This window comes from Methanocorpusculum bavaricum DSM 4179, assembly GCF_000430905.1.
Classification (GTDB): domain Archaea; phylum Halobacteriota; class Methanomicrobia; order Methanomicrobiales; family Methanocorpusculaceae; genus Methanocorpusculum; species Methanocorpusculum parvum.
In genome coordinates, this window is the sequence record NZ_AUMX01000016.1 from 1 (window position 1) to 57,671 (window position 57,671).

51 protein-coding genes and 1 tRNA gene (1 of these 52 running past the window's edge) are annotated in these 57,671 nt (G+C 50.0%); 28 read left to right on the top strand and 24 right to left on the bottom strand.

Annotated features, from left to right (window positions below; genetic code table 11):
* Positions 1-542: 542 nt before the first annotated feature.
* The 7 genes from H575_RS05640 to H575_RS05670 all read right to left on the bottom strand — a co-directional run bounded on the left by H575_RS05640 (position 543) and on the right by H575_RS05670 (position 10,273).
* The gene (locus tag H575_RS05640) at positions 543-1,304 is read right to left on the bottom strand and encodes a segregation/condensation protein A (RefSeq protein ID WP_042699251.1); all 762 of its coding nucleotides are present in this window, start codon (positions 1,302-1,304) and stop codon (positions 543-545) included.
* Positions 1,297-4,746, bottom strand: coding sequence for a chromosome segregation protein SMC (smc, locus tag H575_RS05645; protein WP_042699254.1), 3,450 nt, complete (start codon positions 4,744-4,746; stop codon positions 1,297-1,299). The genes H575_RS05640 and smc overlap by 8 nt, the downstream gene beginning before the upstream one ends.
* Before the next feature lie 12 nt (positions 4,747-4,758).
* Positions 4,759-5,415 (bottom strand): DUF7518 family protein, encoded by a 657-nt coding sequence (locus H575_RS08960; protein ID WP_155897857.1) that lies wholly within the window; start codon positions 5,413-5,415, stop codon positions 4,759-4,761.
* Positions 5,416-5,569: 154 nt separating this feature from the next.
* Positions 5,570-7,480, bottom strand: a complete 1,911-nt coding sequence (locus tag H575_RS05655; RefSeq protein ID WP_042699257.1) for a beta-CASP ribonuclease aCPSF1 — start codon at positions 7,478-7,480, stop codon at positions 5,570-5,572.
* Positions 7,481-7,505: 25 nt separating this feature from the next.
* Positions 7,506-8,144, bottom strand: a complete 639-nt coding sequence (psmB, locus tag H575_RS05660; protein ID WP_042699259.1) for an archaeal proteasome endopeptidase complex subunit beta — start codon at positions 8,142-8,144, stop codon at positions 7,506-7,508.
* A 124-nt stretch (positions 8,145-8,268) separates the two neighbouring features.
* Positions 8,269-9,060 carry an MBL fold metallo-hydrolase gene (locus H575_RS05665; protein ID WP_342664213.1) on the bottom strand — a complete coding sequence of 264 codons (792 nt, stop codon included), beginning with the start codon at positions 9,058-9,060 and terminating at the stop codon, positions 8,269-8,271.
* On the bottom strand, positions 8,990-10,273 hold the full coding sequence (locus H575_RS05670) for an ATP-binding protein (protein WP_042699263.1): 1,284 nt from the start codon (positions 10,271-10,273) through the stop codon (positions 8,990-8,992). Before H575_RS05670 ends, H575_RS05665 begins: the two co-directional genes overlap by 71 nt.
* Before the next feature lie 152 nt (positions 10,274-10,425).
* On the opposite strand from H575_RS05670, the gene larB reads away from it, so the two are divergent.
* Positions 10,426-11,202, top strand: coding sequence for a nickel pincer cofactor biosynthesis protein LarB (gene larB, locus H575_RS05675; RefSeq protein WP_042699267.1), 777 nt, complete (start codon positions 10,426-10,428; stop codon positions 11,200-11,202).
* Positions 11,199-11,705, top strand: a complete 507-nt coding sequence (locus tag H575_RS05680) for a nicotinamide-nucleotide adenylyltransferase (protein ID WP_042699269.1) — start codon at positions 11,199-11,201, stop codon at positions 11,703-11,705. Before larB ends, H575_RS05680 begins: the two co-directional genes overlap by 4 nt.
* Before the next feature lie 100 nt (positions 11,706-11,805).
* Here H575_RS05680 and H575_RS05685 read toward each other — a convergent pair whose 3' ends face one another.
* Positions 11,806-12,783 carry a DUF1616 domain-containing protein gene (locus H575_RS05685; protein WP_042699272.1) on the bottom strand — a complete coding sequence of 326 codons (978 nt, stop codon included), beginning with the start codon at positions 12,781-12,783 and terminating at the stop codon, positions 11,806-11,808.
* 129 nt (positions 12,784-12,912) lie between these two features.
* Here H575_RS05685 and H575_RS05690 point away from each other — a divergent pair, with 129 nt between their 5' ends.
* Complete coding sequence (locus H575_RS05690) at positions 12,913-13,917, top strand: tetratricopeptide repeat protein (protein ID WP_042699275.1); 1,005 nt, start codon at positions 12,913-12,915, stop codon at positions 13,915-13,917.
* Between the two features lie 219 nt (positions 13,918-14,136).
* Here H575_RS05690 and H575_RS05695 read toward each other — a convergent pair whose 3' ends face one another.
* On the bottom strand, positions 14,137-15,360 hold the full coding sequence (locus H575_RS05695) for a magnesium transporter (protein WP_081406682.1): 1,224 nt from the start codon (positions 15,358-15,360) through the stop codon (positions 14,137-14,139).
* Positions 15,361-15,534: 174 nt separating this feature from the next.
* Between H575_RS05695 and H575_RS05700 the strand changes: the two genes are divergently transcribed.
* The gene (locus H575_RS05700; protein WP_042699278.1) at positions 15,535-16,344 is read left to right on the top strand and encodes an ABC transporter permease; all 810 of its coding nucleotides are present in this window, start codon (positions 15,535-15,537) and stop codon (positions 16,342-16,344) included.
* Entirely contained in the window at positions 16,331-17,317 is a 987-nt protein-coding gene (locus H575_RS05705) for an ABC transporter ATP-binding protein (RefSeq protein WP_042699281.1), read from the top strand. The genes H575_RS05700 and H575_RS05705 overlap by 14 nt, the downstream gene beginning before the upstream one ends.
* Positions 17,318-17,320: 3 nt before the next feature.
* Here the strand turns inward: H575_RS05705 and wtpA are convergent, their stop codons facing one another.
* From wtpA to H575_RS05745, 8 genes are all read right to left on the bottom strand, one after another.
* Positions 17,321-18,310: a tungstate ABC transporter substrate-binding protein WtpA gene (wtpA, locus tag H575_RS05710; RefSeq protein ID WP_042699284.1), complete on the bottom strand. Its 990-nt coding sequence runs from the start codon at positions 18,308-18,310 to the stop codon at positions 17,321-17,323.
* On the bottom strand, positions 18,303-18,851 hold the full coding sequence (locus tag H575_RS05715; protein ID WP_042699287.1) for a molybdopterin-dependent oxidoreductase: 549 nt from the start codon (positions 18,849-18,851) through the stop codon (positions 18,303-18,305). The genes wtpA and H575_RS05715 overlap by 8 nt, the downstream gene beginning before the upstream one ends.
* The gene (locus H575_RS05720) at positions 18,848-19,690 is read right to left on the bottom strand and encodes a hypothetical protein (protein ID WP_042699290.1); all 843 of its coding nucleotides are present in this window, start codon (positions 19,688-19,690) and stop codon (positions 18,848-18,850) included. The genes H575_RS05715 and H575_RS05720 overlap by 4 nt, the downstream gene beginning before the upstream one ends.
* Positions 19,687-20,871 carry a purple acid phosphatase family protein gene (locus H575_RS05725; protein WP_042699293.1) on the bottom strand — a complete coding sequence of 395 codons (1,185 nt, stop codon included), beginning with the start codon at positions 20,869-20,871 and terminating at the stop codon, positions 19,687-19,689. Before H575_RS05725 ends, H575_RS05720 begins: the two co-directional genes overlap by 4 nt.
* Position 20,872: 1 nt before the next feature.
* Complete coding sequence (locus H575_RS05730) at positions 20,873-21,643, bottom strand: hypothetical protein (protein ID WP_042699296.1); 771 nt, start codon at positions 21,641-21,643, stop codon at positions 20,873-20,875.
* 235 nt (positions 21,644-21,878) lie between these two features.
* Positions 21,879-23,243 carry a PFL family protein gene (locus H575_RS05735; RefSeq protein ID WP_042699299.1) on the bottom strand — a complete coding sequence of 455 codons (1,365 nt, stop codon included), beginning with the start codon at positions 23,241-23,243 and terminating at the stop codon, positions 21,879-21,881.
* Between the two features lie 13 nt (positions 23,244-23,256).
* Positions 23,257-23,529 carry an ACT domain-containing protein gene (locus H575_RS05740; RefSeq protein ID WP_042699302.1) on the bottom strand — a complete coding sequence of 91 codons (273 nt, stop codon included), beginning with the start codon at positions 23,527-23,529 and terminating at the stop codon, positions 23,257-23,259.
* A gap of 83 nt (positions 23,530-23,612) precedes the next feature.
* The gene (locus H575_RS05745) at positions 23,613-24,653 is read right to left on the bottom strand and encodes a radical SAM protein (RefSeq protein ID WP_042699304.1); all 1,041 of its coding nucleotides are present in this window, start codon (positions 24,651-24,653) and stop codon (positions 23,613-23,615) included.
* A gap of 246 nt (positions 24,654-24,899) precedes the next feature.
* On the opposite strand from H575_RS05745, the gene H575_RS05750 reads away from it, so the two are divergent.
* The 3 genes from H575_RS05750 (at position 24,900) to H575_RS05760 (ending at position 28,961) form a co-directional block, all read left to right on the top strand.
* Positions 24,900-26,354 carry an aminotransferase class I/II-fold pyridoxal phosphate-dependent enzyme gene (locus tag H575_RS05750; protein ID WP_081406683.1) on the top strand — a complete coding sequence of 485 codons (1,455 nt, stop codon included), beginning with the start codon at positions 24,900-24,902 and terminating at the stop codon, positions 26,352-26,354.
* 319 nt (positions 26,355-26,673) lie between these two features.
* Entirely contained in the window at positions 26,674-28,014 is a 1,341-nt protein-coding gene (locus H575_RS05755) for an aspartate aminotransferase family protein (RefSeq protein ID WP_081406684.1), read from the top strand.
* Positions 28,015-28,136: 122 nt separating this feature from the next.
* Positions 28,137-28,961: a glycerophosphodiester phosphodiesterase family protein gene (locus H575_RS05760; RefSeq protein ID WP_042699309.1), complete on the top strand. Its 825-nt coding sequence runs from the start codon at positions 28,137-28,139 to the stop codon at positions 28,959-28,961.
* Between the two features lie 314 nt (positions 28,962-29,275).
* Here H575_RS05760 and H575_RS05765 read toward each other — a convergent pair.
* Positions 29,276-29,347, bottom strand: a tRNA-Ala gene (locus H575_RS05765).
* A 144-nt stretch (positions 29,348-29,491) separates the two neighbouring features.
* On the opposite strand from H575_RS05765, the gene H575_RS05770 reads away from it, so the two are divergent.
* From H575_RS05770 to H575_RS05830, 12 genes are all read left to right on the top strand, one after another.
* Positions 29,492-30,160: a cytochrome c biogenesis CcdA family protein gene (locus H575_RS05770; RefSeq protein WP_042699312.1), complete on the top strand. Its 669-nt coding sequence runs from the start codon at positions 29,492-29,494 to the stop codon at positions 30,158-30,160.
* 58 nt (positions 30,161-30,218) lie between these two features.
* Complete coding sequence (locus tag H575_RS05775; RefSeq protein WP_042699315.1) at positions 30,219-30,890, top strand: MTAP family purine nucleoside phosphorylase; 672 nt, start codon at positions 30,219-30,221, stop codon at positions 30,888-30,890.
* Positions 30,887-32,191, top strand: a complete 1,305-nt coding sequence (locus H575_RS05780) for an amidohydrolase (protein WP_042699318.1) — start codon at positions 30,887-30,889, stop codon at positions 32,189-32,191. The genes H575_RS05775 and H575_RS05780 overlap by 4 nt, the downstream gene beginning before the upstream one ends.
* A 26-nt stretch (positions 32,192-32,217) precedes the next feature.
* Positions 32,218-32,820, top strand: coding sequence for a transglutaminase-like domain-containing protein (locus tag H575_RS05785; protein ID WP_042699321.1), 603 nt, complete (start codon positions 32,218-32,220; stop codon positions 32,818-32,820).
* An 85-nt stretch (positions 32,821-32,905) separates the two neighbouring features.
* Positions 32,906-33,634 carry a NifB/NifX family molybdenum-iron cluster-binding protein gene (locus H575_RS09395; protein WP_081406685.1) on the top strand — a complete coding sequence of 243 codons (729 nt, stop codon included), beginning with the start codon at positions 32,906-32,908 and terminating at the stop codon, positions 33,632-33,634.
* Positions 33,635-33,820: 186 nt separating this feature from the next.
* A complete protein-coding gene (locus H575_RS05795) occupies positions 33,821-34,180 on the top strand; it encodes a winged helix-turn-helix transcriptional regulator (RefSeq protein WP_042699324.1) in 360 nt (119 codons plus the stop codon).
* Between the two features lie 193 nt (positions 34,181-34,373).
* Positions 34,374-35,546, top strand: a complete 1,173-nt coding sequence (locus H575_RS05800; RefSeq protein ID WP_042699327.1) for a molybdopterin oxidoreductase family protein — start codon at positions 34,374-34,376, stop codon at positions 35,544-35,546.
* Positions 35,547-35,548: 2 nt separating this feature from the next.
* Entirely contained in the window at positions 35,549-36,787 is a 1,239-nt protein-coding gene (locus H575_RS05805) for a Coenzyme F420 hydrogenase/dehydrogenase, beta subunit C-terminal domain (RefSeq protein ID WP_042699330.1), read from the top strand.
* A gap of 219 nt (positions 36,788-37,006) precedes the next feature.
* Positions 37,007-37,942, top strand: a complete 936-nt coding sequence (locus H575_RS05810) for a DMT family transporter (protein ID WP_245554499.1) — start codon at positions 37,007-37,009, stop codon at positions 37,940-37,942.
* 279 nt (positions 37,943-38,221) lie between these two features.
* The gene (locus H575_RS05820; RefSeq protein WP_081406686.1) at positions 38,222-39,463 is read left to right on the top strand and encodes a quaternary amine ABC transporter ATP-binding protein; all 1,242 of its coding nucleotides are present in this window, start codon (positions 38,222-38,224) and stop codon (positions 39,461-39,463) included.
* The gene (locus H575_RS05825; RefSeq protein WP_042699392.1) at positions 39,463-40,305 is read left to right on the top strand and encodes an ABC transporter permease; all 843 of its coding nucleotides are present in this window, start codon (positions 39,463-39,465) and stop codon (positions 40,303-40,305) included. Before H575_RS05820 ends, H575_RS05825 begins: the two co-directional genes overlap by 1 nt.
* 141 nt (positions 40,306-40,446) lie before the next feature.
* Complete coding sequence (locus H575_RS05830) at positions 40,447-41,319, top strand: glycine betaine ABC transporter substrate-binding protein (protein WP_042699336.1); 873 nt, start codon at positions 40,447-40,449, stop codon at positions 41,317-41,319.
* Between the two features lie 109 nt (positions 41,320-41,428).
* On the opposite strand, the gene H575_RS05835 is transcribed toward H575_RS05830, so the two are convergent.
* Both H575_RS05835 and H575_RS09655 read right to left on the bottom strand, forming a co-directional pair.
* The gene (locus tag H575_RS05835; protein WP_042699394.1) at positions 41,429-43,003 is read right to left on the bottom strand and encodes a sodium:solute symporter family protein; all 1,575 of its coding nucleotides are present in this window, start codon (positions 43,001-43,003) and stop codon (positions 41,429-41,431) included.
* Complete coding sequence (locus H575_RS09655) at positions 42,987-43,115, bottom strand: symporter small accessory protein (protein ID WP_342664214.1); 129 nt, start codon at positions 43,113-43,115, stop codon at positions 42,987-42,989. The genes H575_RS05835 and H575_RS09655 overlap by 17 nt, the downstream gene beginning before the upstream one ends.
* 348 nt (positions 43,116-43,463) lie before the next feature.
* Here H575_RS09655 and H575_RS05840 point away from each other — a divergent pair, with 348 nt between their 5' ends.
* The 5 genes from H575_RS05840 (at position 43,464) to mcrA (ending at position 50,213) form a co-directional block, all read left to right on the top strand.
* Positions 43,464-43,682, top strand: coding sequence for a cation transporter (locus H575_RS05840; protein ID WP_042699339.1), 219 nt, complete (start codon positions 43,464-43,466; stop codon positions 43,680-43,682).
* A 12-nt stretch (positions 43,683-43,694) separates the two neighbouring features.
* Positions 43,695-45,611 (top strand): heavy metal translocating P-type ATPase, encoded by a 1,917-nt coding sequence (locus H575_RS05845; protein WP_042699342.1) that lies wholly within the window; start codon positions 43,695-43,697, stop codon positions 45,609-45,611.
* Between the two features lie 717 nt (positions 45,612-46,328).
* Positions 46,329-47,642, top strand: coding sequence for a coenzyme-B sulfoethylthiotransferase subunit beta (gene mcrB / locus H575_RS05850; protein WP_042699345.1), 1,314 nt, complete (start codon positions 46,329-46,331; stop codon positions 47,640-47,642).
* A 94-nt stretch (positions 47,643-47,736) separates the two neighbouring features.
* On the top strand, positions 47,737-48,501 hold the full coding sequence (gene mcrG / locus H575_RS05855) for a coenzyme-B sulfoethylthiotransferase subunit gamma (RefSeq protein ID WP_042699348.1): 765 nt from the start codon (positions 47,737-47,739) through the stop codon (positions 48,499-48,501).
* Between the two features lie 5 nt (positions 48,502-48,506).
* Positions 48,507-50,213 (top strand): coenzyme-B sulfoethylthiotransferase subunit alpha, encoded by a 1,707-nt coding sequence (gene mcrA, locus H575_RS05860; protein ID WP_042699351.1) that lies wholly within the window; start codon positions 48,507-48,509, stop codon positions 50,211-50,213.
* Positions 50,214-50,342: 129 nt separating this feature from the next.
* Here mcrA and H575_RS05865 read toward each other — a convergent pair whose 3' ends face one another.
* Complete coding sequence (locus H575_RS05865) at positions 50,343-51,623, bottom strand: hypothetical protein (RefSeq protein ID WP_042699354.1); 1,281 nt, start codon at positions 51,621-51,623, stop codon at positions 50,343-50,345.
* Between the two features lie 159 nt (positions 51,624-51,782).
* On the opposite strand from H575_RS05865, the gene H575_RS05870 reads away from it, so the two are divergent.
* Positions 51,783-53,390 carry a dicarboxylate/amino acid:cation symporter gene (locus H575_RS05870; protein ID WP_042699357.1) on the top strand — a complete coding sequence of 536 codons (1,608 nt, stop codon included), beginning with the start codon at positions 51,783-51,785 and terminating at the stop codon, positions 53,388-53,390.
* Positions 53,391-53,940: 550 nt separating this feature from the next.
* Here the strand turns inward: H575_RS05870 and H575_RS05875 are convergent.
* Genes H575_RS05875 through H575_RS05885 form a run of 3 tightly spaced genes read right to left on the bottom strand, consistent with a single transcriptional unit; the run spans position 53,941 to position 56,789 of the window.
* The gene (locus H575_RS05875) at positions 53,941-55,572 is read right to left on the bottom strand and encodes a zinc-ribbon domain-containing protein (protein ID WP_042699360.1); all 1,632 of its coding nucleotides are present in this window, start codon (positions 55,570-55,572) and stop codon (positions 53,941-53,943) included.
* 45 nt (positions 55,573-55,617) lie between these two features.
* Positions 55,618-56,181: a hypothetical protein gene (locus H575_RS05880; protein WP_042699363.1), complete on the bottom strand. Its 564-nt coding sequence runs from the start codon at positions 56,179-56,181 to the stop codon at positions 55,618-55,620.
* 2 nt (positions 56,182-56,183) lie between these two features.
* Positions 56,184-56,789, bottom strand: coding sequence for a hypothetical protein (locus H575_RS05885; RefSeq protein ID WP_042699366.1), 606 nt, complete (start codon positions 56,787-56,789; stop codon positions 56,184-56,186).
* A 93-nt stretch (positions 56,790-56,882) separates the two neighbouring features.
* Between H575_RS05885 and H575_RS05890 the strand changes: the two genes are divergently transcribed.
* Positions 56,883-57,446, top strand: coding sequence for a hypothetical protein (locus tag H575_RS05890; RefSeq protein WP_143745008.1), 564 nt, complete (start codon positions 56,883-56,885; stop codon positions 57,444-57,446).
* A protein-coding gene (locus tag H575_RS05895; RefSeq protein ID WP_042699371.1) for a tetratricopeptide repeat protein crosses the window boundary here: on the top strand, positions 57,446-57,671 show its 5' end (the start). 605 nt of this gene lie beyond the right edge of the window; 226 of the gene's 831 nt are visible here — the first part of the coding sequence; its start codon is at positions 57,446-57,448; the stop codon falls past the right edge of the window. Before H575_RS05890 ends, H575_RS05895 begins: the two co-directional genes overlap by 1 nt.

The following is a 57,671-nucleotide window of genomic DNA, read 5'->3' on the forward strand; positions in this document are numbered from 1 at the left end:
TTTCTTTCTTATAGGCACACAGTTGTTTTTCTACGACATAATCACAAAAACACAACCGTATGAAAGGAATCAGCGGTCATTTCAATGAATGTCCGCATCGCCACAATACCAACGTCAGGACCAACAATCACTCCGGGAAACCCGGATGATTCGCGTTTTGTCCTCCACTTAAACAGCTCTACTATATCAGCATCGAATGCTTATATAGTCTTCGAACCGCATTCCGGAAAACTCAGGCATCAGAAGCCGGAGAACCCAAAAGGCAGTTCGAGAGCCTTGCGAGGTAACATAGTTACCTCCAATCACTTATAAACCCACCGAATCAAAGCAGGCATGCCCCGCCGGAAGAAACCGGCAGGACAAGGCTTGGATCGTGCGTCTTGTGAGGTAATAATGTTAGGCAAACATACATATAAACACACCGAAATCACACCCAAAAACCCAGTGCTGAAAGCACGATCGAACCGAGCATCAGAACAAACCCGATAAGACACAAAATCAGCAGAACATCCAGAACTATGATCCAAAAATTACGCTCTTTTTTAACTCTTCTCTGCAAAACCATCTGAAATCACCACCCACAAATCGCCAAAAAATTCATCCTGCTCCAGATCGACCCGTCCGCTCTGAACGAGAAAAAGGCAGGGAAGATATACAAAATACAACGGCCAGTGAAGGACCCCGGTAAGTTCAAACAACGAAACCCCTGGATCGCGCGCATCAGGATGCGACCTGACGACCTCGTATATCCGCTCCGCCATATGCTCATAATCCTCATCATGCGCGATACCCACAACCTCTTCGGCATTCGGCTCCTCAAACAACTCATCCTCGGAATCGATATACCGCCGCCGCCTCAAACGCCGGCGCTCCGCCTTTTCTGCAAGTTTCAGCTGTTTGATCAGCTCATACAGCGTAACCGGACGCTTGCGCGCATCCTTGCGCTTAAGCCTGCGGTCGATCTCACGCTCGAGAAGCTCGATCGGACCAAGCGCCCGCTCCAAAACGACATCGCCCTCCGAAAACGGATCTGACCCGTCATCAGCACACACATCTTCAAACGCCGCTTCATCCTCCTGCCCATCGAGCAGCTCGGACTTCATCCGAAGCAGAACGGAGGCGTAAAAAATCGTCCGGCCGGAGATCATCAGATCAAGCTCCCGCCGGTGTTCGAGCTCGCTCAAAAATCTTTCCGTAACCTCAACAATATCAATATTCCATGGATCGATCTCCCCCCGCTTCGCCAGCTGATACAAAATCTCCACTGGCTCTTCAAGCTTCCCTGCAGAAATTTCTTCAGCCATTCACCTTCACACCAGTTACAAGCGTACTCTTATCACTCATACGCAGAGTCACGCCCACCATCCGGTCAGCCGCCTCGATCATCGGTTTTCTATGAGAAACTATCACAAACTGACTTTTCGTACAGATATCACGGACCATCTGGGACAAACGCTCCACATTCACCCCATCCAGATTGGAATCCACCTCATCCAGCGCATAGAACGGAGCCGGCATAAACTGCTGGATCGCAAAAATAAACGAAAGGGTCGTCAGCGACTTCTCGCCCCCAGACATAAGATTCAGCCGGGTCACCTCTTTACCCCGCGGCGAAACCTCAAAGGTCATGCCTCCCTGAAACGGATCTTCATGATCATCCAGAACCAGATGACCCGCACCATCATTCAGCCGGGAATAGATGTCCTGAAAATGCAGATTTATCCCGGTGTAAGCCTGCATGAACGCATCGAACTTCATCTGCCGGAAACTGTCGATCTTGTCAAGAAGCGCCTGACGTTCGCGTGAAAGGGTTTCCTTCTTATCGGTCCGCTCGGTAAAACGCTTCTGGACCTCATCATACTGCTCGATCGCGCGCATATTCACATTTCCAAGCTTTCTTACCGCACGTTCCGTCGTCGCGACCCTGTCGAGGATCTCCTCCATAGAAAGATCGCAGACGATCTCCTCCTTGATCGAGCCCTTGATTTCAGACATTTCCAGTGCCAGAGAGGCGGATTTCTCATCGAACGCAGTTATCTGCACATTGCATCTCTCCTCATTACCCTGCAGGGTCACGATCCTCATCTGTGCTTCATCCGCTGCACGCTGAACTCGGTTCCGCTCTTCGGTAAGCTGCTCGATCTCACCGGTGAAAGCCTTCATCTCGGCCTCGAACGCCGCGATCACAGATTTGGCAGCATCGGCCGCGGCATAACACCCCGCGACCTCCGTATCGATCGCCGCATTCTTGGACTCGAGAGCGGACCGTTCTCGCGTAAGCTGCTCCACATTCTGTTTGAAATGCTGACGCTCAAGATTCAGGCCGGCAAGATCGTTCAGCTTGTTCTCATACCGGCGGGACGTATCATTGTAACTCGACTGCGCCTTCTGCAGTTTATCAGTAAGAAGATTGAACTCATCCTCATTCAGAACCGAGCGCAGTTCACCCACCCTCCGATTCAGCACCTCAAGCTCATCAGAAAGAGCATCGACGCGGGTCTCCAGTTCTGCTACCTGATGCGCCGTTTCCTTCTTATCACGCTCCGTCTCCTCCAAAAGACGGGAGGCGCGGAGCTCATCATCAGCGATCTTGTCAAGGATCCGGTTGCAATCACTAATTTTAAGTTCGAGCTTAACGATCGCTGCATCACACTCGTTTCTTTCGGCACGGAGCCCTTCGGCAACCGACCGGTGACGCGACTCCGCGGCGGCAAGATCGGCTTCATCATTGCGCAGATCGGCAAGTTTGGCAGAGATATCAGCAGACTCACGATCGACGGCGACGCCAAACCCGCGAAGATCCTTACGGATCGAGCCGCCCGTCATGGCCCCGCCCCTCTCGAGCAGTTCGCCTTCCAGAGTAACCATCCGGTACCTGCCCATCAGCCGGCGTCCTGCGTCCAACGTCTCAACAACGACAGTCTGGCCAAAAACCAGATTGAACGCATCACGATATGCCGGATCGAAATCGATCAGATTGATCGCATAATCCACGACCCCGTTACCGGCGAGCGGAGAGAGAGGGGGCTGAGGCTTCATCTTATTGAGAGGAAGAAGAGTCAGACGGCCAAGCCGTTCATCCTTGAGATATCTGATTACATCGGCCGCTGTCTGATCCGAGTCGACAACCACATTATTCAGACGGCCGCCAGCGGCGATGTTCAGCGCCAGTGTGTATGCAGAGTCGATGACTTTTCCAAGGCTGGAAACGGTGCCAAACACACCGTCCATACCAAGAACCGCTGAGATGGTCCGGTCCGTAGCACCGGAAACCTGCTGATGAGCCTCGATCTGCATCTGTTTTTTCGTGAGTCTGGCGATCTCTTCCCTAAGAGGTTCGAGAGCCTTGCGTGCGCCAAGCATCGCCCGCTCTGTTTCACCGATCTGTTTGTCAAGGAGCCCTTTATTTTTTCCGGCTTCCAAAAGATCGCGTTCAAGAGCTGCGATCTCGGCCTGTTTCTCGGAACGTTCTTCTGCCAGAGAACCCTGCTCCCTCTGCAGCTTTTCCAGTTCCTGCGCACGGACCCGGCTGCGTTCGATTATGCCGTCCCTTTGAATGACGATCGAACCGCGCTCCTCTTTCTTCCCCTCGACCTGCCGCATAAGATCGACCAGTTCGGCCTGGGCACCTTTTGAGTCGCGGCTGCATTTACTGACGAGCTCGTGGGCTTTTTCAAGCGTCTTTTTCTGTGCCTCAAGCTCCATCGCCAGATTTGCTTTGTCGATCTGGAGCGTCTGGGACTCGCGGATCTTGTCATTGAGAGTGTTCTGGTTCTTCTGAAGTTCGAGATAGAGACGGTTCATCTCGGCAAGATTGCTCTCTTTTTCCTTTTTTCTGCGGAGGATCGTCTCTTCAGCAACGCGGATATTGCCTTTCTCTGCCTCGATCCCGCCGATGATCCGCATATAGGCAGGCCCCTGTTTATGACTGATCTCCTTATCGATCTCGTGAACATCTTCGAGACGTGCATTTTTCTCGTTTTCCTGCAGGGAGATGTCATTGCGGATACCCGCACGTTTTTCCTCCTGCTCGGCCCGTGAATGGGCGATGAGCCCAAGTTCACGTTCGAGATCACGGAGGCGGACGATCTGCTTTGCAGCCCTGAAATACTCAAGTTCCGCCTGAAGTTTCTGATATTTGACCGCATCTTCACGGGCATCGGCAAGCTCCTCCAACTGTTTGGCATAGGAGGCAAGAAGGATCTCTTCGCGGTCGATACTCGCGCGAACCTGTTCAAGCTCTACGAGGGCCTGTTCCTTTTTATCATCAAACTCAGCAACGCCGGCGATCTCATCGATGATCTTTCTGCGTTCCAGATCGCTCATGTCCATAATCCGGGAGATATCCCCCTGCATCACGACATTGTATCCATGGGGTTTTATGCCGCGTTTCGAAAGATACTCAAGGATCTCCGTCTGAGAACAGGTTTTTTCATTGAGATAGTAATAACTGTAATAGCCGTTTGCCGTCCTTTTGATCCGCCGGCGGATCCTTGTATCATCCGAAAAGGTGAGGGTGACCTCAGCGGTGTTTTTGCCGGACATCGTATTGATAAAATCAGTAAGCTTTTCCGCACGAAGATTTCGTGAAGTGGATAACGACAAAACAAAGAGGATAGAGTCGATGATATTGCTTTTTCCCGAACCGTTCGGCCCGGAGATTACAGTAAATCCTTCATAAAAAGGGATTTTGGTCTTTCTGGAAAAAGACTTGAAGTTGTCGATCTCAACCTGGACGATATGCACGAATGAACTCCGTTAACGTTTGATTTCCACAGTATCATCATCATCGGCTTCTATTACTGCTGACGAGTCGGCACGAATCGATAATGAGTGGGAAGAACGGGACGGATTGTATCCGGTACCTGCGATGATAACACTGTGATCAGCCGTTTTCTTCCTTTTCTGGATGGTGCCGTCCTGCTGCATGACATACTCAAACTCACCGGGTTTCAGATTTTCTACCGGGACTTCAGGAGCAGAAGGAGCGGCCGCCCGTGTCGGCTCGGGAGCGGGAGAAGGGGTCGGGCGGCTCATGCGCGGAGCTGGAGCATCCGCGACCGTTCGTCTGACCGGGGATGTGATCCGGGAGGAAGGTTCCGCCGCACGGACCGGAGCAGGGTCTGCCATCGGTTCGGCGACGACCTCACCCCTTTTCACACCAAATCGGGAACTTTCGGGATGACTTTTTACGGGAGTTCCGCCGAGTTTTTCCACCTGGGCGCCAAGTTTGCGTGTAACTGACTTCAGATCCAGCAGCTCTTCGGTAAGTCCTTTGACCATGATCTCAAGTTCACGGATCTTTCGTTCAAGTCCCTCGATATTTTCCGATTTTTCCACCATGACCTGGGCAGACTCCTGTTTGCCGGCGAGCCCGCGTTCCTGCTCGGCAAGTTCATGCTCTAAGAATTTCATTCTGGTATCCATGACTACATCTATCCTGTAAAATAATTAATAGGTTTTTCAGTGCCCATTGTATAATACACTTGTGTATCGACCGGGCAAAAAAACACAGATGAAGAACAGAATCAGAAGATAGCCGAAAAATAGGAGTGATCCGGGAGACGCATCAGACCAGCCGGTATGTCTCAAGGTTCTGTGGAGACACGGTCTGGATATGGAATTTTTTATAGATGGAACTCGCGAAGTCGATCGTCTTGGACTCTTCGCCATGGATCGTAAACACACGCTCGGGTTTCGGCTGAACGTACTGAACATAGTTCATCAGCTGCTTGCGGTCAGCGTGACCGGAAAAACCCTCCACCGTCTGGATCTCCATATTGATAACGATCGTGCCGCGTTTGCCGATCGGCACTTCACGCCAGCCTTTCTGGATACGGCGGCCGTAGGTTCCTTCCGCCTGATAGCCGACAAAGATGATCATATTCTTCGGCGACTCAGCCAGGTTGCTCAGATACTCGATGACCGGACCGCCGTTCATCATACCGCTCGTGGAAATGATCACACAAGGATCTTCCGAGAAGATGACCTGCTGACGTTTATCATAGGAGTCCACCTGCTCGAAACATTCCGCGAGGAACGGATTATAATTGTCCCGGAAGATAAGGTTGCGAAGATCGGTATTAAGGTACTCGGGATATGCCGTGTGCATAGCGGTTGCTTCCTTGATCATACCGTCGAGATACACTTTGCACTTCGGGATGCGGTTGTTTCTCATACCTTCTTCGATGGCGAGCATAAGTTCCTGGGACCGTCCGACGGCGAACGCCGGGATCAGAACTTTCCCGCCGCGGCCGAGCGTCTCGTTGATGACCTCATACAGACGCTCTTCCGCCTCGACCCTTGACGGGGAGAAGTCGTCCGAACCTCCGTAGGTACTTTCGATGATAAGTGATTCCAGACGCGGGAACTGGGACACGGCAGGATTGAACAGCCTGCTTTTTCCATAGAACAGATCGCCGGTGAAAGCAACATTGTACACGCCGTTGCCGACATTGAAGTGAGCGATCGCCGAGCCTAAGATATGCCCGGCATTGTGCAGAGTCAGTTTCATGTCAGGGGCGATATCGGTGACATCCCCATAGCCTAAGGCAATGGTATGTTTCACAAATTCACGGATCTCGTTCGATGAGTAGGGAGGAGCACGATCCTCTTTGTTGTTCACATCCAGATAATCCAGCTGAAGCATCGTCGCAAGATCACGGGTGGCGGGCGTTGTGTAGACCGGGCCGTCATATCCGTATCTAAAGAGGAGCGGGATAAATGCCGAGTGATCGAGATGGGCGTGGGTCAAAACAACGGCATCCAGATTATTGAACGGATAGATCTCCGGAACATTGAGATACGGAGACGAGGCGGCGCCGGTTGCGCCGGGAGATTCCCCGCAGTCGATCAGGACTTTGCTTTCCGGTGTGCTCAGCAGGAATGCCGCACGACCGACCTGACGGCAGCAGCCGAGTGTTGTCATGCGGAGCCACTGGTCGTGGTCTCTGCCGGTATAAATTGAATCGCGATGGATCCGTTTTCCGCAGCGACGAAGGAACTCCTTTCTTTCATCACGCGATTCCCTGAGATACTGACGAACCTGTTTGATGGTCACGGAAGGGATCGGCGGGGTCCGGGCAGCCTTCGGCGTCCATCCTGTTTTCATCGTAATGTCGCGAAGGGTTGAACCGTTTTTGCCGATGACGACACCGGGCTTTTCGGCCTCGATCAGGACCTCGCCGGTATCGGTATCAAAAAAGATATCCGTGATCCCTGCGGTCTCCGGCACAACGGCCTTGATCATGTCATATGCTTCTTCCGTATCTCCCAGGATATTGGGGCGGACAACGATACGTTTGCGTAAATCGCGGGCAAGCGTTTTTATGAGATCATGATCCTCAGCAAACCGTTTCGGGTCATCAGTATAGATGACCATCTCCGGACCTTCAAATTCAACATCCGTTACTGTAACTCCGCGTGGAACTTTTTTATTAATAGTTACTTTGAGTTCTTTGAGTCTGTCTTCAACCTGCATAAAATTCGTTTCCAAAAAAGTAAGATTATTTTGCCGGGGGCAGATACCCGGCTATTTTATCCTCCGGAAGATACTCGAACTTCTCCGGGGTTATTATCACCACATTGTATCCCTCTCCGGAGGCCGAGTCACGAAGCATTGCCGCACGCAGAGCGCGGACAGCGAGTTCAATAGCTTCATTTTCGGTCATACCGGGTTTGAACCGATCTTCTAATACACCATACGCAGTCAGAGATCCCGAGCCGGTAGAGACAAAGTGCTCCTCAAGCGTTGCCCCACCGGCAGCATCGACGGAGTAGACCGAGGGTCCGCCGGTATCGACGCCGCCGACAAGGAGTTGAACATAGTATGGTGAAAAGCGGTTCTGATTCAGATAATTGGAGAGGATCGTGGCTGCTGCTCCGACACTGATCTCCTGACCTCTGCGGATCTCATAGAGGTTGCATTCAACGTTGATGATTCTGACAAGCTGCTGGGCATCCCCAACCCCACCGGCGATTGTCATACCGATCTTATCAGTGATGGCATGTACTTTCTTTGCTTTCTTGCTGGCGATCAGATTACCCATCGTTGCCCGCCTTTCGGTAGCAAGGATGACGCCGCCATCAAATACAATACCCACTGTGGTGGTTCCCGTTTTAACGTCCTGGTGTTCTTGTGACATGAGAAACCTCAAATTAAGGTACGCTGCAAATTCATAAAACGCTGTTTACATTGAAACAGCTAAAAGCGCTAATACTTAAATGTACGCAAACTATGATAAACTTGCCGACTGGGAACAAAAAAAATTACAGAGCCCAGGTCTGCATGTCGCGGGCGGCATGTTCATAGTCCCAGGGGATCTTATGACTCATATGGACGCACCAGAACTCTTTTGGCGCCAGATCACCGGCAAGTCTTTCGGCATCTTCGATGTTCATATGTTTGGTGATGTTCACTCCCGGCGGGAAAATCCCGTCAAGCAGTAAAAGATCGGCGCCTTTCATTTGTTCAAGCGATGCTTCGGAGAGTTCGGCACGGGTGTCACAGGAGTAGACAAATGTTTTGCCGTCTGCAGTGATCCTAAGTCCGTATGTCGGCGTGTCGTGAACGACCGGAAAGAGCGTAACTTCCATACCGCAGATCTCTGTCGGCTCAAACGGGGTGACCGGGTGTTCTTCATGAGGAATGAAGGAGAAGATACCCCCGCAGTACGCCAGAACCTCGGGCGCACCATACACCGAGATCGGCTCCCGCTGGACCCGGTAAAAATCACCGAATCCCATGAAGTGATCGTAATGACCATGGGTCCAGATGACGGCATCGATCCGCGGAGAGCCGGCTGCCAGCAGTTGGGCACGCATATCCGGGCCTGTGTCGATCAGGAGATGAAAACCCTTATGCTCGATGAGGAGCGAGGTCCGAAGCCGCTGTTTTCCGGCTGCCTTTGCCTCGCAGCATATCGGGCAATCGCAACCGATCTTTGGCGTGCCCACAACATCCCCGGTTCCAAGCGCCGTGATCTTCATCTCAGGCACACCCGCTGCGGACCAGATTTCTGCGGTTGACCAGTTCCATTCCCGCATTGACGTCGGCCTCATTGATCTCCTTTCTTCCTGCCAGAAGGGCTGAAACGATCGCTTCGGTGAGCATCATCCTAAGATCTGCACCCGAAAAGCCCTCGGTCCGTGCCGCAAGCGTCGTAAAGTCGATCGTGCAGGGAATATCTGATGCCACATGATTAAGGATCGCTTCCCTCATGCCTGCATCGGGCAGGGTGAAGGTGACGACCTCATCGAACCGGCGCCAGGCGGCCTCGTCGAGCATGCCTGCGTGATTCGTTGCGCCGATCAGCAGTACCTGATCTTTGATCAGATTTATGTGGTCGATACATTTGAGAAGGGTGTTGACCCCGCGTTTCATCGTGCCGTTGTCATCTGAGATACGGGTCTTTGCGATGTAGTCGAACTCATCGATGAAAAGAATGCACGGGGCAATCTTCTTTGCGAGATCGAAGATCCGGTCAATGTTCTTCGAGGTCTCACCAAGATACTGGGAGGTGATCATCGAAAGACGGACTTCAAGGACCGGCATGTGGACCGACCGCGATAACGCGAGGGCAAATGAGGTTTTTCCGGTTCCCGGCGGACCGACCAGAAGGATCCGGCCAAGTTCATAGATGCGGTGGCTTCTGAGAAAATCCTGATTTTCAAGAGATATCTGAACTTTTCTCACGATGCCGAGCTGATCAGGGGTGCAGACCAGATCAGAAAGGGAGAACTCGATCTCTTCCGGGGCATACGGGACCACAAGATCTGCGGCCTCCTTGAACGACTCGGACTTTTCGGTGATCGCGGCAAGTTTTCCGGTGAGGTAGGCAGCTGTATCTTCAAAGAGCGGGATATTGGCACGGGCTTTTTTATAATTGACATCCTGTTCGCCTGCCGTCTCCAGAGCAAGGGTAAGCGCCGGATTCTGCATAAGTTTTGCCGGACCAACATGCCGGTAGTACCATTTCAGTGCCGGCGTAAAGGCAGTGACCGAAAACTGCCCGAGGTCATTGCATAAGAGATAGGAGTTTTTCTCATCCTGAATAATACGGCGGGCAGCAAGGGTCGGGAGATAGGATTTTAACACGCCTTCTTTTATTACAACCGGGCGGGCGATGACTCCCGGAGATTCGGTGCAGAACATCTGCCGGATCGATACGGGGAGATCATTGACTTCTAAGGCAGGATTGGTGTTCACCACTTCTGCGGTAAGAACGATCTCGGTCAACTGCAAAAGTCCGGGGTCTATTGATATTGGATCCATGATATTCCATATATATGCGTGTGAAAAAAGTATAAGCCTTCGTGTGATGGACACATCTGAAAAGAAAACCCATACACCGGATTCAGAATAAACGGTATGTATTCAGGATGAGGGCATACTATTTCACCTCAGGCAACCAAACTCATAGAATAATGAATGAGCATCCGCGTGTTTCTGATATCCTCAATCAGGTAAGGGATGGAATACTTGATCCTCAAACTGCAGAAAGCAGGCTCACCGCCATGGCAGTGACCAGGGTCGGCGATGTGGCAAATCTGGATATGGAACGATGCAGCAGGTGCGGGATGCCGGAAGTTGTTCTGGCAGAAGGAAAGGATACCGACTCGCTCGTTAAGATCATGCATAGTTATGTACTGGCTTCAGGGCGGTGTGTAGCTTCACGCATAACGTCAGACCAGGTGAAAGCAGTGTGTCAAAAACTCCCTGACGGCATCACCGCAGAAATCAGGGAACCGGGGGGTATCCTGATACTGTCGGATGGTACCAAACCCATCCCCTCCGGTGGGACCGTCGGCATCATGACCGCCGGAACATCCGATATCCGGGTCGCTGAAGAAGCACGGTCGATCGCGGAGGAGATGGGTGCACGGGTCATCACCTCGTTCGATGTAGGTGTCGCGGGGATCCACCGGCTGATCCCGGCTCTGGAAAAACTTCGGGAGGCCGATGTGTATGTGGTCTGTGCAGGACGGGAAGGAACACTGCCTTCAGTGGTTGCCGGACTGGTAGACAAACCGGTGATCGGCGTTCCGGTAAGTACCGGATACGGGTATATGGGACAAGGGGCGGCCGCTCTCGCCAGCATGCTTCAGTCCTGTGCAGTAATCACCGTGGTAAATATCGATGCAGGATTCACTGCAGGGGCATTCGCAGCCAGGATCGCGGCACTAATCGGTGAAAAGAAATGAAGAGAGGATTGTATGTCGGACGATTTCAGCCGTTCCATAACGGTCACAAAGCAGTGATCGACGGCCTCGCGCAGGAAGTGGATGAGCTGATCATCGGTATCGGCAGTGCAGATATCAGTCACGATATTCGCCATCCGTTTACTGCAGGAGAACGGGTGCTGATGATCACCCGTGCCCTGAACGGTCTTGAAATCCCTGTGTATGTTATCCCTCTTGAGGATGTGAAGAGAAATGCTCTCTGGGTAGCTCATGTCAAGTCGATGGTCCCGCCGTTTGATACGGTGTACACATCCAATCCGCTGGTGATCCAACTTTTCAAAGAAGCCGGTATCCCGGTGTTGTCCCCGCCGATGTACCTTCGTGAAAGTTTATCTGGAACAGCGGTCAGAAATAAAATGTATCAGGGTGAAGCCTGGGAAGAATACCTGCCCGCGGAAGTTGTCTCGGTGATCAAAGAGATTCATGGAATAGAACGGATGCAGCAGATTACAAAAAGTGATTGAATAATTTTTTACAAGAGTATCGTGCGGTTCGAAGAGTAATACGAATGAGAGCGGTATTAGAGTGGTTGTCACCCCGCAAAGCCCTCATAAAAGATGCGTTTTATTCAGTCACTTTTATCCATAGATGGAGATCACGGTAAGCAGCCGCCATTTTAGCCTCTGCCGACGCTCCAATATCAGGTACCGTCTCATTATACAAAAGGAACTCCAGACGGTTGTACCCGGGATCGTAGATCGTAAAATTATACATCTCCAGATACGTCGAGTTATCGGCGACATCTACCGAAAAGCGATCAAGGACCTTCGACGAATGAATGACCGATGAGTTCGTTGCCGAGTCCCACTCAGCATTCAAAAGCAGGGTTTCAACCGTATAGGTCACATCCCGATACTCATGATTTCCGATACCGACCCAGACAAACTGTTCTGAGCCGGCAAAAAACTTCTCAGGATAGTCGTCAGCCATTTTATCCGCTCCCAGGATATAGAACTCAGTAAACTTCTCACCATCCTTTGGAAATGCGATCACATAGACAGTTGTCACTGCCGCCACAACAATTGCCGCGATCAGGATCCAGGAGAGCGCCTTATCCAGCTTTGAACTTTCCTTTGGGAAAAACTCGGATTTAAGAGCAGGTTTTACCTGCTCAAAAGGCACAGCAAACCGCTCCTCTTCAGGAACCGCGGCGCGCCGGTATATGGTGATGATCATCATAACGAGAATGAAGATCACCAGGGAGGTAACGATCGGATCGAGCCGGATCCCAAAGGGAGTATAATTTAACACAAGACCAATCAGCGGGACTACTGCAATCGAAAGACCGACCGAGAGAGCAAACCGTTCGATACCGTCAATCGACTTTTTCTCAGGAAACAATGCAGCGATCAGAACATAGCCCGGGATGAACAGGATCACCGGCACAGAAAATATTACGCGGAGAAATGTTTCGTTGAGGACTGGAACATAGATCATAGCCACAGTAAGCACGAGCCAAACCAGAATCACCGCCAGATCCTTGGGGAAGTTCTTCGGGTCTGCCATACTGGCAAGTGTCGCAGCTAGATCTTTTTCCGGCATATCTGGATGTATTATTCGTGGTAGAGTATTATGAGGCTTGCGGGACGCCTCAAAGGGCGAGATCCCAAGCAGACGCACGTCTTATCTGGTCGTCAGCTATTTCTCGTAGAAATCATAATATCTACTATAATGTCAGACGCTTCGCTGGTTTTGGCCGCCAAAGAAAAAACGGCCCTTCATGAGTATGATGCAGCCGAAAAACTGTATCGTGCCTGTCTTGAGGAGAATCCAACAGATCCGGATGTATGGATACTCCTCGGCGATGTCCTCATAACCCAACAAAAATATTATGAAGCGATTGAAGCATACGGCTCTGCGGTCGATACCGATATAGATAATCCTCGGTATCTTGCAGCACTCGGTGAAGCCTATGCAGAAATTCATCAGTATGCTGATGCCAAAGATCTTTTTGAGAGAGCAGCAACTCTTTCGAATGATTTCCACTATCAGTACAGAGTCGCTGATATGCTTGGCTACATGGGAAAACATGATGAGGCGCTCGTCATCTACTCCCTTCTCGCATCAAAATATCCCGAAGAAGCCGGCCTCTATAAACGAATGGCAACGGTCCATATCTATCTGAAACATTCAGATGAAGCTGCCGCCAGTACAAAAAAGGAACTTCAGCTCAGAGCTAAAGCTGTTGAAACGTCACCGGGTGCCATTAGCTGGTTCACGTATGCTGACGCTCTTTCACGGAGCGGTCAATGGAATGAGGCAAAAAAAGCATTTGACAAAGCCTTGTCCTATGAAGAGAATGCACAGACCCATTTGAGAATCGGAGACGCTTTGATAAAACTCGGCGAGACTGCCGGAGCTTTGGAGGCGTTTGCAAAAGCAGCAGCATTTGATAAACGTGATTTTGCCTTTCTGATGGAGCTTGCAGATCATCTGACGAAGATCGGACTGTATGAAGAGTCGATCCGATACTATACAAAAGCACTTGAACTTCGAAGCGTGCATGCGGATGCATGGGTCGGAATCGCCTATGATCTGCTTAAACTGGATCAGCACGATGAAGCGAAGGCATTTTTTGAGATGGCAAAGGCAACCGCCGCGATCCGTGAACTTCCCTGGGCAGACAAACTGCACAAAAGTGAAAAGACAAATGCTCTGGACACTGCATTTGCATAATAACAACCCAATAATTTCGAACAGCGTGATCCGGCATCGATCCCTCAGATGAATCGGTGAGATGCAGGAAATGCGATCTGCTCATGATCTTTTTTATTATCAAATGCGGTTGGTTCACGGCTCCTTCGAATCAGAGTATCTGAACACTATTCAATAATGTGACATCGTGAGGAGGTTGCATATTTTAGAATACTGACGAACGAAACCTGAACCGGCGTTTTAGACAAACAGGATCAGCATCATAACGATAAGCGCTGTTGCACCGACCAGATCGATCGAACTTGTCACCACAGGGACACCAAAGTTGTCCGGATCATACCCAAGGCGATAGGCGAGTGCTGCGGTAAAGTATCCCAGAAGATTCATCACTGTTATGACGATCATACCGGCGCTCAGAGACAGAAGGAGCATTGGAACAAGACCTGGCGTGGTGATCCCGCAAAGAACCGCGGCATAATGCGAAACGAGCCCCATCAATGGAAGAATCAGCAGGGCATACAGATAATTTTCAACGAAATGTTTCCAAACAAGACCCTGAGGAAAAACCTTGGCATCCACCAGACCCATATGCATCTCAGTACCTATACGCGATGTCAGGATCCCGCCGATCGAACCGCAGCCGTTCATGAAAGGCGAGATCAGAATCAGCACCGCGGCTGCTGCGATCAGGCTTTCAAGTCCGTTCGTGTACAGAACACCGGCAATTATTCCCAGAAGACACAGCGGGATCAAAAGAGGCAGACCTTCACGAAGAACATCCTTCATCGTCTTAGTAGCTCCGTGCATTGAGAATACTGCCCACATAATCAGAGCCAGAACTATGAGACCAAGAACTACTATTCCGATAACAGGCAGCTGCATGACGATAACGGCAGTTACGACCAGAAACGGGAGAGTGACAATATCGCCGAACGTGGTTACGACCGGAGCGCCCACCATATCAAGGTTCCAACTCTTTCTGTAACAGACAACAGAGATGAGTACACCAATCGCTGTGACGATCAAACCAGCAAGTGTTCCGGAGATTATAGAGATGATGATCATCTCAATGATTCCGATCACTTCTGTTCCGGTCAGAAGACAAATGAGTTTCCCAAAGCCGGCAAGAACTGCTGATATGATCACCGTAAGGATGATCGAGGATCGGAGATTGTCTCCCAGCTCCGTATCCCTGCCGAATTTAGCCTCGAACGCACCAAGGTGCATCGATGAGGAGAGGCGGGATGTCAGGATCCCGGCAATGGCTCCGCGCATATTGATCGACGGAGTGACCAGCACCATAAGGCCGGGGATCAGGATGAGGACCTGACTGACCGAACCAAGATAAATCCCCGCAATGAATGAAAGACCGACGCTAAGCAGCAGAGTCCACAGACCGGTGAAAAACTCGTCGTGCCCATGAAGGAAGTAACCCTTCACCTTCCCGGCTATCACCAACTTCATCCGGGTTCACCTCTTCCAAGCACATAATACTGTATTCATTGGTTTTTGCTACGTATGAAGGCTTTGCACCCTTCTCCTCATGCAAAGAATCTGCAGACCATGGTGTGAGAAGCGGAGCACACGCATGATACACACTCTATGTTTTAACATATCCAACAGCCTACAGATAACATAATGGCAAAAAAGCTGCGGATGAATATGTTTCTTTTCTGCTGTGCCCTTCTTGGAGCACTGCCTGTCGGTCTGATCCTTCTTGCCTTACTGAATATAACTCTTGGACAACTTTCGGATCCTGCATTTTTATGGCTGGTCGCGACAGAATCCGAGGTGATCGGGACGATCCTTCTGACCTTTTTTGCCGGGTTTTGTGCCGTCGTCATCCTAATGATCGTCGGAACACCGCTCGCATATCTTCTTGCACGATCTACTACCCGGACCGCAAAGCTGATCGGCACGATCATCGATCTGCCAGTAATGCTGCCACACACTATCGCTGGTATTCTTGTGTACCTTCTTTTCATGCCTAACGGCTGGATCGGAGCGCCGCTCTCGGCAATCGGCATAGCATTTCAGGATGCATTTCCCGGCATCGTAACTGCGATGCTGTTTGTTGCAACACCGTTTTATGTCAATACCGTCCAGGAGGGATTTGCAAAAGTCCCGGTCCATCTGGAAAATGCCGCACGGACATTGGGGGCCTCACCGTTCACCGTTTTTCGCACAGTAACACTGCCGATGACGCTGAGACACATCTCCAGCGGATCAGTTCTTGCCTGGGGACGCGGAATCAGCGAGTTCTCAGCAGTAATAATGATCGCCTATTATCCAATGGTTATCTCAACACTCATCTACAACAGATTTATGACCGGGGGACTGAAGGAAAGTAGCGCAGTCGCATTCACGATGATCGTCTCATGTCTGCTGATCTTCGGCATTCTCCGTTTCGCGGCCGGCCGTATCGGAGGGAAATATGATAGAGTTTGAGGATGTATCGCTTTCTCTCGGCGAGTTTTCCCTCAAGAATTTATCTCTGACGATCGATGACGGAGAGCTATGCGTGATCATGGGTCCATCGGGCGCCGGTAAAACGATAATTCTGGAGCTGATCGCCGGCCTGCATGATCCGGATACGGGTGTTGTCCGGATCAACGGAGTTGATGTGACAAATACACCTCCTGAGAAAAGGGGTATCGGCATAGTCTATCAGGATTATGCGCTCTTCCCCCACATGAGCGTGGAGGAAAACATCTGTTACGGGATGCAAAGGAAAAAAGTTCCGCCAGGGGAACAGAAAAGCGTGTGTCAGGATCTTGCCAAAACATTCGGCATCAGTCATCTGCTGAAGAGAAGACCGCTGACTCTTTCGGGAGGCGAAGCACAGAGGGTGGCACTCAGCCGGGCGCTTGCGGTGAAACCGTCCATCCTCCTCCTTGATGAACCCTATGCCGCGCTGGATAATGAAACACGCCGCGAATGTGTCGCCGATATGAAGAAACTGCATAGCGAGGGATTGACGATCATACTGGTTACCCACTCGCTTGAAGAGGCAAAGTCTCTCGGGACACGGATCACTGTAGTGAGGGGAGGGGAAGTGGTACAGACAGGAACTGCTGATGAGGTGTTTGCATATCCAAACGACGAGGCCACTGCAAGATTCCTCGGATTCGAAAACATCGCTGACGCGAAATTATTCGGTCTTGAAGGGAGGGTCTGTATACGAAGCGAGGATCTGATTCTTCATCAGAAAGAATCCAAAAACAGTTTGCCAGGAGTTATTCTCTCGACCGAAACCCGGGGGGCGCTTCGAACATGCCTTGTGGACACGGGCAGTGTGATTTTGACCGTAACTTCTGGAAAACGCGAGGGAGAGTATTCGGCTGGTTCACATGTCTTTGTGGAGATCCCGCCAGGGGCAGTTCATCAGATCGGTTTGGAAAACGCAACAAAAAATAGGTAAAATCTAGAGAGGGGCAGGATATCCTGTCCCGCCTTCTGCAAAAGCATCAAGCATAAACGTCAGGAATTTTTCCGCCTCCTCACGCTCCGGTGCATCGTATGGAATTGTAGCGGCATATACGACCGGGAGGCCGGTCCGTTTATTTCCAATTGTGGCAAACCTCTGGAAGCCAAGATAGACGACTGCATCATCATACACTGAAGCATACGCTTCATCACCCAGATTCACCTCAGGTTGAAGTTCCACATATCGCAGACCCTGGCCGATCGCCACACTTTTGTAATCAAACGCATAGTCGATCCCTCCCGACTCAAGAAGACTCATAAGAAACATACTCGCATCCCTGATCAACACCTTGCTGCCGCCCTCAGGCCGCAGAAGGACCGGAAGTTCAAGTGTCATGTCCCCGTCAGTCTTATTGATGATCAGATCCGGATTAAAACTCTCTCCTATCACCGAACCGAATAGACCTGGAACATCCAGCTGCTCTTCGGCAAGCATCATTACAAGAAGCGCCCGGTATCCTGCGGCATCAAGAGTCGGATTAGAGAATCCGACCTTCACATCGTCTCTTGAGAGTATCGAATACCAGTTCTTGGTGGTTATCTCATCAGCATAGGCACTCGCATTGGTGAATGCAAGAACCATTTCATTACGCGCAAAGGGTGTGTACCAGTCAGTATAGTTCACTCCGTTTGGCCCTTCGCGATACATCATATCAGGAATCAATGACTCATCAGCCACGACGATCAGATCGATCGGCCGATGAAGATCAGTTACCTGACGGATCGCCTGAATACTGCCGTGACCTTCGATCTGTATATCTATATCCGGATGAATGGCCTCATATTCCTGCTCGATTTCAGCAAGCGGAAGAAGGAGGCTGCCTGCAGGGACCACCTTCACCACGGTGTGTTCATCTGAAATACAACCGGAACCGGCCGTAAACAGAATGATCAGAAATCCAATTGCCAGATAACCGCGTTTATCCATGGATCTCGATCCGGTCAACCCATTTCACCCAAAGGCTCCCTTCTGTAATTACATCCGGTTCGGCCGTCATAGTCGCCACACGCAGCGGACCGCCGTCATCATACGGATACGGGGCGCCGTCAGCGGCATACATCAAAATCGGCGTCATGGTTGCCGGATTTTTCATCTCCTTCAGGTTTGCATCCAGACAGAGGAGATCCTCACCCAGCAGCTGTTCATAGGAGAACACCCAAAGATAACCGTCAGCTGCGGATACATGCACAGTCTGTCCTTCATGAACGCCTCCGACCTGATTCAGCAGTTCGATCAGCGGCACGCCGGTTATGTTATAGGGTCCGTATTTTATCCCGACTGTGGAAACAGCATATCCGTTTCCGTTTACTGAGGGTAGGGAAGCGATCTCTGAAACCGTCATCACCTTTTCGTTACCGTCCGCACCAACAAGCGTCAGCGGCCAGTCAATTTCTGCATAAGGATCACTGATGCATCCTGCCGCACATATGCATGCAAAGATCACAAGGATCAAAAGAAGGTTTCTCATGAACGCCTCCTGAGAAGGACTCCGCCAAACATTCCGGCTATAACTGAGCCAAAGAAAAGCGGAGAGGATGCAGCCTTAGTTGGAACTGGAGTCTGAGTCGTCATAGACTTCGCCAGAACCCCGGTCTCACCAGTATAGCCTCCTTCGTAGACCCGAATCTCACTGACCCATTTGACTGTCAGACCGCTGGTTGAGGGATAAAGACCTTCATAGAAATATACCGACTTTTCCGGCAAAGTCTCACGCATATCATTGTTGCCGAAGACATGAAGACCCTCAGGATTCACGGAGTCATCAGCAAGGAAGACGAGCCGCATTCCCAGAAAATAACCTTCTTTTCCAGGATAGCCTACACCTTGACGCTCACCGACGCCGGAAACATCCTCACCCACATACCAGCAGACGGTGGCCGGACCCTGGCGTGCCGGAGGTTCATAGATCGTTGAGTAACCATATTCAACATGGTAACCATCAACAGCGACGATCATAACATCATCATTCTCGGTCATACCGCCGATGAGATCACAGAGATCCTTAACAGCAGTACCCTTCACCGCCCCCCGATCCTTGAAGTTCCCGGTTTCATTCACATCCCAGCGTCCCTCCAGCTCGTCAGTAAATACCGGACCCTGATGATAATAATGTGTGGAACCGTCGCCCTGAACAGGGAGATTGGCTTCCATCCACTGGTAATCAATGGTTTTTTCCTCAAGAACGGTACCGTTCTCTGCGATGCGAAGCAGATGCAGCTCAGTTGTCGCACCTGAAGGACCTGCTGCGGCAGCTGACACGAGACAGAAGACGGCAAGCAGGGTTAGTAGAATTATTCTGAGTTTCATGGATTTCTCCTGATAATAAAAATGGATACACATAGAAGTGCAAGAAGGGCACTTAGGCCGATAGGGGAGGAGACTTGAGCTGCAGTGCCAAACCGATCACCGATAGTGCCTTCGGGAAAGATCTTAGTTAAGGCACTGTTGTCTTCTGACGCTTCAGCGACCTTGAAAAAGGTCGAAGTGAACTCCGACCCTGAGACATCGACACGAACAAAGCCAAGCGTGTGGTAGATCGCTGCGATCTGCTCTTCAGCCGGTTGAGTGACCGGCGGATACAAAGGTGCCCCCCCAGCACCATTTGTCACATAAGTGACACCGCCGGAAACGTAGCGTTCATATGCATGCATATGGGCAGAGTATGTCGCAGCAACCTCTCCGGTTTCAAAAATTTTCTGCCAGATCGGGATCTGGGCAAGGGTCAGCCCGGTACGTTTTTGATCTGTTGTGTAAAATGGATGATGGAAAAAGGCAATCTTTGCCCCTGTATCTGCAGTTTCTTCAGAGAGCCAGACAGTCTGATCCTCAAACCTGGTCTGAGTCCATCCGTTCGTGTTTAACACAAGAAATCGCAGAGATCCGGCTGAGAACGCATACCAGTCTGGCATACCGAAGATCTCGTCATAGAGGGAGGAATGATCGTGGTTTCCCTGAACCGGAATGATAATCGTATTTGCATACAGATCGTGTCCAGCAGAAAAAAACTGATCCCACTCCTCAGGATCGTTTGCTTCGCCGGAGAAGTCTCCTAGGTGAACAACAAAAAGCGGGTGTTCTTTTTCGATAGCTAAAGCAACGACACCGTGACGTTCGATCTGTGTAAACGGCGGCTCGCTTCGCGTATCCCCGGAGACCACAAAGGTGTAATTCTCAGCACCAAATGTCCGAAAAGAGTAGGCTTCTGACCAGGAACCATTTACAAGAATCCTGTAGGAATAGGCGGTATCCGGGGTCAGATCTTGGATGCGGATATGATGATATGCTGCCGGATCCGAGGAGAAGAGCGAGGTAATTTCTCCCGAGGTGATCGCGACACCGCCTGATGCGTTTTCATACAAACAGTAATGAATCGTTACTGTCTCCTCATCCAGCGAAGTGATGTACGGACCCCAGCGGGGAAGTTCCGCAGCGGAAACCGCAGGAACCAATAGGAGGAGAAGCAGGATGAGGATGCCAAACCGTTTCATTTTATAATTTCCTGAAGAGAAGCACTGCACCAAAGACGCCAAGAATACAGATCAGCAAACTAAAGGACGGGGAAGGAACTGAAGTCGTCTCCGGCTGACCCTTTGCCTGTACGGAAGAAACAATTGAGATGGTCTCGATGTTCTGAACTGAAAGACCTGTGGTCGTCGGATACTTGCCTGAGTAATAATACCAGTCCTGCTCATCCATTGTTGCTTTTTCATCGGCAACGCCGAAGACATGATATCCCCATGGATTCAGACTGGTGTCTCCGGTGAACATCAGACGTATCCCGGTGTAATACTCAGGAACATACCCATCCTCTTTGCTGTACCATGAGAGAAAAACAGTGCCCATCGCAGGTTCGGGATGATAGATGTACTTCTGCGGAAAGGTCTTTTTAAGTCCGTCGGCAGCGATAAAGGTGATCTTATCCCCCTCGGCCGCTCCGCCGACAAGTTCACAGAGATCTTTGACAGCAGTTCCTTTGAGTGCACCCATATCTTTTGTCTCAACGTTCACCGACTCGGTCGGATCCCAGAGATCACCTTCGAAAACCGGGCCCTGTAAATAATAATGCGTGATACCGTCACCGACAACCGGGAGATGGGCCTCCATCCACTGGTAATCTACTGTAGTTGTGTTAAGAAGAATACCTTCTGCGGTGTATTTTTCGATCGTGACCTCCGTTGTCGCAGCACTGGCAGCACCGAAAAACAGACCGATCATCAAGACCAAAATAAGGACCTTGCCTAAGTTGTACAATAAATTCATTTAACTTTCCTCCAAAAATCCAAACCACGGGGAATGAACACAGATGATTTTCATATCCATTGACAAATGAACAATGAGATTAATTGGTATACATATATTTTGGATATGTTAATTAGTTAATGTTTCCTTTTTTTGATTATGGAAAAATGAGAGGCAAACCAAATATGATAACATCGGAGGATATTACGGGGTAAGCACATTCGAATCAGCTGCTGCCCAAAAAAAGAGAGGCCCCTCAGTTTTTGAAACTGTGGATAGGCGCAGGGATCCTGCCGCCGCGATTGATGAAGTCCGCACAGGAGAATTTGTTCACCGGCTGGACGGGCGCATAACCGAGGAGACCGCCGAACTCGACGACGTCGCCGACATCCTTCCCGATCACGGGGATAAGACGTACGGCCGTTGTCTTCTGATTGATCATACCTATCGCCGCTTCATCTGCGATGATCCCGGCGATCGTCGTTGCGGGCGTGTTTCCGGGAATGGCGATCATATCGAGACCGACCGAGCAGACCGAGGTCATAGCCTCGAGTTTTTCGATCGTGAGAGCTCCCCTGTTCACGGCATCGATCATCCCCTGATCTTCGCTGACCGGGATAAATGCGCCGGAAAGGCCCCCGACAAAGGAACTGGCCATCACTCCGCCTTTTTTGACCTGATCGTTCAGGAGAGCGAGGGCAGCCGTCGTTCCCGGCGCGCCGACAGACTCAAGACCCATCTCTTCTAAGATCTCAGCCACACTGTCGCCAACCGACGGAGTAGGCGCAAGGGAGAGGTCGACGATCCCAAACGGGATCCCCAGTCTTTCCGATGCCTCGAGAGCCACCAGCTGCCCCATTCGGGTTACTTTGAACGCGGTCTTTTTCACCGTTTCACACAGCACCTCAAAGTTCTTTCCGCGAACCGCTTCCAGTGCGTGCTTTACAACTCCGGGTCCGCTGACTCCGACATTGATGACCGCATCTCCTTCGGTCACGCCGTGGAAAGCCCCGGCCATGAACGGATTGTCATCAGGAGCATTGCAGAAGATAACGAGCTTGGCACACCCGAGTGAGTTCTGATCCTTTGTTGCCTCGGCCGTTTTCAGGACGATCTCACCCATAAGCTTGACCGCATCCATATTGATCCCGGTCTTTGTGGATCCAATGTTGACAGAACTGCAGATCCGCTCAGTAGCTGCCATCGCCTGAGGTATAGACAAAATGAGATCACGCTCGGCTTTGGTCATCCCTTTGGATACCAGCGCCGAGTAGCCGCCAAGGAAGTTGACGCCGACTTCTTTTGCAGCCCTGTCGAGAGTCTGAGCGATCGTGACGAAATCTTCGGGTGAATGACATGCCTGTCCACCGACAAGAGCGATCGGGGTAACAGAGATCCGTTTGTTGACGATCGGGATCCCGTACTCGAGTTCGATCTCTTTGCCAACCCTGACAAGATCCTTTGCCGTACGGCATATTTTTTCATAGATTCTGGTGTTGAGCCGGTCCAGATCAGTATCACAGCAGTCGAGAAGGCTGATACCAAGCGTGATCGTTCGAACATCGAGCATCTCCTGCTCGATCATTTTATTGGTTTCGTTGACTTCGAGAATATTGATCATGCGTGCCTCTTACTTAGATACGGTGCATTTTTTCGAAGATCTCTTCACGCTGGCATTTGATGTGAACACCGATCTCCTGACCGATCTGTTCAAGATCGCGGGCCATGTCGCCAAAAGGCACGCTCGCGTTTCCGGTATCAACGATCATCATCATATTGAAGTATCCCTGAACGATCGTCTGGGATATATCCTCGACATTGATCTGATTATTCGACAAATATGTACACACTTTTGCGATGATGCCGACGGCATCTTTTCCAACGACGGTGATGATGGTTTTGTTCATGCTTTTCTCCTTATGTGTTATCCAAAAAGGTACTTAGTTATTCTATGCGAATCGACAAATAGCTTTGTTTGTTGCCGGAGTAATCAGCACCAGGAGGCAAAAGTAGTCTGACGCGTGCGGCTCAGAGATAGGTAAGGCATTGCCCGTTTCATGATGACGCCGCATTCACGAAGGGTTTCAGGCTCTCTGACGTTGTGAAGTTCCCGGATTTTCAGAATGTTTCCGGCTGATACCGGACCTATGCCCGGTACGCGAAGAAGTTCGGCATATCCTGCGGCTGCCGGGTCGACTGCCGGGAGATCTTTTGCGAGAAGGATCTTCGGATCAGTGTTCGTAAGCATGCCGTTTTCATCAAAAGCGAGGGAAGCTTCAGCCCTTTCATATCCATAGAGCCGAATAAGGGCATCGACCTGATACCATCTGTTTGCACGCCAGAGAGGAGTATTTTCATGGTTTTCCAGCGGTGTTCCGGTGACAGCATAGAATGCTGAGTAGTAGACCCTTGCAGGATCATATTTTTCATAACTTGTCATGACCGTCTGAAAGATGTCAGCATCCGATTCGCCGGCTGCGCCGACCACAAACTGGGTGGAGTGTTTTTTGGGCATGATCTCGGCAAGCCATTTATGCCGGGTGAGAAGGTCGGATGTGTAGTTTTTTACACTGGCAAGTTCGGAGAGGTATGACGAGTTTGGCGCTTCGAGATTGATACTGAGACGGGTGGCATACTTTGCCATTTCAACTATGTCGGTCCGGCTGGATCCCGGCAGAACTTTGAGATGGAGGTATCCGTTGTATCCCGAAGTCCGAAGGATCTTTGCCGTCTCGGTGAGTTTTTCCATGCCAAGGTCGACATCTCCGCGGGGGATCCCGGTACTCAGGAGAAGGCCGCCGGCTTTTCCCTGACGATGAAGTTCCAGGAAACCGTGAGCGAGTTCTTCAGGCGTGAAGGAAATGCCGGTTTTTTTCGTGCAGATCTGACAGTAAGCGCAGTCAAAGGAGCAGGTTCCTTCGAGAAGGATCCTCATCGGGGTGCATTGATGGATTTTTCCTTCGTTTCGTCCCGTCTGGTCAAAAAATTGCGAGCTGGTTGCCCGCTGGATCTTTTGCATTAGTTCCGACATTCCATGTAATTATCAGCACGGGGAGTTATAAACCCCTGACCGCGCGGTGCGATAATGCCCCGGAAAGCTGAAAAAACAGGGATCTCATTGAGAGAGATGGGTTACGAAAAATAATAAATTCAGGATCCGGGCTGACTTGGAGACGAGGATTTCGATGCAAAATGCCAATTCATTCGACCCGCATTACATGCCATCCCAAAAATATAATTCCGCAGCAGGTGCACGTTCTATTCACAAGGGAATATCATGAGTACACTATCGATCATATCATTTTTGACTGAACATGCAGACAAAAAAACCGTCTCCTTCCATATGCCGGGACACAAAGGCTCCGCTGTCTACAGGCGGTTTGGTTATGGTGACTTCCTCAAAAAGATGATGGACTGTGACATCACCGAGATTCCAGGTGCCGACAACCTCTTCCAGACCGAGGGTATCCTCAAAGCAGCTCAGGAAAAATATGCCAGACTTTACGGCGTACAACGCTCCTATCTCCTCATCAACGGTACAAGCTGCGGTGTCATTGCCGCAGTCATGGCCTCCGTTCCCAAAGGCAAAAAACTCATCATGGCACGCAATTCACATAAAGCGATCTTCAACGCTCTCGTTCTTGCCGATATCCAGCCTGTTTATGCCTATCCCGAGATCATCAGTGAATACGGCATATCCGGCGGGATCACAGCTGATGAGATCGAACGGTGTCTGGATGAAAATCCCGACGCCGAGGCAGTTATTCTCCCGTCCCCCAACTATTACGGGATCTGCTCCGACATCCGGGCGATCGCCGAGGTCGTTCACAAAAAGGGTAAGACCCTCATTGTCGATCAGGCGCACGGGGCACATCTCAGATTTTTCCGCAAAGCCGAATTCACCGACATGCCCGAATCCGCCGAGGAGCAGGGAGCCGACATCGTCGTAAACTCCATCCACAAGACCCTCGCCTCCTTCACGCAAAGCGCTGTGCTCAATCTCAATTCAGACCGGGTCGATCATTACGTTCTGGAGGACAAACTCCAGATGCTGGAATCCACCAGCCCTTCCTATCTCCTCATGGGTTCACTCGACATAAACGCTCACCTCCTCGAAGAACACGGAAAAACGCTCATGACCGAGTGGTATGAAAACCTCATGTATTTCTATAAAGAGGCGGACACTATCAAAGGTCTCCGGATCATCGGCAGTCCGCTGAATACTGACGCAGGTATCAGTATGGACATCACAAAGATCAATCTCGACATGAGCACTGCCGGCATTGACGGCTCACGTCTCGAAGAACTCCTGATGGAACGCGGGATCTTTGCAGAACTCACCACCGGTCCGATCCTCATGTGCATGACAGGGATCGGCAACACCCTCGAAGACGTCAAGCGGCTCATCGAAGCGCTGAAAGATATCAGCGCATGCTGCAGTGCTGTACCGGCCCCCTCGCCGGAAAAATCTTCCGTCCCTGCAATCCTCAAAGAAAAACTTCAACTGTTCCCTGTACCGCAGGACAAAGAACGCATTCCATTGACTAAAGGGGCAGGCAGGATCTGCGCATCCTCCATCATTCCATATCCGCCGGGTATCCCTTTCATCTGTCCGGGAGAACAGCTCACCGACGAAGTGATCAGTTATATCAAACAGCTGAGGGACGCAGGGGAGAAGGTCATCGGCATCAACGATCGGGGTGAGATCACCGTCGCAAGACAGCGGACCTGAGGTTTGCGGGCAGGATCATATTATCATCAGTATGCGCGTGGATGCCCCTCAATTTTTTACCATACATCCCCGGGTCGAACAGACCAAAAACTATTCAACCCCCCCTGTGTCAAGAATAGAAAATCCGGGCATGCAGGGGGTTTTTTGAACTCTGTAAATTCCGTCCGAAAGTCCATAAATCAGGCCATAATCAATTCTTTTACGAGGGACACCTTTAAGCCTAGGGGGGGGCAACTAAGTTTAGTAATCTCAGAGCCGCCCGGTGTGCGGGGCTAGATTTCCTGTACATTCATACTATCCAAAACTAGGAGTGTGGTCTATGGGTCTTGAAAACACAAATGACGTCTTGATGGAAACAACCGTATTCGAAGAGTTCGAAAGTAACGTGCGGTCGTATTGTCGGAAGTATCCGGTTATTTTTTCAAAAGCCAAAGGCTCTTTACTGATCGATCAGAACGGAATCGAGTATATCGATTTCCTTTGCGGAGCAGGCAGCTGTAATTATGGTCATAATAATGACTATATCAAGGAGAAAGTAATCGAATACCTGCAGAGCGACGGATTAGTCCATGGGCTGGATATGTATTCCATCGCCAAGGGTGAGTTCATCCAGTTTATGCAGAAGAATATTCTGCAGCCGCGGGGTCTCAATTATAAGGTCCTGTTTCCGGGACCAACCGGGACCAACGCCGTTGAAGCTGCATTAAAGATCGCCCGAAAGGCGAAAGGCAGATCCAATGTACTGGCATTGATGGGCGGATTCCATGGGATGACACTTGGAGCTCTGGCGCTGACAACAGAAAGATCTGCACGGGAAGCCTGCGGTGTGGCTCTTGGAAATGTGACGCATGTCCCCCATCCGACGATGATGAAGAATCTGGACACGATTGAGTATATCGATATGATCCTGAGTGATGATCACAGCGGGGTCGATAAACCGGCGGCTATCATTCTCGAGTCAGTTCAGGGAGAAGGCGGGATCAATATCGTCTCTGATCAGTGGCTCAGAGACATACGCGCCTTGTGCGATAAACACGACATGCTCCTGATCCTGGATGAGATCCAGACAGGATGCGGCAGAACAGGAGCGTTCTTCTCGTTCGAACGCGGAGGTATCGTCCCCGATATCGTGGTCATGGCAAAATCCCTTGGCGGTATCGGCATGCCGTGCTCGATTGCTCTGGTAAAGCCGGAGTATGATGTTCTTGCACCGGGTGAGCACAACGGAACATTCAGAGGCTTCCAGCTTTCATTCGTCGCAGGAAAGGCAGCCCTCGAGTTCATGCTCAGGGAACATGTCATCGAAGAGACCGTACGTAAAGGCAAGATCGTTCAGGATTATCTGGCGGCAAATCTGCCGCTTATCGACCCGGATCTGAACTTCCGCGGCCTTGGACTGATGTGGGGTATCGACTGCGGCGCATATCCCGCAGGAACGGCTCAGCAGATCAGACATCTGTGCTTTGAGAACCGCCTGATCATCGAGCTCTCCGGCAGGGAAGACTCGGTTGTCAAACTGATGCCGGCATTAACGACCGATGATGCCACACTGATGCAGGGTCTTGAGATCGTCCGCAACGCTGTGACGCAGGTTATCACAGCGGCAGTTGCTTCTCAGGCTACTGGTGAAGAACCGGATAACAATAAATCGTTTGCCTGAATAATTCAGGCATTTTTTTTCTTCATGGATCTTACCCGTGAAATGGAACGCCGAATCACAGATACGACATATCAGCCGGGAAGTAGGCAGAACATGATCGAATTTTTGCCACCTGTCAGGCTATGAACAGTCTATATATTCTTCTCCTCCTTCTCACTCCGGTTGGTCTGTATCTGGTTTTACTCTATCCCGGGAAATCAAGAAAAGAGCGGCTGATCCCATTTCAGACATCTTACATTGCGCACAGAGGAGTATATGACAATGCGGCGGCGGCACCCGAAAACTCCTTGTCCGCGTTTAAAAAAGCGGTCGATGCAGGCTATGGGATCGAACTCGATGTTCAGCTGACCCGCGATAAAGAAGTGGTCGTCTTTCATGATTTCGATCTGAAACGGGCGTGCGGCGCCGATGTAAAAACTGCGGACAGCAGTTTGGCAATGCTTCAGGACCATCGGCTGTTTTTGTCAGAGGAACGGATCCCTTCGTTTGAGAAAGCTCTCGGTCAGATTCGCGGACAGGTCCCGGTGATCGTTGAGCTGAAATCCGATTCCGTGTCGGATTATCATGACTTGTGCGAGAAGACAGCAGGATGCCTTGATTCCTATGAGGGAGTATTTTGTATCGAATCATTTAATCCGATGATCGTTCAGTGGTTCAGACGGAATCGCCCGGAATTTCTGCGGGGCAACTTAAGTACGAACTTCTTCAAGGAAGCTGCTCCCTTATCCTGGAGTAAAAAGTTCATTCTGACCAACTGTCTGACGAATTTTTTCACCCGGCCTGATTTCTTAGCATATGATATCCGGTATAGAAACCAGCTGTCCAACCAGATCTGCGCGCGGCTCTATCATATTTGCAGTGTGGGCTGGACGGTGAAAAATGAGGAGGAGTTGGAGATAGCAGGATCTTTTTTTGATGTAGTCATCTTTGATTCCTTTCTGCCGTGAAGATCTTGTTCATCCGTGTTGTCAAATCCCATTTTGCTATAACCGAACTGGCTCTTCGAGACCTGTGATACCGCCCTTACGAAAGCATCGCCGGTCATCATCAGAAGGCTTGCTTTCAAATGCAGGGCGATGACGAAGGCTGCCAGAACACAACCCAGCAGACAGAAGATGCACCGAAATACATAGCCTGTGATAATGAGTTCTTTGACGACCGGCATCGAGAGATCGGTAAATACGCCGAATACGAATAATAGTTTCCAAAAAGCAAAATAAATACAACACTGACACAAACGGAAATTATCTGAAAAACGGGATGGACCGGGCGGAAATTGAACCCGCGGCCTCGTCCATGCCAAGGACGCGATCTACCACTGATCTACCGGCCCGCTAACACACTATATGTGCCTTAACCAATAGGACAGTTGGCAATAAAAAGATGTTGTTTTCTCCTTCGAAAAAATCCCGTCAATCCCTCTTGCGAATCATCGAAACCATAATTCATCACGAGGCACCTCATACATAAGATAAACATGACCGCGGTATTCGATCCATCACTCACTGGCATCCTGATCTTCGGCCTCCTTGCAGGGATATGTCCATGCAACAGTGTCATCTGCCTGGGTCTTATCGGCTACCTTACCAGCGGTAAAACCACCCTCACCCTTTCAGCAATACTCAGACTCGTCACCGCCTTCTGTATGGGAACAGTTCTGACCCTTCTCCCTCTCGGCCTTCTCGCCGGACTTTTCGGCACGTATATCCTCCTCATCAACAGTACGGTCGCCTGGATTCTTGGCGGCATCCTCATGATCGCGATGGGACTCCAGCTCCTTCATCTATACAAACCGCCCATTCGGCGCATTTTCAACCGGTTCCGTCTCCCAAATGCTTATACCCTCATCGGGGCATTCCTTCTCGGCCTTTCGTTTGGAGCAATAACTGTCGGCCGGGGCGCACCCATGCTCCTCATCGTTCTCACCTACATCGCCCTCTACCAGACCCCCCTCCAAGGTCTTCTCACCATCTTCATCTATGCCGTAGGTCTGAGTATCCCTCTGTTCATTCTCAGTTCGGTCGGCGGCTCTCTTGGTCAAAAGATCCGCAAGATCACCAAACTCAGCGGAAACACCCTCGACATCATCATCGGGATCGGGATAATCCTGATCGGCATCTACTTCATTCTCACGGCATTCCTCTAAAAACCGCACACCTGAACAGACTCTTATATATCTTCGACGGAAAAATAGTATTCAGACTATGTTAGGAATCATTGGGGGTACAGCCCTCCTGCAGGCGCGTCTGCCCCCTCTGGAAAAAATCCGTGTATCAACACCCTTCGGCCCGGTCCTGGCCCATGTCGGCCGGATCGTTTTTATCAGCCGTCATCAGTACAACACGCCCCCTCACCGGATCAATCACCGTGCCCATCTCGCGGCCATGAAAATTCTCGGCGTCGACCGGCTCATCATCTTCGGCTCTACCGGAAGCATGCATGATAATCTTTTGCCGGGGAGCATCATGATCCCGGACGATTACTTCTCCCCCTGGGACATCCCCACCCTGCACGATAACGACATCGGCCATACCCCTCCGTCGATCGATGCAGCGTTAAGAGAAGAACTCGCGCAGATCATTCCTGAGGGTAAAACGGGAACATACTTTCAGACCCGCGGTCCCAGATTCGAAACGCAGGCAGAGATCGCTTTCTTTGCCAAAAAAACCGATGTGGTCGGCATGACCGCTGCAAGCGAACTCACTCTTGCAAACGAACTTGACATTCCCGCCGCAGCTCTCTGCACGGTCGACAACTATGCTAACGGCATAGGCGGATCTTCTGCTCCGGACTATGACGAGATCGTTTCGATCTCAAAGCAAAACGGTGACCGGATAACGGCCATCATAACAAAAATCGTGGAAAAACTCGCATGACAGACACAGACATCTTTGGAAAACAGGTCCCGATTCTCATCAGAAACGTCAGCCTGAACGGAAAAATACAGGAGATCTACCTCGACGGCACAGGAATGATCGGGGCGGTCGGAGAAAAGATCACCGATCACGACGCAGAGTTCATTGTCGACGGGGACGGGGCGACCGCACTTCCCGGTATGATCAATATGCACACCCACTCCCCTATGGGTCTTCTTCGGGGATATGCGGATGATATGCAGCTCTTTGAGTGGCTTTCCACCAAGATCTGGCCGACAGAGGCGCACCTCACAGAAGACGATATCTACTGGGGGGCAAAACTCGCCTGCCTGGAGATGATCCGGACCGGGACCACGACCTTCAACGATATGTACTTTAAGATGGAGTCGGTGGGATGCGCCGTTGACGAAGCCGGCATCAGAGCTTGTCTTTCCTACTGTATGATCGACGGCGGTGATCATGCGAAGTTCGAGTCTGAAGCCCGGATCATGGAATCGACGGTCAAAAATATCAGGAGTCTGCACAATCCCCGCGTGATGCCGGGCGTTTCCCCGCACGCAGTCTACACCGTTTCAGAAGAAGGGCTTGCCTGGTGCGCCGAGTACGCAAAAAAGGAGCAGATCCCTCTGCATGTCCATCTTTCGGAGACCGAGCAGGAGGTCGCCGACTGTGTTGCCGCACACGGAATGAGACCCCCGGCATGGCTGGATCACTGCGGCGTGCTCTTTGAACAGTGCATTGCGGCGCACTGCTGCTGGCTGGATGCGGGCGATATCACACTTCTTGCAAAAAGAGGGGTTACCGCAGTCCATAATCCGATAAGCAATATGAAACTTGCCGGAAACCGCGCTCTTCCTTATCCAGAGATGAAGACGGCCGGTGTGAACGTAGCTCTCGGAACGGACGGAGCTTCCTCGAACAATGCGCTCGATATGTTTTCCGAGATGAAAACAGCCGCGATCCTCCAAAAATTCTTCTGGAACGATCCGACCGTGATGCCGGCCGCTGATGCACTTAAAATCGCGTCACAAAACGGAGCAAAGGCGTTAGGACTCAATGCCGGCGTGATCGCTCCCGGCCGTCTCGCGGATCTGATCCTTATCGGCAGAAACCCGCTGAACGTGCCTTTCTTCAGCACGGATTCCAACGCGGTGTATGCAACCAGCGGGCTTGCTGTTTCGACGACGATCTGTGACGGCGTCATCCTAATGCATGACGGCGTGATCCCGGGCGCTGAGGAAATCATGAACAAGGCAGGAGATGTCGCGTCGGATCTGGTCAGACGGGCGGCCCAGGCATAACTTTTCATTTTTACATACTCTGAAAAATGACAGTGGACAAATTTCTCGCAGAAGATCTGTATGTTGATTTTTCCCACCCGCTCATACAGAAAAAAGCCGGCGAGCTCTTCTCTGATGAAACCTCGGATCGCAAAAAGGCCCTCACCGCCTATCTCTTCGTCAGAGACGAGATTCCCCATTCATTCGATATAGGCGCAGACATTATCACGGCAAAAGCTTCGGATGTGCTTCACCATAAAACCGGCATCTGCCATGCAAAAGCAAACCTCCTTGCCGCTCTCCTTCGGTCACAGAACATCCCGGCAGGATTTTGTTTTCAGCACCTGACCCTTGCAGACGACGACACCCTTGGATATTGCGTTCACTGCTTCAATGCAGTATTTCTCGAAGATCACTGGATAAAACTGGATGCCCGCGGCAATACAAAAGGCATCTGCGCACAATTTTCTCTGGAAAAACCGAAACTTGCATTTCAAAACCTGGGCGGATACGATGAATATTTTTGGCCGGGCATCTTTGCCTCTCCCCATCCTGAAACGATGCGGATGCTGGAAAAAGCGTCATCTATTCTGGATATTATTGACAACATCCCCGATACTCTCACAGAAACTCCCGACATTTCCGAGTAATCATTCGGGTCTTGTTTCCAGACGTTTTGATTCAGTGCTTAAATGAATAACTATTTATATTTTCGCGCATATGTGTACTATTGTTATGACACAGCAAATCAAAAAAATCGCCATTGCACAAGATGGAAGTCTGGTATCCCAGCACTTTGGTCACTGTATGAGCTATGCATTGTTCAACTTTGAAAACGGCAAGATGACTCGGCTTCCCGATCTGCAAAGCCCAGGTCATGAACCTGGAAAACTTCCGCGCCTGCTTGCTGCTGAAGGAGTCAACATCGTCATCGCCGGAGGCATGGGGCCGCGTGCGATCGACCTCTTCGAAGAAAACGGCATCGAGGTCATCCTCGGCGTTTCCGGAGATCTCGGCCGTGCAGCGGAAGCGTTTGCCAACGGAACGCTCACTGCGGGAACAAGTACCTGCTCGCACGACGACCATGCATGCGGCGGAGAAAACCACGAGGAACACGAGCACCCCGCCCATATCGTCTGTATCAGCTCGACCGGAACATCGCTTGACTCCCCCGCAGATCTGAGATTCGGCCGCGCCCCTTACTTCGCAGTGATCAATCTCTCATCGAATACCGCCTCGATATTCCAGAACCCCTTCACCGATGCGGAAAGCGGCGTCGGACCCAAGGTCGTTCAGCTGCTCGCATCAAACGGCGTCTCGGTCCTCATCACCGGAAAAAGCGGTGTGAATGCAAGTGCAGCACTGAAAGCCGCAGATATCGCGGCATATGAACTCGCCGAGCCGGTGACGATTGCCGAAGCACTTCAGAAGTACCTTGCCCACGAACTTTCGCCCCTTCTCTAAAAAAGAGACCGGGCAAAAATCTCTTTTTACACCCTAAAGATTCACATACCAATGAGCGTGGATGCAGGGTCAGGTTAGTTATTTGAATACTGATAACTATTTATCTATTTTCAGATGTGTGTTTATTGAATAATTAGTATATTATATATACGAACGTATATACAGGAAAGTGGTAATATCAATACTATGGATTCGCAGTGCACAGTAAATCTAACGGTCAAATATCTGACTAAAAAATGGACACTTCTGATAATTCTAGAACTTTTCAAAGGAGATAACTACACCCGGAGATTTTCTGAACTGCGAAGGAGTCTCCCGGAGATCACACCAAAAATACTTTCAGAGAGACTGCAGGAGCTGGAAGCGGAAGGCATTATCACGAATACCGTCGATGCATCGGTCATTCCCGTCCGTTCCGAGTATACCCTGACCCCTGCCGGGATCGAACTGATGGAGATCGTCAAAGCGATAAAATACTGGGCGCTCACGTGGAAAATCGATAATCTGCCCTGCGGCAGTCAGGAATGCAAACTCTGTAAACTGTGATGTCCTGAAAGACAGACACAGATGTTTTTGTGCCCAACCATGCGCGTTGTTAATTAGTATTACAGAATAATCACATTAGTACATACCATTAGATTAACATAGCCACCATTAATAATCGAAAACAAAGAAATCAAGGGTTTAGTTAACATCACAATTAAATGTTGACAAACTTGACCGTTTTTATGGTAAAATCATGCAGATGAAATATGTGACCACCATATGCCCGTATTGCGGTACAGGCTGTGCACTCAATCTCGTTGTCCGTGACGGAAAAACTGTAGGTGTTGCCCCTTCAAATCGTTCTCCCGTATGCTCAGGAAAACTCTGTTCCCGCGGCCTTCACGCTGCCGATGCCTTGAACGAAGGGCGGGTCGTGCAGCCTGTTGTCAAAGGAGAAACCTCAGACTGGGAGACGGCCATCGGTAAAGCGGCTGAGCTTAAAAAGTATGCTGCGGGTGAAATTATTATTATCACCTCGCCGCGGATCACCAATGAAACACAGTATCTCGTCTGGAAATTTGCTCACTCATTAGGTGCCGCAATAGGCGTTATACATGGCGGATCAGGTGTTCCGACAGTGAAACTTGATGAACTTAAGGATGCTGATGTCATTCTGGCACTCGGAAACGTAATGCAGGCCCTCCCTCTTACTGGAAACAGGATCCTTCAGGCAAAAGAAAACGGCGCACGTCTCCTCTACTTAGGCCCCCAAAGTTACACGGCCGTTCAGGCAGACACAGTCGAAATAACTGACGAATACAAAGAGCTGCCGCCCGGATTCGGAGCGCTTCTGAAAAACGCAGCTCATCCGGCAGTTGTATATATGGCAAATGATTCAGCCGCTGCAAAACTCGCGGAGGGACTCGGGATCAGCGCGGCAGTATTGTACGATACAAACAACGGGCGGGGTACTTCACTCATGGGCATAGGACCTCTATCTCTCCAGGAAAGTACAAAAGCTGCCTTGGTCATCGCCGAAACACCGTTGATGGAACAGGACATCTATGCAGATATCCTTCAGAAACTTGACAGTCTCGAACTGACCGTTGTCGCAGCCTCCGCTGAGACCTCGTTGTCAGACATCGCTGACATCGTTTTGCCGATCGCCTCACAGCACGAAAGTGATGGGACGGTTACCAACTGGGAAGGACGCGTTCAAATGCTCAGAAAAGCCGTCGACTCACCGGAGGGTGTGAAATCCCTGCAGGAAGTCCTCGCTGAACTTGCCGAAAAGATGGGATTCGGTATTCCCTCCGGTACTCCGGAGGAGATGTACACCGCACTCGCTGGCGAGATATCCGCATTTGGAAACAGCACATATGAACAGATCGCCAAACCTGAAGGCGTATTTGTTCAGGAGGTCTGAATATGTCAGAAAAAGGCGATATGTTCTATGCATGGACGAAATCCGCCGACATCAAAGGAGAATGCGGAGGGGCAGTTATTTCCCTTCTGAAGTACGCTTTGGAGCAAAAGATCGTCGATGTCGTTTTGACCGTGAGAAAAGGATATGATGTCTATGATCCTTTGCCGGTCTTTATCACCGACCCGGCAGAACTCGCTTCCTGCGCCGGATCACTGCACTGCGGTACGTTCCTTCTCCCGAAACTGATCAAAAAATATCTGAACGGCGCAAAAGACATCAAAGTAGCAATCACCGTCAAAGGATGCGACGTGAAGGCGCTCTATGAACTCGCCAAACGTCAGCAGATCAACATGGACAATGTCCTCTCGATCGGTCTCAACTGCGGAGGATCCGTTTCCCCAACCGTTGCCCGCAAAATGATCGAAGAAAAATACGGCATCGATCCTGATGACGTAGTCAAGGAAGAGATCGACAAGGGACAGTTCATCGTGATGACCAAAGACGGGCAGCATAAAGGCATCAAGATCGACGAACTCGAAGAGGAGGGGCTCGGCCGCCGGGCAAACTGTCAGCGCTGTGAGACAAAGATCCCCCGTCAGGCGGACCTTGCCTGCGGAAATTGGGGTGTTTTCGGCGAAAAAGCAGGGAAAGCAACCTTTGTCGAGATATGTTCCGCAAAGGGCGCCTCTGTATTCGACGGGGCAGTCAGTAACGGCGCGATCGATATCTGCGGACCCGACCCGAAAGGGCTCGAGATCCGGGGAAAAATCGAAACCGTCATGATCAAGATGGGGAAAAAGGCACAGAAAAGTCAGTTCGATGAACTGCAAGAAGGAAGAGACCGGCTCACCACAATCATGAACTACTCATCCCGCTGTATTGCCTGCCGCGCCTGTATCGAGAACTGCCCGATCTGTTACTGTGTCGAATGCTCGACGTTAAAACCCCATCTTATTGACCAGACAAAGACGCCGCCCGACTTCATGTTTCATCTGATCAGATTCGCCCACATCGCCGACTCCTGTGTGAACTGCGGGCAGTGCCAGGAGCTTTGTCCGGCCGAGATCCCAAACGCCCTGTTCATGCATGCCCAGCAGGTCGAACTTGAAAAGATGTTTGGCCACACGCCGGGTGTTGACATGACGCTCCCGGTCCTTGCTTATGCCGAGGAACCCGAGGAACGCCGGCGTCTGAATGATACAGGTTCGGACATGATCTTTGAGAATGTATTCAGGGAGTGATAAACCTGTAAAAATTTGTTCTTTACACACAGGCCAGATGCACACCAGCTTTCATTCAGTCCAACCCTCGCAAATTCATCCACCCCTCATACTTTTTTTGCCTTCATCTGATATCCGGCCTTTGAGTCAATTTCGCAGCTCTTCTCTGTCTCATTTAAGTAGCTTGGATGACAATACCTCAGGAACGATCAGCGTTTTCTTAGAATGGTGAATCTCCCCATGGGATCTGCACGTACCTTCACACCCCGGCGTTTAAGTGACAAACGGCTTGCTCCTTTTCTCATCATACTTGCAGCAGTCTGCTGGGGAACGATTGGTATTTTTACCCGGGAACTCCAGGCCGCCGGATTCACGTCGGTCCAGATAACCGCTGCTCGCTGCGCAGTGACCGCTCTATGCGTGGTGACGGCCCTGCTGCTCACTGACAGGGAGAAACTGAAGATAGCTCCAAAGGATATCTGGCTGTTTATCGGAACGGGACTGCTGAGTATCGTGTTTTTCAATATCTGCTACTTTACGTCGATTCAGTATCTCACTCTCTCAATGGCCTCGGTACTGCTGTATACGGCACCCTTTTTTGTGATGTTGATGTCGCTGTTTTTATTTCATGAACGTATGACGGTACAAAAAGGCATTGCCCTAATTCTGGCGTTCAGCGGGTGTGTTCTGACCGCCGGGATACTTGGCGGCGGGGTCACCGGCATCACAGAGATAGGTATCCTTATCGGACTTGGATCAGGATTCGGGTATGCCTTATACACGATCTTCGGCAGGCTGGCTCTCAAAAAATATCATCCGATCACGATCACTGCATACACGTTTGTGGTTGCGGGTGTCGGCATCCTCCCTTTTTGTGATGTCGGCGGGATGATATGGCTTTCTGCCGAAAATCCCGGGATCCTGCTGTATGTTCTGATCCTCAGCATAGGATGTACGGTCCTTCCCTACTTCCTGTACACCAAAGGTCTGAAGTATGTGGAAGGAGGAAAAGCATCAGTGATGGCGTTTGTCGAACCGATGGTAGCGACCCTTATCGGGATATTCCTTTTCCATGAACAGATGACACTTGTCAACATGACCGGCGTTGTTCTGATATTTCTGGCCGTCGTTTTACTGAACAGAAGACGCGCCTCTTTCTCTGCAGATACCGACTGATTCCACCAGGTGACGAGGGACGAAGAGACGCGCGCGCAGAAGCTTTTTATCTGCACTTTGTGCGTAAGATTATGGATTATTATTTTCAAAAAATCCAAACCCAATATGAGATTTATTGCAAAATCCATTCGCAATATTCAAATAAATTTTGATTTTATGGACGCAGAGAGCTTAAATTTTGAATTGAGGGGCATAATGAGTCAAAAATCAAAATTCCCGTTTAAATTGAGTTTTTTTGAGAATGGGTCATTTTAACAAAGATTAACAACAAATACTAAGTTGGAGGGTTTCGTTATAGTTGAAATAGTATGCAGCGGAGATCCGCCTGAATCAGAGCCGATCATTCGTGTACAGGATCTGACCAAAGTCTTTGGGCATGACCCGGAGAAAGCGCTGAAACTTCATCGTTTGGGCCGGTCGAAAAAGGAAGTTTACGACGAGACAAAAGCGACGATAGCTTTGCATAACGTCTCATTCGAGGTTATGCGGGGAGAGACCTTTGTTCTTATGGGTCTTTCCGGGAGCGGAAAATCAACGCTCCTTCGCTGTATTAATCGTCTTATTGATCCGACCGAAGGTAAGATCGAGATCGACGGTGTGGAAATCGTCGGCATGAATCATGAAGAGCTGCGGCATATCCGCCGACACAAGCTTGGTATGATCTTCCAGAATTTTGCACTTCTTCCGCAAAGAAATATTCTGGACAACGTTGCCTTTGGTCTTGAGATCATGGGCGTTTCCAAAGATGAACGTAATCAGCGGGCCGAAGAGGTCCTTGAGATGGTCGGCCTTGGCGGCTACGGGTCAAGTATGCCTTCCGAACTCTCAGGCGGCATGAAACAGCGGGTCGGTCTAGCTCGTGCGCTAACGAGCGACCCTGACATCCTGTTGATGGATGAAGCATTCAGTGCTCTTGATCCACTTATCCGCCGGGATATGCAGGATGAACTGCTGGAACTTCAGGAGAGGCTCGGCAAGACGATCATCTTTGTGACCCATGATCTTGACGAAGCACTGAAACTCGGCACCCGGATTGCGCTGATGAAAGACGGATCGATCGTTCAGATCGGCACGCCGGAGGAGATTCTGACAAATCCTGAGAATGCCTATGTCGAAAAGTTCGTCGCCGATGTTGACCTGACCCGTGTCCTCACGGCAAAAGACGTCATGCGTCGTCCAGAACCGGTTGCCCAGTGCACTGCCGGCCCGCGGGTGGCTCTCCACCTGATGGAAGAGCATGATATCTCAATGATATTTGTTATCACCCGCCACCGGATTCTCCGGGGATTTGTGACGCTTGAGGACACCGTTAGTGCAGTTAAGGAAGGAAAAAATCTGTCTGATATCCTGAGGACCGATGTTGCCACCGTCGCACCCGATGCGACAATTCCCGACATTCTTTCGCTGATCGTCCAGAGTAATCACCCTCTTCCGGTGGTGGATGAGAACGGCAGAATGCACGGTCTGGTATCCCGCGCATCCATTTTGGCTGCACTCGCAAGAAAAGGAGGTGAGGCATGATGGAATTGCCGAAACTTCCTATCGGAGATGTTGTTGAGATTATCGTCGACTGGATAGAGATGTACTTCTCCTGGTTGCTTGACGCGATAAGCACAGGTCTTCGCGTACTTGTGAGCGGATTTGAGGATCTCCTGCTTGCCATACCGGCTCCGGTTTTGATCGTGCTTATCAGCGTTCTCGTCTGGTTCGTTACGCGTCATGATCTTAAAATGACGATACTGACGGCTCTTGGTCTTTTGCTGATATGGGATCTTGGTCTGTGGGAACTTTCGATGCTCACAGTGGTCCTTGTCCTCATCGCAACGGTGATCGCGCTCGCTCTGTCGATACCTATAGGGATCGCGGCCGCGAGAAGCGACACACTGAACACGATCCTTCGGCCGTTTCTGGATTTCATGCAGACGATGCCGTCATTTGTGTATCTGATCCCAGCCGTTATCTTCTTCGGTCTCGGTAGTGTGCCGGGCATTATCGCAACAGTGATCTTTGCCATGCCTCCGGCATTGCGTCTCACGACGCTTGGCATCCGACAGGTTCCTGTTGAACTTATCGAGGTGGCTGATGCGTTTGGCGCAACTCCCAGACAAAAACTGTTCAAGGTCCAGCTTCCGGTTGCACTTCCAACGATCATGGCCGGGGTCAATCAGTGTATCATGCTTGCCCTTTCGATGACCGTGATTGCTTCAATGATCGGAGCTGGCGGACTTGGGTATCAGGTTCTCGTCGGCATCCAGCGTGTGGATATCGGGATGGGATTCGAGGCAGGTCTTGCGATCGTGATACTTGCGATCATCTTCGACCGGATCACGCAAAATCTTGTACCAAAGTATGGAAGTAAGTGACAGGAACGTGCGTTCCCGTATCCGCATAAAAAACGAAACCCCGTCAAACACGATGGAGAGTGTATGACCGCTATGAGAGTCATGCATCCTTCAGGTATTATTCACTCCCTTTACTGGGGTAATCATTAATGGAGATAATCTATGAATCAAAAGAAAACAACACTGATCATAATCACCGGGCTTCTCGTACTGCTCGTTCTTTTCACTGCGGGGTGTGTTTCCCAGCCGTCTGAACCAGCAAAAGAGATCAGCATCGGGTATGTCACATGGGACTGCGCTATTGCCAGTACAAATGTAATGAAACAGGTATTCGAAGAAGCAGGTTATGACGTCACGCTCGTCGCGGTCGATGCAGGCCCGCTCTTCCAGGCACTTGCAAAAGGAGATGTTGATTTTACGACGACCGGATGGCTGCCGTATACTCATGAGAACTACTGGAACTCCTACGGAGACAAAATCGATTATGTGCATGAAAACATCAAGGGTGCGGCACGCATCGGTCTTGTTGTCCCGTCCTATGTAACGATCGACTCGATCGAGGAGCTGAACAGCGCTGCCGATTCGTTTGACAAGAGGATTGTCGGCATCGAGCCGGGAGCAGGTATTACATCCCGAACCGAGCAGGCAATTAACGAGTATGATCTCGATTTCACTCTGGTGACGAGCAGCAGTGCAGGCATGGCGGCTGAACTCGCGTCAGCGATCAATAAAAATGAATGGATCGTTGTGACCGGATGGTCGCCGCACTGGAAGTTCAGCCGGTATGATCTCAAGTTCCTTGAGGATCCAAAGGGTGTCTACGGCGGAGCTGAGGACATCGTGACACTTTCACGTCTTGATCTGAAGACCGATGACCCGAAGGCATATGGAATCCTGAGCAGATTCGAATGGACGACTGCCGACATCACCTCGGTGATGAATGCGATCGCCGGAGGAATGTCTGAGAAGGATGCCGCAAAAGCATGGATCGATGCAAACCCTGACAAAGTAGCTTACTGGATCGGAAACGCCTGATCCTTTCTCTTTTTTTAATTTAGTCTCAGCAATCCCGAACGTGATGCAGGTATTTTTCCTCAAGAAATACAGGGCTTTCAGCATAAGCCAAGATCAAAAAAGGGAGGGTTTATTTCAAACTCATCTGATCCTCATGCGTTATCTTATGCTTGTCCATAGGAATCAGGACAAGAAGGATAGTGACCGAGAGCGCCGCACCCACCACCAGCGGGTCGAGATAACACCAAGGTGAACTGACGAGAGAGTCTACCCCGAATAGTGCATGACATATTCCAAGCATCTTCGACTCCGCCGTGTGACAGAAAACCGCCCAGAGAAGCCAGCCTCCGGCACCTGCAGTCATACTCCATTTTGCAGCAAGATAGGACGGAGTCTTTGAGGTGATCCCATGAACGAAAGCCGGCAGAAGAGCTGCAGTGCACAGGCCCATAAACATGGCGGTTGCCCGGGCAATGATACTTCCAGGCATCATCACCGCGAGTATAACACTGACGATCATCATTACCACGATACCGATCTGATTTGCCCTGATCGAGTAGCGAACCCCTTTCATTCTGGCAAAGATATCCCCGCCGAGTGTGGTACCCATGGTATGCAGGAGGGATGATAAGGTCGACATGGCGGCCGAAAGCAGCGTGAGCATGAAGATGATAACAAAGAGTTCAGGCATCGCCGAGTTGATGTACAGCGGAATGATCAAATCTGCATTTCCGCCGGCAGCATCGATTGCGAGCATCCCAACTGTATCCATGAAATACACATTCGTCAGAGGTCCGACGGTGAACGCTACTCCCGTCATCATCACGATGAAGAGAGCGCCGATAGGGATCGCCCGGTTCAGCGATTTGCCGTCTTTTGCTGTCATGAATCTTACCGCAAGCTGAGGCTGTGCAAGGACGCCCACTCCCACGCCGAGAACGAGAGTCGTAATGACCGTCATCCAGATCGGAGATCCGAACTCCGGCATGGAGGTCCAGCCGGTCATACCCATTGAGGAGAGTGTGCTTGGAACGAGAGATCCCATTGAGTCAAGTGCACTGTTCGCCGCTGTCACGCCTCCGAGATAGATGTAGGTCAGCACAAGCAGAACACCCATACCGACGAGCATGATCGCTCCCTGGACCGCATCGGTGTACATGACGGCCATCAGACCGCCTATTACGACATACAACGCAACAACTCCGGCAAAACCGAGCAGGGCTGTCATGTACGGGATACCCAGGGTCGTTTCAATGAAACGTGCCCCGCCGATCAGCACTGCCGCTGTGTACAGAGGCATTGCTGCGACAAAGATCGCGCCGGTAGCATAGATGATCTTCTTCGATCCATACATCTTACCGAGGAGTTCGGGATAGGTCAGGGCCCCCAGATCTTTTCCGATCCGTCTGATCCGTTTCCCCATGCATATAAAGGCGATGATCACTCCGACCACGATACACAATACGGTCAGCCACATCAGACTCATTCCGTATTGAGCCGACGTTCCGCCAAAACCGATGATGGCGGACGTGCTGATGAACGTGGCTCCGTAGGATAGGGCAATTATAACCGGATGCGTATTTCGTCCGGCAACCATGTAGTCTTCAACTTTTTTTGTTCGTCTATATCCGTAATATCCGATACCTATGATCATCACAAGGTAGAATGCGACGATGCCGATCGTTAGCTCAGTGCTTACCGTCATCATCATCACTGTCCTTGTTCCAATTTATGTATCCGTAGATTCCGCAGAATAGCAGCGCTATCAAGCAGATGAGGTATGTCATCCATACCCACGGGTCACTGATGCCTAACATAGAAATTCACCTAGTTTTGGGTGATTCGGGCGTTTTCGACACCATACGGTCGCTGTATCAGATCAAGCGGAGAACCATGATACGCGAACGTAACGGTGGTTCTCCTATCTAAAGAAGAAAAAGAAAACGTGGAACGTAGATAGAATGCCGCATGAATTACTCGTGCGTTCTACGTCCATGAGAATCGTTCACATGGTTTGAGTTTTATCTATAAATAATGAGCGTATTGCCGGAATAGGCAGATTTCATCCCTATATGCAGTTTCCTGCAGGAAACTACCTGTTCTCCGAGTCACTTTTTGCTTAATACCGCCGGCAATCCAACGGTGATATGTATTTGGAGACTATTATGAAAAAGAGTTTCAAACTGGAAAATCTTGACTGCGCACACTGTGCAGCAGTTATGGAAAACGGGATAAGAAAGATCGAGGGCGTTCATGAGGCGAGTATCAGTTTCATGACCAGACGGCTTGTTCTTGACGCGGATGAGGGGCGTTTTCCCGATATCCTCAAAGAAGCTGCGGTCATCTGCAGACGGGTTGAGCCCGACTGTTTCATCAAGGAGTAACGAATCCGTTCTATGACTATTACCCTAACAAAAAAACAGCGCCGATCACTGTATCGGATAATCGCAGCGTCGGTTTTCTTTGCTATCGCCGTTTTGCTCTCAGCAAGTGGGGTCTTTCCCGAATCCTACTCGCAGTATGCCGAGTTTGTGCTGTTTCTTGCCGTTTATCTTGTGATCGGCGGGGATGTACTTCTGCGTGCCGGTAAAAATATTCTTCAAGGCAATGTTTTTGATGAACATTTTCTGATGTCGATCGCGACGATCGGGGCATTTTTCCTTGGACAGTATCCTGAAGCAGTAGCAGTGATGCTTTTTTATCAGATCGGGGAACTGTTTCAGAATTATGCAGTGGAGAAATCCCACAGATCGATCGCTGAGCTGATGGACATCAGCCCGGACCATGCATATATCGAGCGCGAAGGAGTGATCGTCTCCGTCGATCCCGATGAACTGCAGGTCGGAGATCATATCGTGATCAAAGCAGGAGACCGGGTCCCGGTCGACGGCGTGGTGATCGCGGGTTCTTCGGAGCTGAATACAGCTTCGCTCACGGGAGAATCTCTCCCGCGTTATGTCAGCGTCGGGGATCAGGTGATCAGCGGATGTATCAACGTTAGCGGCGTGCTTCATGTTCGGGTAGCAAAGCCGCTGAGCGAATCGACCGTCACCCGCATTCTTGAGTTAGTTGAGAACGCGGCAGGTAAAAAGGCAAAGTCCGAGCAGTTCATCACAAGATTTTCCCGGTATTACACACCCGCAGTCGTCCTTGCGGCTCTGGTTTTGGCAGTGATACCGCCGCTGATCCTTGCCGAGCCGTTTACAATCTGGATAGAGAGAGCCTTGATCTTTCTCGTTGTTTCCTGTCCGTGCGCCCTCGTTATCTCGATCCCGCTCAGTTTCTTTGGCGGGATCGGAGGCACTTCGCGATTCGGGATACTGGTGAAGGGAAGCAGGTATCTGGAAGCTTTGTCAAAAGCTGACACGTTCGTTTTCGATAAAACGGGTACGCTTACCAAAGGAAGTTTTTCCGTAACTGAGATACATCCGGTCGGTATGTCGGAGAGTGAACTGCTGGCATTTGCTGCACATGCAGAAGCATACAGCACCCATCCGATCGCCGTTTCGTTACGGGCTGCATATCAGCAGCCTGTCCATACCGGTGATCTCACGGATATTTCCGAGTATGCCGGCCATGGTGTTACTGCCCTGTATCTTGGTCGCCGGATCGCAGTAGGAAACTCCGGATTTATGCAGGAACTGGGGGTCGATGCCGGAGATATGAATTCAGCAGGATCTGCGATTCATGTTGCCGTTGACGGAATGTATGCCGGCTGGATAGTGATCGCCGACACAGTCAAACCTACTGCCGTTCGAGCAATTGCCGAATTGAAAAAACGTGGTATCCGGCGTGTTGTCATGTTAACCGGGGATTATCCGCCTGCGGCGGCTTCAATTGCCCGTGAATTGGGGATCGACGAGTATTATGCAGGTCTTCTTCCCCAAGATAAGATCTCAGTGATGGAGAGGATCCTGGCTAATCAAAGGGCAGGCAGCTCGGCGGCCTTTGTCGGGGATGGGATCAATGACGCTCCTGTCCTTACACGTGCCGATATCGGGATCGCGATGGGGTCGCTTGGATCCGATGCGGCTATCGAAGCGGCCGATATCGTCCTTATGGATGATGACCCTCTGAAAATCATATCTGCGATAGATATCTCACGCAGGACAATGCACATCGTTGTCCAGAACATCGTGTTCGCTCTCGGAGTAAAGTTCCTTGTGCTGATCCTTGCTGCACTGGGTGTCGCGAATATGTGGGAAGCGGTGTTTGCAGATGTAGGGGTTGCGTTCATTGCGATACTGAATGCGATGAGGACGTTGAAAAGCGATAGGGAGGGGGAAAAACTCCCGGGCACCTATGAGATCTGATTCGAAGATGTAAGATTAATCCCTCATTTACGGCGCGGAGGGGTTAAGGATACGGGGAATAACTCAAGAGCGCACATAACTACACATATTTCCTGCAGGAAGATGGATGACAAATAACCGGATATTCGATATCCGAGAGTCTGTTTTCTCTCATTTTCCCATAGAATCGTTACAGGATATCCTGATAAAAATCAGTAAAAATGGCTGGAAATAATTCCAGCATTACCAGAAATACACTTTTTTTAGGCAAAAAATCAGACAAACGGAGTGAAGTCGAGAGGGGACGTGACATATTCTATTATAGAATCATCTACACCGGTCGAATGATTTTTGTCCACGAATATAGGACCAAGATGCGGGCCATAAAATTCCGAACCTGCCACATTGTAATATTTCTGTTATTAATCGTATCACTTTGTTCAATATAAATTTATCAGATTTGACTTTATGAGAGCGTATATCCACCATTTAATGAAATGCTTAGAATAGAGTATGTTTGACTAATAAAGCAAGATATAAATCATTTAACAAAAAACAAATATGGAGAACTGGAGATTATTTTGTTACTAATATATTAATTGATAGTATTTTGTGTTAATTATGTATATTGGTAAAATAAGTCTGTCCAATCTCCTTGGAACAGATTTTGTCCCATTAAATAAAACTCCGTTCGGTAAAAAGCATGCGATTTGCATGAAGTAAAAACAGGTAAACATTATGGCAAAATACAAGGATGTCATCGACTTATATGATGACAATGGTAAACTCTTACGGAGTAATATATCCCTTGAGCGGATCAGCCCGCTTGTGAACCCGGCAGTCAAGAAGATCATTGACGACACAAAACGTTCCGTTGCAGTCAATCTTGGCGGTATGCAGGAAGGTCTGAAATCAGGTAAGATCGGTAAGCACCAGCAGATCCTCGGACGCGAACTTGACCTTGATATCCTTGGAAATATCGATGCTATCGAAGCAAAGATCAAAGAGTACGTCTCTGTTGAAACAGGCGACGACACGGAGATCAAACGCTTCAACGGCGGTAAACTTCTGCTCGTCAAAGTCCCCTCGGCACGTATTGCAGCAGCTGCGACCTACGATGCAGCTCTTACCTCTGTAGCAGCAGCAACGACCTACGCAGTTGTTGAGCAGTTCAACGTTGACATGTTCAACGCGAACACTGTCAAAGCAGCAGCATTCGGTACTTACCCGGTCACAATGGATCTCGCAGGCGGAGCATGTTCTATGATCATGTCCATCCCGCAGAACAACGAGTCTCTTGGATATGCACTTCGTAACATTCCGGCAAACCAGACTGTAATGATGACCCACAGAAACGCAATGCAGGGTGCAGCCCTCGCATCCACCTTCGAGCATGCAGGTCAGTTCGAGATGGGTAACGCAATCGGCCCATTCGAGCGTGCACAGCTCTTACTCTTTGCTTACCAGGGTCTTAACGCCAACAACATCGTCTACGATATTGTGAAAGCAAACGGCCAGACCGGTACTGTCGGTACTGTTGTTCAGTCCTTAGTCGAGCGTGCACTGGAAGACAAAGTAATCACGCAGACTGCAGGAGCCCCAGGCGGCTACTTCAAACCCTACGAGACCAAGGACCCGATGCTCTGGAACGCCTACGCATCCGCCGGCACCCTCGCCGCAACCATGGTCAATGCAGGAGCTGGAAGAATGGCACAGGCTGCATCCTCCACGTTACTCTACTTCAACGACCTTCTTGAACACGAAACCGGACTTCCGGGATCCGACTTTGGAAGAGTTATGGGAGCCGGCGTTGGTTTCTCCTTCTTCAGCCACTCCATCTATGGTGGAGGAGGACCTGGTATCTTCAACGGAAACCACGTCGTTACCCGCCACGCAGCAGGTGTCGCAATGCCTTGTGCAGTTGCAGCATGTGCACTTGATGCAGGCACTCAGATGTTCTCTCCGGAAGGAACCGCCAAGATCTATGGTGAGACCTTCGGTAAGATCGAAGAGTTTGCACGCCCGATCCAGGCAATTGCAAAAGTTGCATAACTTAATACCCGTATAGCAGAAGCTGACAAATCCGACCGGTAATCGGTCGGATTTTTCCGTGAATGAATGAAAAAATCTACGAAGGAACATAAAAATGGCATATACACCACAATACGGGCCGGGAACCTCCCGCGTCGCGGAAGTTCGTCGCAACCAGATGAACCCGAACGTAAAGCTCGATAAGATTCGTAATATTACTGATGAGGACCTTGTCCTTATCATGGGACACCGTGCACCAGGACAGGCATACCCGTCCGCACACCCTCCACTCGCAGAGCAGGGTGAACCCGACTGCCCGATCCGTAAGATCGTTCAGCCGACCGAAGGCGCAAAAGCTGGTGACCGTGTCAGATACATTCAGTTCGCTGACTCTATGCTGAACGCACCCTGTCAGCCTTACCAGAGAACCTATCTCGAGATGTACCGCTACCGTGGTATCGACCCGGGAACTCTCTCCGGCCGTCAGATCGTCGAGTGCCGTGAGCGTGACCTTGAAGGATACGCACGCGAACTTGTCGAGAGCAGTCTTTTTGACCCAGCAACCGTTGGTATCCGCGGTGCAACCGTGCATGGACACTCCCTCCGTCTCGCAGAGAACGGTATGATGTTCGACGCAGTACAGAGATGTATTCTCGACACCGACGGTGTTGTAAAATACGTTAAAGATCAGGTGGCTCTCCCCCTTGACCGCAAAGTCGCTGTCGGCAAACCGATGGACGCAGCCTGGCTCAAAGAGAACACCCCGATGTTCCACTCCCTTGTCGGAACCCCATTCCGTTCTGACAGTGAATATGTTGCATACGTTCAGCGTATCCACGCCCTCCGTACCAAATACGGATTCATGCCCAAGGAGGCCTGAGTAATATGGCAAAAGTAGAAAAGACCCAGAAACTTTTCCTTGATGCACTCAAGCAGAAGTTCCCAAAACAGGACGTTGAATCCACCACTGCAGAGTTCTACAAGTTTAACGGCGTCCAGCAGTCTGCCCGTAAAAAGGAGTTCATGGCAGCCAACAAGAAGATCGAAGCAGCACGTGGAATCTCCATGTATGATCCGGAACACTGTCACCTTGGCGGTATCCCGATGGGTCAGCGCCAGCTGATGACCTACGAGATCTCCGGCACCGGAACCTTCGTTGAGGGTGATGATCTGCACTTCGTCAACAATGCTGCCATGCAGCAGATGTGGGATGATATCCGCAGAACCGTAATCGTGTCCATGGACATGGCCCACCAGACCCTGCAGAAGCGTCTCGGCAAGGAAGTAACTCCTGAAACCATCAACGAGTATCTCCACGTCGTGAACCACGCAATGCCCGGAGGCGCCGTCGTTCAGGAACACATGGTCGAGACCCACCCGGGACTTACCGACGACTGTTACGTCCGTGTATTTACCGGTGACCAGGAACTCGCCGACAACCTCGAGCCCCAGTTCGTCATCGATGTAGAAAAGCTCTTCCCGAAGAAGCAGGCTGAAGCCCTCCAGGCAGCAGTCGGCAAATCCCTCTGGCAGTGCGTCCACATGCCGACCCTTGTCGGCCGTACCTGTGATGGCGGAACGACCTCCCGCTGGTCCGCCATGCAGATCGGTATGTCCTTCATTGCAGCATACCGTATGTGCGCCGGTGAAGCAGCAGTTGCTGACCTGTCCTTTGCAGCAAAGCACGCTGGTGTCATCAACATGGCCCACCACCTGCCGGCCCGCCGTGCCCGCGGCCCGAATGAGCCCGGAGGAATGCTCTTTGGTAACTTCTCCGATATGATCCAGGCCGACCGTGTCAACCCGAACGACCCGGCAAAAGCTTCCCTGGAAAATGTCGCAGCAGGCGCCATGCTCTTCGACCAGATCTGGCTCGGATCCTATATGTCCGGCGGTGTCGGTTTCACCCAGTATGCAACAGCAGCCTACACGGATAACATCCTTGATGACTTCACCTACTACGGAATGGACTACCTCCACGACAAGTACAAGGTCGACACCAAGAATCCGAACGCAAAAGACAAAGTCAAAGCAACCCAGGAAGTTGTCAACGACATCGCAACCGAAGTCAACCTTTACGGTATGGAGCAGTATGAACAGTTCCCGACCATGATGGAAGACCACTTCGGCGGTTCCCAGCGTGCAGCCGTTCTTGCAGCAGCCTCCGGTATCTCCACGTCGATTGCAACCGGAAACTCCAACGCCGGTCTCAACGGCTGGTATCTGTCCATGCTTCTGCACAAAGACGGCTGGTCCAGACTTGGTTTCTTCGGCTACGATTTGCAGGACCAGTGCGGTTCCGCAAACTCACTCTCCATCAGACCTGATGAAGGCTGTATCGGCGAGTTCCGCGGACCAAACTACCCGAACTATGCAATGAACGTCGGTCACCAGGGAGAATACGCAGCCATCGCAGCATCCGCCCACTTCGGCCGCGGCGATGCATGGACCCTCTCCCCGCTGATCAAGATCTGTTTCGCAGACCCGGCCCTGAAGTTCGACTTCGCTCACCCGCGTGAAGAATTCGCCAAAGGAGCAATCCGCGAATTCATGCCCGCTGGCGAGAGATCTCTCATCATCCCGGCACAGTAAGTGGTTAATCAACCACTCATTTTTTTCTTTTTTAACCATTCACTAAAGGAAAACCTGCTCGGAGTGGAGCAGAAAAAAATGATCAGCATCTCAATCTTCTGCAGTATTGAGACGTTCTGTTCAAAAAGATTAGATGTTCACGAATGTGTCCAGTTCACCAATGAGTTCACCCATCCGCTTCAGGAGATGAGCGGCCGTATCATACGCCCCATCGGTCAATATGGAAAGCGACATCGTATTTTCCCAGGTAACGACCACAATAACGAACGGATTTCCTGTGGTGATATTTGGATAACTGAGAGCATCTTTCACCGAAACGCCGTTCCCGAAATCCACTACATCTTTTGGCAGGACTCCTGCATTCGATATGAACGGTGTCGAATAATACTCGGGCTCAAGATAGGGTCCCGCGGCTTTTGAATCAGGCTCTTCGATAGCAAACAGCTCCCCGATCCCCGGAGCAGTCATCCGGTTCCTTTCAGATAATGCGGTAACTTCATGAAGGATCGAAACAAGATCGCCCGATCCCGGGATAGGTACTCGTGACCAGTAAGACACTGAGTAGTTTTTAATCTCGTTTCGAAGATAGGGGGGGAGATATTTTCTGAGATCCGCCGCGCCGCGAATCGGCACGATCGACATCGAGGTATTGAACGTTTTCTGCACATACTCCTGTAATGCAGCCGCATACACCGTAAGCAGGACATCATTCAATGTTGCATGATGCAGATGTGCGAACGCCTTCATGTTTTTCAGCATCAGCGGCCCTATCTTTTGGGTAAATAGCTTAGGCATTCCCCGTCTATCCTGCGGGACGACAAACAATTTTTTGTACTGTTGGACAGGGATCCGTTTTTCCGCTTCAGCACGGCATATTTCCGCGCAGGTCTCCAGAGAATAGGACGCAAGAAGCGGTCTCATCGACCGGTCGTCAGATTCTCGTAAGGGGACGGGTGAATAATCCGGATCCCAGCCAAGATTTCTATAACATGCCGAGATCATACCGACAATATCCCATAATCCGTGTGCGTCGGTCACCGTGTGATCTATCGAGAATACCAGCGTACATAATGACCCTTTCTGGTCAACGACCACGTGCAGAGGGGAATGTTCGGCCGGCAGGTTCTCCAGAATGGCCGTTACATTCGTAGGGTCGGCACTGGCTACTCTCACCCATTTTGGTATCTCCTTGAGCAGCACCCATCCGCTCTCCTCTGACTCAGGACTGCCGTTATAATAACATCTGAGAATTTTGACGGCATCAGCAGTTCGTTTGACAGCCGTTTCCAGACGGCCAACATCGATAGTGCCGCTCAGATCCAGCTGGAGGGAGATGAAATAAAATCTGTTATTATTAAAATTGCGTTGAAAGCGATCGAGTTTTGCGGAATGGATAATGATATCGGCCATAAGAATATATCCAGATGAGTATGTGTCGTCAGCCTATTTCTATCTCTGCAGAAAAAATCTCGGCACGCTCCTGATCATACGCACGAAAGAAATAGAATTATTATCATCATGAAAGTACAACCAGTCTGGATACTTGAGTAGAGGTTCGGTAACAGAAGTATGGCAGTCTCCGCAAAAACACTCACATTTCGTCTCTCAAAAGACGCGGTAGGACAGATCAGTTCTCTGACAGCGGAGGCGCTAAAAGAGGGTGACCTCGAGGTGTACGACGTCGAGCGTCTCCATCTTGCTGTCGAACAGGTCCTTTTGAAATGGCTCGACGTCCTCGGCGAAGGAACAGAAGGTACCTATCGGAGCGGAAAACGTCTGGGTCGTCAGTATATCAACCTCTCGGTATCGGGACCCAGAGTGAATCCCTTCGGAGAAGACGGGGGAGATTGTGTTTTAAACGGCGGCAACTCGGTCCAGACCTTGCTTGCAAATATCGGGCTCACTCCTTCCTACCATTACGTAAACGGTGAAAATCAGATCGCCCTCATGCCGAAGCGGAAAAAGATCAATCCGCTTATCTACCTGATCTGCTCGATAGTTGCCGGAGTATGCGTTGGTCTTCTCTGTCGGGAACTTCCGTATGATATCAGACATACCTTCTCTGAGGTCATCGTAACTCCTCTGTTCGATACCTTCATCGGACTATTGATCGCAACAGCGCTTCCCATGATGTTTTTATCCCTTATCTGGGGTATCTACAGTATTGGTGATACGGCCACTCTTGGAAACGTAGGAAAACGCGTCATTGGCCGATACCTCGGCAGGATCTACTTCACGCTGGTCATCTGCGCCCTGGTCTGTATCCCGTTTTTCGAGTATGCAGCCAGCGGCAGTGCGGTAAGCGGGGGAGAGTTCACCGCGATATTTTCCATGATCCTGAATATCGTCCCCTCCAACCTCATCTCGCCGTTCGTCGAGGGAAACTCGCTCCAGATCATCTTTCTCGCAGTGGCATTCGGTCTTGCCATGCTGATCCTCAACAAAAAGATCCCGGTGATCGTACAGTTCGTCGGGCAGGCAAACAACATCATCCAGCTGATCATGGAATGGATCACCTCGCTTCTCCCGATCATCATCTTCATCAGCATTCTTCAGCTGATGCTCACAGATATGCTCTCCGACATGTCGGGTCTCGTAAAACTGTTTGTGATCATCCTCCTCTGTGTGAGCGCAAACCTTGTACTGATGATCATGAGTGTTTCGATCCGGAGAAAGATCTCCCCGATCCTGCTGATAAAAAAACTGCTGCCTACCTTTCTGGTCGCTCTTACGACCGCATCGTCTGCGGCGACCTTCTCGACAAACATGGAGTGCTGCGAGAAAAAGTTAGGCATCCATCATAAACTCGTGAACTTCGGCGTCCCTCTCGGGACCGCGTTCTCCCGGCCGGGACATGCGGCGATCTTCTTCTGTGTCTGTCTGTTTATGGCCGACACATATGGCGTGCCGATCACTATCTCATGGATATTTGCCGCGATACTGACTTCAGGACTCCTGGCTCTGGCAGTTCCGCCGGTTCCCGGAGGGGGTATCGCCTGCTACTCGATTTTGTTCCTGCAGCTTGGAATACCCGTCGAAGCGCTTGGTATCGCCGTTGTACTGGAGATCGTTTTGGACTTCGTAAGTACATCCCTGAACATGGTCGCCGTTCCGGTGGATATGGTCCACGTAGCCGGCGGACTGGATATGGTCGATGAAAATGTGATGAGAGGATGACGGTCAGAATAGGAGTAGCGCGGTTTCATCCTCAATCCAATTCTGGAAGGAGTTTGTTAGGTGTGGAAGCATGAGAAAAAACCGCGAATCGACGCAAATCCGCCCTTCGGGCGAAACGAATCGGATTTGCTTATCCTCACTTGAACACGGCGGGCCTTATCGTCCCGCCGGTTCATCCCTCATCGGGAGCGTTCGGGCAAATCCTGTCGGCGCCCCGGCGCCTCCCAACAGGTCTATGTCTTCCTCATTATGAGACCACACCGAGTAAGCCGTATTCAAAAATCACAAATAAGAGATTAAAGTGGAGAGATCAACTCTCATCATGTAATCCCTCTGCTCTTACTCTATCGGAAAGGGAACATCGGTTCATTACCGGATCCCAGAGTTCACAGGCATCTTTAAAACAGATTCCGGGAACCCGATCTAATGATGCACAGTAACCGAGGGTGAAAGGACACATTTTATGATTATTATCGGCAAAGACCATACTATCTGAGATATGATCATACAGCTGAAGTCTGCCGTTTTCATCAGTCCATTTACGCATATTTCACTCCTGTTTCTTCCCGCAACTTGGGCAGAAGACATCTCCGTTTGGAACATTTGCTGAGCAGTATTGACATTTTGTACTTCCTTCAGGCGCCACATTCACCACAACCGGCGCCCCCATACCCCCTGAAACAACAGTTGCCCCGGGATTTTGAGCCGTAGAACGGGCGGTCGCCGTATTTCCCATGGCATTCAGCGCAGAATTCATTACCTCCTTCATCTGCTCGGCATTCTCCTTATATTGACTCTGCATCATCATATTGAAGGCCTGCTGATCCTTGATTCTAAATTCGTTCAGCTGCTCAACTGATTCAAGTTTAGCACGAGATGCCAATGCTTCGGCGGCTGCCTTTGGATCTTTTGCATTCATTGCAAGGATCTGTTCCGGCGTGAGGCTGTTTGCTCTCTTCGCCAGTTCAAGCTGGACAAGGGCGCCGACCTTCTGATCATCGACCAGAGAAATAAGAACTTCGACCGATGCCTCGGAAAGATTTGCGATATGCTGCCTCTCATCCTCGCGTTTGATCGCCTTGTTCTGTTTTTTGAACTCCAGAAGCTGCTCGATCTCCTTGCGGTCTTTTTCCAGTTCGTGATCATGTTTTTTAGAATCCCTGGCTAGTTCATGACCTAAGTTAGCATCAACTCTCTGGTTCCCCAGTTCCTGATCAAGGGATTTTATGGTATGGTTTGCATTGATCTGACCAACGGCATCTTCCGTTCCTGCTTCACGCAGGTAAGCTTTCTTTTCGTACTCTGCTTTCGCTTTGCCTATTTCGATCTGCAGATCCTCACGCGCTCCAAGAACCTCTTTCCAGGCCCCTTCATCAAAGCCCACACAATTCAGATGAGAGATCTCTATACCTTTGTTTCCAAAGTTCGCATTCAGATTATTCCTGAACTCGGAACTTAGTGCCTGGCTGAGAGCTGCATTTCCATACAGCTCTTCAACAGTATATTGGGATATTTTATTCTGGACAATATTTTTCAGCTCAGAGTGGATGCTTCTTTCAATGTCTGCAATACTCACGTGCTGTTCACGTTTCAAATAGTTTTCAAGGAAGGCAGCCGGGTCTTTGATCTGTGCAGTAACTTTTCCTGAAGCTCCGACAGATATGGCATTCTTTGAACGTAACTCCCCTTTTGGGATCATAAATGTAAGAGGGATTTCCCCGGCATCAACAAGAATGACAGTTGTCCGTTCATCAAGTCTCAACTGACCGATGGTATCAAAGATGTTTCCAAGATTGTACACTCCTGCAGGAAGTGCTCCTTTGTAGATCCCTCCCTGAAGAAGAATGGCTTTTGTCCCCTGTTCTACGGTGAGTCGTTTTGCAAAGACACCGCGGAGATCCTGAATATCAAATCTCTGCGCGAAGTCGCCCGGCATTCTCATCCACTGACGATTTTTGCCTAATTCTTTGGAGGTGTCGGCAGTATTGATCGTTTGCGGAGAATCCAGGAGTTTTGCTCCGCATTTCCCACAAAATGCAGCTCCCGGATCAAGTTTTGCACCACACGCGGGACATACGCCATTTGCCTGGCCTCCGAGTCTTTTACCGCACGATCCGCAAAACTGACTTCCTGCCGGGTTTTCATGACCGCAGGAACAGGTAATTTTTTTATTAAACAGCATTATAACTCCAATTGAATAAGTAATCTGTTATTATCTCCTAGACACTTAAATTATATGCCCAAGAATGAGCTTTTCCACCTCAATTCTTACAGAGGCAATACTTTCATCATCTACGCTGAGTGCTTTCATAAGAGCCAGGATTTGCACATAGTCATCAGATGATCCATCTTTTGTTGAGGCGAGAATTTCAGTGACCCGCATTTTTTCGATTTCTGCCGAGACCTCAGTATTCTCACGCTCTTCCAAAAGCTGATGCATATCGACCTGATCGAATATGTTGTGTTTCTGATGTGCCAGGTCTTTCTTTTCCTCTTTTATCCGCAGAAGGTTTGCGACTGCCAGCTGTTTGTTTTCGGTCGCGAGGATCTGTTGGAGGAGTTCTTTTTTTATGAGCATTTGATTCGCAACTTGCCGGGCAGCAAACTGCGTTTCGATTTCTGAAGCTGCATCTTTTCCGGCATAGAGGTTTGCCTCAATTTTTTCGTCAGCTTCTTTCATCTGTTTCATAAGGGTGGAATACTGGTATTCCAACCCGGCAGCCGTTCTCCGCAGATCACCTGAGGTGATCTTGTCAAGTCCGGTTTTCCGTCCAAAGATTCCGCGGGCCATTTTTAGAACTCACTTTTTTCTAAGGATTTTTCGATGTCTTTTTCTATGGAGAGCATGCTTTCCGCTTCGGAAATATTCAGACTGCCTGCCTCGACACTATTCCAGATGTCAAACATCTGCTTTTCTGCTTCGTCAACATCAGAATCAGAATCCGTGATGTCAAGTGCAAAGATGCGGTTGAGATCGTCGAGAATATTCTCGAAACCTTTTCCAGACAGGTTGACTTTGATGAGGGCCGACTCGAAGTTTTCAGGAGAGAGACTCTGGATTTTGTTCCAGACCTGGGTGGTTTCCAGATCCCGCTGATACTTTTTGATGATGATGAGGTTGGATACAAACATGTACTGTTTGTGTAAGGTCAGGAAGTTCTTGATTTTGAGTTTGCCGCTCATATCAAGCTGTTTCAACTCCTGAGCGATCATCTTTTTCTTGATCAGGTCAGCACCGATACCCTCATTAAAAAGGCACTTTTTGTCTTTTTCAATTGTATCGATCTCTTTTCTGAGACGGTTGATCCTGCTTTTGAGTCTGAGTTCTTCTTCCTGAAGTTCTGTGATCCTGAGTTTGTCAATCGCATTACTTTTTTTGAACAGATTTTTCAGTTCCATTTTTCTCACAAGGATTTCATTGGTTTTTTATCGATATAAATATTTCTCCAAAACGGAGAATAAATATAATTATCATAAAATACAATATCCAATGTGGTGATAGAAATATATAGTCTTAAAACATACTCCATATCTGAAATGGACTATCTTATAGTAGTGGATTATCAGTCCGATGCGGAGCGTAAACGGATAGATTACGCTATTGAACGCTGGAAGGATAAGGGGAAAATACATAAACCAAAGGGAACAGTGATCCATTATGCCGGAGATGATGTGGATGAATTTCTTGATGATCTGTATTCCCGTCTGAGTGTCGGAGCCGGATCAGTGCATATTTTCGCAGGAGATACCTATTCTCCTGATATCAATGAGCAGACAACACAGCTGAAATATACTACGACTATGGACTCTGCAGCGGTTGAGAATTTCCTGAAATATATCATGAATAAACTCGGGGCTTCGTTTGAAGGAACAAAACAGGGAATCAAATCATATACGGCATACACGAAGAAAGGACAGGCAGGGATCGATGTTGCTTTAACGGCGGGAGATAATACGGCTGTTTTAGTTATTGTGCGGGGATATGGGGAGGTTGTGTCATTTATTGCCGGAAGAATCGATAAAGAACTGAAGGTTTTCTTAGGAGATGATGAGTGATGAGTACCCACCATCATCGCGCAGCCCATACATCTGGTATCAATTACGAACAACTTGGCTGGAAATGCATGCACCAGGGAAACTATGAAGCAGCGATCGATGCTTTCGATAAAGCAATTGTACGAAAGCAAAGAACCTACTTTGCTTTGCATGGAAAAGGTGAGTGCCTTCTTCATTTAGGTAAATATTCTGATGCCCTCAACTGTTTTGAGCATGCAATAAAAA

Coding starts and splice junctions, on each gene's coding strand:
- H575_RS08960 (WP_155897857.1), bottom strand. CDS start 5,415: ATGAAATTCTTAGAGCATGAACTTGCCGAGCAGGAACGCGGGCTCGCC.
- mcrB (WP_042699345.1), top strand. CDS start 46,329: ATGGCAAAATACAAGGATGTCATCGACTTATATGATGACAATGGTAAA.
- H575_RS05700 (WP_042699278.1), top strand. CDS start 15,535: ATGGCAAAAAAGCTGCGGATGAATATGTTTCTTTTCTGCTGTGCCCTT.
- H575_RS05655 (WP_042699257.1), bottom strand. CDS start 7,480: ATGCAGGTTGAAGACAGACTCAAAGAACTCAAAGTAACTATTAATAAA.
- H575_RS05780 (WP_042699318.1), top strand. CDS start 30,887: ATGACAGACACAGACATCTTTGGAAAACAGGTCCCGATTCTCATCAGA.
- H575_RS05795 (WP_042699324.1), top strand. CDS start 33,821: ATGGATTCGCAGTGCACAGTAAATCTAACGGTCAAATATCTGACTAAA.
- H575_RS05825 (WP_042699392.1), top strand. CDS start 39,463: ATGGAATTGCCGAAACTTCCTATCGGAGATGTTGTTGAGATTATCGTC.
- H575_RS05810 (WP_245554499.1), top strand. CDS start 37,007: ATGGGATCTGCACGTACCTTCACACCCCGGCGTTTAAGTGACAAACGG.
- H575_RS05730 (WP_042699296.1), bottom strand. CDS start 21,643: ATGAATTTATTGTACAACTTAGGCAAGGTCCTTATTTTGGTCTTGATG.
- H575_RS05680 (WP_042699269.1), top strand. CDS start 11,199: ATGAAGAGAGGATTGTATGTCGGACGATTTCAGCCGTTCCATAACGGT.
- H575_RS05775 (WP_042699315.1), top strand. CDS start 30,219: ATGTTAGGAATCATTGGGGGTACAGCCCTCCTGCAGGCGCGTCTGCCC.
- H575_RS05785 (WP_042699321.1), top strand. CDS start 32,218: ATGACAGTGGACAAATTTCTCGCAGAAGATCTGTATGTTGATTTTTCC.
- H575_RS05885 (WP_042699366.1), bottom strand. CDS start 56,789: ATGGAACTGAAAAATCTGTTCAAAAAAAGTAATGCGATTGACAAACTC.
- mcrA (WP_042699351.1), top strand. CDS start 48,507: ATGGCAAAAGTAGAAAAGACCCAGAAACTTTTCCTTGATGCACTCAAG.
- H575_RS05695 (WP_081406682.1), bottom strand. CDS start 15,360: ATGAAGTTGGTGATAGCCGGGAAGGTGAAGGGTTACTTCCTTCATGGG.
- H575_RS05865 (WP_042699354.1), bottom strand. CDS start 51,623: ATGGCCGATATCATTATCCATTCCGCAAAACTCGATCGCTTTCAACGC.
- H575_RS05690 (WP_042699275.1), top strand. CDS start 12,913: ATGTCAGACGCTTCGCTGGTTTTGGCCGCCAAAGAAAAAACGGCCCTT.
- H575_RS05835 (WP_042699394.1), bottom strand. CDS start 43,003: ATGACGGTAAGCACTGAGCTAACGATCGGCATCGTCGCATTCTACCTT.
- H575_RS05670 (WP_042699263.1), bottom strand. CDS start 10,273: ATGGATCCAATATCAATAGACCCCGGACTTTTGCAGTTGACCGAGATC.
- larB (WP_042699267.1), top strand. CDS start 10,426: ATGAATGAGCATCCGCGTGTTTCTGATATCCTCAATCAGGTAAGGGAT.
- H575_RS05685 (WP_042699272.1), bottom strand. CDS start 12,783: ATGCCGGAAAAAGATCTAGCTGCGACACTTGCCAGTATGGCAGACCCG.
- H575_RS05745 (WP_042699304.1), bottom strand. CDS start 24,653: ATGTCGGAACTAATGCAAAAGATCCAGCGGGCAACCAGCTCGCAATTT.
- mcrG (WP_042699348.1), top strand. CDS start 47,737: ATGGCATATACACCACAATACGGGCCGGGAACCTCCCGCGTCGCGGAA.
- H575_RS05800 (WP_042699327.1), top strand. CDS start 34,374: ATGCAGATGAAATATGTGACCACCATATGCCCGTATTGCGGTACAGGC.
- H575_RS05845 (WP_042699342.1), top strand. CDS start 43,695: ATGACTATTACCCTAACAAAAAAACAGCGCCGATCACTGTATCGGATA.
- H575_RS05755 (WP_081406684.1), top strand. CDS start 26,674: ATGGGTCTTGAAAACACAAATGACGTCTTGATGGAAACAACCGTATTC.
- H575_RS05705 (WP_042699281.1), top strand. CDS start 16,331: ATGATAGAGTTTGAGGATGTATCGCTTTCTCTCGGCGAGTTTTCCCTC.
- H575_RS05665 (WP_342664213.1), bottom strand. CDS start 9,060: ATGAGGCCGACGTCAATGCGGGAATGGAACTGGTCAACCGCAGAAATC.
- H575_RS05770 (WP_042699312.1), top strand. CDS start 29,492: ATGACCGCGGTATTCGATCCATCACTCACTGGCATCCTGATCTTCGGC.
- H575_RS05840 (WP_042699339.1), top strand. CDS start 43,464: ATGAAAAAGAGTTTCAAACTGGAAAATCTTGACTGCGCACACTGTGCA.
- H575_RS05715 (WP_042699287.1), bottom strand. CDS start 18,851: ATGAGAAACCTTCTTTTGATCCTTGTGATCTTTGCATGCATATGTGCG.
- H575_RS05870 (WP_042699357.1), top strand. CDS start 51,783: ATGGCAGTCTCCGCAAAAACACTCACATTTCGTCTCTCAAAAGACGCG.
- H575_RS05830 (WP_042699336.1), top strand. CDS start 40,447: ATGAATCAAAAGAAAACAACACTGATCATAATCACCGGGCTTCTCGTA.
- H575_RS09395 (WP_081406685.1), top strand. CDS start 32,906: ATGACACAGCAAATCAAAAAAATCGCCATTGCACAAGATGGAAGTCTG.
- psmB (WP_042699259.1), bottom strand. CDS start 8,144: ATGTCACAAGAACACCAGGACGTTAAAACGGGAACCACCACAGTGGGT.
- H575_RS05805 (WP_042699330.1), top strand. CDS start 35,549: ATGTCAGAAAAAGGCGATATGTTCTATGCATGGACGAAATCCGCCGAC.
- H575_RS05875 (WP_042699360.1), bottom strand. CDS start 55,572: ATGCTGTTTAATAAAAAAATTACCTGTTCCTGCGGTCATGAAAACCCG.
- H575_RS05640 (WP_042699251.1), bottom strand. CDS start 1,304: ATGGCTGAAGAAATTTCTGCAGGGAAGCTTGAAGAGCCAGTGGAGATT.
- H575_RS05735 (WP_042699299.1), bottom strand. CDS start 23,243: ATGATCAATATTCTCGAAGTCAACGAAACCAATAAAATGATCGAGCAG.
- H575_RS05720 (WP_042699290.1), bottom strand. CDS start 19,690: ATGAAACTCAGAATAATTCTACTAACCCTGCTTGCCGTCTTCTGTCTC.
- H575_RS05880 (WP_042699363.1), bottom strand. CDS start 56,181: ATGGCCCGCGGAATCTTTGGACGGAAAACCGGACTTGACAAGATCACC.
- wtpA (WP_042699284.1), bottom strand. CDS start 18,310: ATGGATAAACGCGGTTATCTGGCAATTGGATTTCTGATCATTCTGTTT.
- H575_RS05750 (WP_081406683.1), top strand. CDS start 24,900: ATGAGTACACTATCGATCATATCATTTTTGACTGAACATGCAGACAAA.
- H575_RS05760 (WP_042699309.1), top strand. CDS start 28,137: ATGAACAGTCTATATATTCTTCTCCTCCTTCTCACTCCGGTTGGTCTG.
- H575_RS05725 (WP_042699293.1), bottom strand. CDS start 20,871: ATGAAACGGTTTGGCATCCTCATCCTGCTTCTCCTCCTATTGGTTCCT.
- H575_RS05740 (WP_042699302.1), bottom strand. CDS start 23,529: ATGAACAAAACCATCATCACCGTCGTTGGAAAAGATGCCGTCGGCATC.
- H575_RS09655 (WP_342664214.1), bottom strand. CDS start 43,115: ATGTTAGGCATCAGTGACCCGTGGGTATGGATGACATACCTCATCTGC.